This window comes from Aliiroseovarius sp. (assembly GCF_030148435.1).
GTDB lineage: Bacteria > Pseudomonadota > Alphaproteobacteria > Rhodobacterales > Rhodobacteraceae > JASBTN01.
Map to the genome: position 1 here is coordinate 1 of NZ_JASBTN010000052.1, position 55,385 is coordinate 55,385.

At 65.0% G+C, this 55,385-nt stretch carries 50 protein-coding genes and 1 pseudogene; 31 read left to right on the forward strand and 20 right to left on the reverse strand.

The window, feature by feature from the left end:
* The 6 genes from nuoL to Q1V43_RS09400 all read left to right on the forward strand — a co-directional run.
* The coding region (nuoL, locus tag Q1V43_RS09375; protein WP_300516916.1) for an NADH-quinone oxidoreductase subunit L at positions 1-1,722 on the forward strand (1,722 nt) is incomplete at its 5' end.
* Positions 1,722-3,266: an NADH-quinone oxidoreductase subunit M gene (locus Q1V43_RS09380; RefSeq protein ID WP_300516919.1), complete on the forward strand. Its 1,545-nt coding sequence runs from the start codon at positions 1,722-1,724 to the stop codon at positions 3,264-3,266. The genes nuoL and Q1V43_RS09380, both read left to right, overlap by 1 nt.
* A 9-nt stretch (positions 3,267-3,275) precedes the next feature.
* Positions 3,276-4,712, forward strand: a complete 1,437-nt coding sequence (gene nuoN, locus Q1V43_RS09385) for an NADH-quinone oxidoreductase subunit NuoN (protein ID WP_300516922.1) — start codon at positions 3,276-3,278, stop codon at positions 4,710-4,712.
* Positions 4,713-4,731: 19 nt separating this feature from the next.
* Positions 4,732-5,466 (forward strand): biotin--[acetyl-CoA-carboxylase] ligase, encoded by a 735-nt coding sequence (locus tag Q1V43_RS09390; protein ID WP_300516924.1) that lies wholly within the window; start codon positions 4,732-4,734, stop codon positions 5,464-5,466.
* A 13-nt stretch (positions 5,467-5,479) separates the two neighbouring features.
* Positions 5,480-6,259 carry a type III pantothenate kinase gene (locus Q1V43_RS09395; protein WP_300516926.1) on the forward strand — a complete coding sequence of 260 codons (780 nt, stop codon included), beginning with the start codon at positions 5,480-5,482 and terminating at the stop codon, positions 6,257-6,259.
* Positions 6,256-7,917: a ribonuclease J gene (locus Q1V43_RS09400; RefSeq protein WP_300516929.1), complete on the forward strand. Its 1,662-nt coding sequence runs from the start codon at positions 6,256-6,258 to the stop codon at positions 7,915-7,917. Before Q1V43_RS09395 ends, Q1V43_RS09400 begins: the two co-directional genes overlap by 4 nt.
* Before the next feature lie 410 nt (positions 7,918-8,327).
* Here Q1V43_RS09400 and Q1V43_RS09405 read toward each other — a convergent pair whose 3' ends face one another.
* The 3 genes from Q1V43_RS09405 to Q1V43_RS09415 all read right to left on the reverse strand — a co-directional run bounded on the left by Q1V43_RS09405 (position 8,328) and on the right by Q1V43_RS09415 (position 12,847).
* The gene (locus tag Q1V43_RS09405; protein ID WP_300516932.1) at positions 8,328-9,809 is read right to left on the reverse strand and encodes a DEAD/DEAH box helicase; all 1,482 of its coding nucleotides are present in this window, start codon (positions 9,807-9,809) and stop codon (positions 8,328-8,330) included.
* Between the two features lie 269 nt (positions 9,810-10,078).
* Positions 10,079-11,692, reverse strand: coding sequence for a peptide chain release factor 3 (locus Q1V43_RS09410; protein WP_300516935.1), 1,614 nt, complete (start codon positions 11,690-11,692; stop codon positions 10,079-10,081).
* A gap of 138 nt (positions 11,693-11,830) precedes the next feature.
* On the reverse strand, positions 11,831-12,847 hold the full coding sequence (locus tag Q1V43_RS09415; protein ID WP_300516937.1) for a Hint domain-containing protein: 1,017 nt from the start codon (positions 12,845-12,847) through the stop codon (positions 11,831-11,833).
* A gap of 314 nt (positions 12,848-13,161) precedes the next feature.
* Between Q1V43_RS09415 and Q1V43_RS09420 the strand changes: the two genes are divergently transcribed.
* Entirely contained in the window at positions 13,162-13,941 is a 780-nt protein-coding gene (locus Q1V43_RS09420; protein WP_300516940.1) for an SDR family oxidoreductase, read from the forward strand.
* A 119-nt stretch (positions 13,942-14,060) separates the two neighbouring features.
* On the opposite strand, the gene Q1V43_RS09425 is transcribed toward Q1V43_RS09420, so the two are convergent.
* Positions 14,061-14,663: a hypothetical protein gene (locus Q1V43_RS09425; protein WP_300516944.1), complete on the reverse strand. Its 603-nt coding sequence runs from the start codon at positions 14,661-14,663 to the stop codon at positions 14,061-14,063.
* A 100-nt stretch (positions 14,664-14,763) separates the two neighbouring features.
* Here Q1V43_RS09425 and Q1V43_RS09430 point away from each other — a divergent pair, with 100 nt between their 5' ends.
* Positions 14,764-15,807 carry an aldo/keto reductase gene (locus Q1V43_RS09430; RefSeq protein WP_300516947.1) on the forward strand — a complete coding sequence of 348 codons (1,044 nt, stop codon included), beginning with the start codon at positions 14,764-14,766 and terminating at the stop codon, positions 15,805-15,807.
* 81 nt (positions 15,808-15,888) lie between these two features.
* On the opposite strand, the gene Q1V43_RS09435 is transcribed toward Q1V43_RS09430, so the two are convergent.
* The gene (locus tag Q1V43_RS09435) at positions 15,889-16,869 is read right to left on the reverse strand and encodes a GlxA family transcriptional regulator (RefSeq protein WP_300516950.1); all 981 of its coding nucleotides are present in this window, start codon (positions 16,867-16,869) and stop codon (positions 15,889-15,891) included.
* 76 nt (positions 16,870-16,945) lie between these two features.
* Between Q1V43_RS09435 and Q1V43_RS09440 the strand changes: the two genes are divergently transcribed.
* From Q1V43_RS09440 to Q1V43_RS09450, 3 genes are all read left to right on the forward strand, one after another.
* Positions 16,946-17,860, forward strand: coding sequence for a 3-keto-5-aminohexanoate cleavage protein (locus tag Q1V43_RS09440; protein ID WP_300516952.1), 915 nt, complete (start codon positions 16,946-16,948; stop codon positions 17,858-17,860).
* Between the two features lie 105 nt (positions 17,861-17,965).
* Positions 17,966-19,411 (forward strand): carnitine 3-dehydrogenase, encoded by a 1,446-nt coding sequence (locus Q1V43_RS09445; RefSeq protein WP_300516955.1) that lies wholly within the window; start codon positions 17,966-17,968, stop codon positions 19,409-19,411.
* On the forward strand, positions 19,408-20,181 hold the full coding sequence (locus tag Q1V43_RS09450) for an SDR family oxidoreductase (protein WP_300516958.1): 774 nt from the start codon (positions 19,408-19,410) through the stop codon (positions 20,179-20,181). The genes Q1V43_RS09445 and Q1V43_RS09450 overlap by 4 nt, the downstream gene beginning before the upstream one ends.
* A gap of 102 nt (positions 20,182-20,283) precedes the next feature.
* Here the strand turns inward: Q1V43_RS09450 and Q1V43_RS09455 are convergent, their stop codons facing one another.
* Complete coding sequence (locus Q1V43_RS09455) at positions 20,284-21,135, reverse strand: helix-turn-helix transcriptional regulator (protein WP_300516961.1); 852 nt, start codon at positions 21,133-21,135, stop codon at positions 20,284-20,286.
* 101 nt (positions 21,136-21,236) lie between these two features.
* Between Q1V43_RS09455 and Q1V43_RS09460 the strand changes: the two genes are divergently transcribed.
* The 3 genes from Q1V43_RS09460 to Q1V43_RS09470 are packed head-to-tail and all read left to right on the forward strand — an operon-like array spanning position 21,237 to position 23,245.
* Entirely contained in the window at positions 21,237-21,440 is a 204-nt protein-coding gene (locus Q1V43_RS09460; RefSeq protein WP_300516963.1) for a DUF2061 domain-containing protein, read from the forward strand.
* Positions 21,433-22,329: a fatty acid desaturase gene (locus Q1V43_RS09465; protein WP_300516965.1), complete on the forward strand. Its 897-nt coding sequence runs from the start codon at positions 21,433-21,435 to the stop codon at positions 22,327-22,329. Before Q1V43_RS09460 ends, Q1V43_RS09465 begins: the two co-directional genes overlap by 8 nt.
* A gap of 16 nt (positions 22,330-22,345) precedes the next feature.
* Entirely contained in the window at positions 22,346-23,245 is a 900-nt protein-coding gene (locus Q1V43_RS09470; protein ID WP_300516967.1) for an EamA family transporter, read from the forward strand.
* Positions 23,246-23,447: 202 nt separating this feature from the next.
* On the opposite strand, the gene pepN is transcribed toward Q1V43_RS09470, so the two are convergent.
* Positions 23,448-25,994, reverse strand: coding sequence for an aminopeptidase N (gene pepN, locus Q1V43_RS09475; protein WP_300516969.1), 2,547 nt, complete (start codon positions 25,992-25,994; stop codon positions 23,448-23,450).
* A gap of 219 nt (positions 25,995-26,213) precedes the next feature.
* Here pepN and Q1V43_RS09480 point away from each other — a divergent pair, with 219 nt between their 5' ends.
* The gene (locus Q1V43_RS09480; protein WP_300516971.1) at positions 26,214-28,310 is read left to right on the forward strand and encodes a malate synthase G; all 2,097 of its coding nucleotides are present in this window, start codon (positions 26,214-26,216) and stop codon (positions 28,308-28,310) included.
* A gap of 195 nt (positions 28,311-28,505) precedes the next feature.
* On the opposite strand, the gene Q1V43_RS09485 is transcribed toward Q1V43_RS09480, so the two are convergent.
* Both Q1V43_RS09485 and Q1V43_RS09490 read right to left on the reverse strand, forming a co-directional pair.
* Positions 28,506-28,604 carry a hypothetical protein gene (locus Q1V43_RS09485; protein WP_300517039.1) on the reverse strand — a complete coding sequence of 33 codons (99 nt, stop codon included), beginning with the start codon at positions 28,602-28,604 and terminating at the stop codon, positions 28,506-28,508.
* 114 nt (positions 28,605-28,718) lie between these two features.
* Positions 28,719-29,204, reverse strand: a complete 486-nt coding sequence (locus Q1V43_RS09490; RefSeq protein WP_300516973.1) for a fasciclin domain-containing protein — start codon at positions 29,202-29,204, stop codon at positions 28,719-28,721.
* 161 nt (positions 29,205-29,365) lie between these two features.
* Here Q1V43_RS09490 and Q1V43_RS09495 point away from each other — a divergent pair, with 161 nt between their 5' ends.
* The 4 genes and pseudogenes from Q1V43_RS09495 (at position 29,366) to Q1V43_RS09510 (ending at position 32,029) form a co-directional block, all read left to right on the forward strand.
* Positions 29,366-29,941: a cupin domain-containing protein gene (locus Q1V43_RS09495; RefSeq protein WP_300516975.1), complete on the forward strand. Its 576-nt coding sequence runs from the start codon at positions 29,366-29,368 to the stop codon at positions 29,939-29,941.
* Between the two features lie 23 nt (positions 29,942-29,964).
* A complete protein-coding gene (locus Q1V43_RS09500; protein ID WP_300516977.1) occupies positions 29,965-30,393 on the forward strand; it encodes a heme-binding protein in 429 nt (142 codons plus the stop codon).
* Positions 30,394-30,465: 72 nt separating this feature from the next.
* Positions 30,466-31,218: a gamma-glutamyl-gamma-aminobutyrate hydrolase family protein gene (locus tag Q1V43_RS09505; RefSeq protein ID WP_300516980.1), complete on the forward strand. Its 753-nt coding sequence runs from the start codon at positions 30,466-30,468 to the stop codon at positions 31,216-31,218.
* Positions 31,219-31,358: 140 nt separating this feature from the next.
* Positions 31,359-32,029 (forward strand): annotated as a pseudogene (locus Q1V43_RS09510) (D-lyxose/D-mannose family sugar isomerase).
* 229 nt (positions 32,030-32,258) lie between these two features.
* Here Q1V43_RS09510 and Q1V43_RS09515 read toward each other — a convergent pair.
* The 3 genes from Q1V43_RS09515 to Q1V43_RS09525 all read right to left on the reverse strand — a co-directional run bounded on the left by Q1V43_RS09515 (position 32,259) and on the right by Q1V43_RS09525 (position 37,143).
* A complete protein-coding gene (locus Q1V43_RS09515; protein WP_300516983.1) occupies positions 32,259-32,882 on the reverse strand; it encodes a hypothetical protein in 624 nt (207 codons plus the stop codon).
* Between the two features lie 281 nt (positions 32,883-33,163).
* Entirely contained in the window at positions 33,164-35,791 is a 2,628-nt protein-coding gene (locus Q1V43_RS09520) for a Hint domain-containing protein (RefSeq protein WP_300516985.1), read from the reverse strand.
* Positions 35,792-35,988: 197 nt separating this feature from the next.
* Complete coding sequence (locus Q1V43_RS09525) at positions 35,989-37,143, reverse strand: aminotransferase class I/II-fold pyridoxal phosphate-dependent enzyme (RefSeq protein ID WP_300516987.1); 1,155 nt, start codon at positions 37,141-37,143, stop codon at positions 35,989-35,991.
* A gap of 53 nt (positions 37,144-37,196) precedes the next feature.
* Here Q1V43_RS09525 and Q1V43_RS09530 point away from each other — a divergent pair, with 53 nt between their 5' ends.
* The 9 genes from Q1V43_RS09530 to Q1V43_RS09570 all read left to right on the forward strand — a co-directional run bounded on the left by Q1V43_RS09530 (position 37,197) and on the right by Q1V43_RS09570 (position 46,823).
* Positions 37,197-38,531 carry a M48 family metalloprotease gene (locus Q1V43_RS09530; protein ID WP_300516989.1) on the forward strand — a complete coding sequence of 445 codons (1,335 nt, stop codon included), beginning with the start codon at positions 37,197-37,199 and terminating at the stop codon, positions 38,529-38,531.
* 11 nt (positions 38,532-38,542) lie between these two features.
* Positions 38,543-39,313, forward strand: coding sequence for a DsbA family protein (locus tag Q1V43_RS09535; RefSeq protein ID WP_300516991.1), 771 nt, complete (start codon positions 38,543-38,545; stop codon positions 39,311-39,313).
* 4 nt (positions 39,314-39,317) lie between these two features.
* The gene (locus Q1V43_RS09540; protein ID WP_300516994.1) at positions 39,318-40,562 is read left to right on the forward strand and encodes an N-acetylmuramoyl-L-alanine amidase; all 1,245 of its coding nucleotides are present in this window, start codon (positions 39,318-39,320) and stop codon (positions 40,560-40,562) included.
* A gap of 44 nt (positions 40,563-40,606) precedes the next feature.
* Positions 40,607-41,581: an XdhC/CoxI family protein gene (locus Q1V43_RS09545; protein WP_300516995.1), complete on the forward strand. Its 975-nt coding sequence runs from the start codon at positions 40,607-40,609 to the stop codon at positions 41,579-41,581.
* Complete coding sequence (locus tag Q1V43_RS09550) at positions 41,578-42,570, forward strand: molybdopterin-binding protein (RefSeq protein ID WP_300516997.1); 993 nt, start codon at positions 41,578-41,580, stop codon at positions 42,568-42,570. The genes Q1V43_RS09545 and Q1V43_RS09550 overlap by 4 nt, the downstream gene beginning before the upstream one ends.
* Before the next feature lie 149 nt (positions 42,571-42,719).
* Entirely contained in the window at positions 42,720-43,205 is a 486-nt protein-coding gene (locus Q1V43_RS09555) for a (2Fe-2S)-binding protein (RefSeq protein ID WP_300516999.1), read from the forward strand.
* A 24-nt stretch (positions 43,206-43,229) separates the two neighbouring features.
* Positions 43,230-43,601 (forward strand): hypothetical protein, encoded by a 372-nt coding sequence (locus Q1V43_RS09560; protein ID WP_300517001.1) that lies wholly within the window; start codon positions 43,230-43,232, stop codon positions 43,599-43,601.
* Between the two features lie 69 nt (positions 43,602-43,670).
* Positions 43,671-46,034: a xanthine dehydrogenase family protein molybdopterin-binding subunit gene (locus tag Q1V43_RS09565; protein ID WP_300517003.1), complete on the forward strand. Its 2,364-nt coding sequence runs from the start codon at positions 43,671-43,673 to the stop codon at positions 46,032-46,034.
* Between the two features lie 12 nt (positions 46,035-46,046).
* Positions 46,047-46,823 (forward strand): xanthine dehydrogenase family protein subunit M, encoded by a 777-nt coding sequence (locus Q1V43_RS09570; protein ID WP_300517005.1) that lies wholly within the window; start codon positions 46,047-46,049, stop codon positions 46,821-46,823.
* Between the two features lie 262 nt (positions 46,824-47,085).
* On the opposite strand, the gene infC is transcribed toward Q1V43_RS09570, so the two are convergent.
* Positions 47,086-47,631, reverse strand: coding sequence for a translation initiation factor IF-3 (infC, locus tag Q1V43_RS09575; RefSeq protein ID WP_366146215.1), 546 nt, complete (start codon positions 47,629-47,631; stop codon positions 47,086-47,088).
* 195 nt (positions 47,632-47,826) lie between these two features.
* Between infC and Q1V43_RS09580 the strand changes: the two genes are divergently transcribed.
* Complete coding sequence (locus tag Q1V43_RS09580) at positions 47,827-48,495, forward strand: hypothetical protein (protein WP_300517010.1); 669 nt, start codon at positions 47,827-47,829, stop codon at positions 48,493-48,495.
* Positions 48,496-48,522: 27 nt separating this feature from the next.
* On the opposite strand, the gene Q1V43_RS09585 is transcribed toward Q1V43_RS09580, so the two are convergent.
* Entirely contained in the window at positions 48,523-48,972 is a 450-nt protein-coding gene (locus tag Q1V43_RS09585) for a PACE efflux transporter (RefSeq protein WP_300517012.1), read from the reverse strand.
* An 82-nt stretch (positions 48,973-49,054) separates the two neighbouring features.
* On the opposite strand from Q1V43_RS09585, the gene Q1V43_RS09590 reads away from it, so the two are divergent.
* Positions 49,055-49,948: a LysR family transcriptional regulator gene (locus tag Q1V43_RS09590; protein WP_300517015.1), complete on the forward strand. Its 894-nt coding sequence runs from the start codon at positions 49,055-49,057 to the stop codon at positions 49,946-49,948.
* A gap of 70 nt (positions 49,949-50,018) precedes the next feature.
* On the opposite strand, the gene Q1V43_RS09595 is transcribed toward Q1V43_RS09590, so the two are convergent.
* From Q1V43_RS09595 to Q1V43_RS09615, 5 genes are all read right to left on the reverse strand, one after another.
* On the reverse strand, positions 50,019-50,897 hold the full coding sequence (locus tag Q1V43_RS09595) for a ferredoxin--NADP reductase (protein WP_300517018.1): 879 nt from the start codon (positions 50,895-50,897) through the stop codon (positions 50,019-50,021).
* Between the two features lie 67 nt (positions 50,898-50,964).
* The gene (locus tag Q1V43_RS09600; protein WP_300517021.1) at positions 50,965-51,375 is read right to left on the reverse strand and encodes a DUF934 domain-containing protein; all 411 of its coding nucleotides are present in this window, start codon (positions 51,373-51,375) and stop codon (positions 50,965-50,967) included.
* Between the two features lie 89 nt (positions 51,376-51,464).
* Positions 51,465-52,205 (reverse strand): phosphoadenylyl-sulfate reductase, encoded by a 741-nt coding sequence (locus Q1V43_RS09605; protein ID WP_300517024.1) that lies wholly within the window; start codon positions 52,203-52,205, stop codon positions 51,465-51,467.
* Positions 52,195-53,862 carry a nitrite/sulfite reductase gene (locus Q1V43_RS09610; RefSeq protein WP_300517027.1) on the reverse strand — a complete coding sequence of 556 codons (1,668 nt, stop codon included), beginning with the start codon at positions 53,860-53,862 and terminating at the stop codon, positions 52,195-52,197. Before Q1V43_RS09610 ends, Q1V43_RS09605 begins: the two co-directional genes overlap by 11 nt.
* Entirely contained in the window at positions 53,855-54,163 is a 309-nt protein-coding gene (locus Q1V43_RS09615; RefSeq protein WP_300517030.1) for a DUF2849 domain-containing protein, read from the reverse strand. Before Q1V43_RS09615 ends, Q1V43_RS09610 begins: the two co-directional genes overlap by 8 nt.
* 147 nt (positions 54,164-54,310) lie before the next feature.
* Between Q1V43_RS09615 and Q1V43_RS09620 the strand changes: the two genes are divergently transcribed.
* Entirely contained in the window at positions 54,311-54,772 is a 462-nt protein-coding gene (locus Q1V43_RS09620) for an Lrp/AsnC family transcriptional regulator (RefSeq protein ID WP_300517033.1), read from the forward strand.
* Between the two features lie 172 nt (positions 54,773-54,944).
* On the opposite strand, the gene Q1V43_RS09625 is transcribed toward Q1V43_RS09620, so the two are convergent.
* Positions 54,945-55,385 (reverse strand): cytochrome P450 (locus tag Q1V43_RS09625; RefSeq protein ID WP_300517036.1); only part of this gene is annotated, 441 nt, incomplete at its 5' end.

A 55,385-nucleotide genomic window follows, 5' to 3' on the forward strand; every position in this document is an offset into this window, starting at 1 on the left:
CAGTTCAAAGGCGTAAGCTACCGTCCCCGCTTCTTCGCCTATCTGAGCTTCTTCACCTTCGCCATGCTGATGCTGGTGACGGCAGACAACCTGCTTCAGATGTTCTTCGGCTGGGAAGGCGTCGGTGTCGCCTCCTACCTGCTGATCGGCTTCTACTACAAGAAACCCTCGGCCAATGCCGCGGCGATCAAGGCCTTCGTGGTCAACCGTGTCGGCGACTTCGGTTTTGCCCTGGGCATCTTCGGCCTGTTCTGGCTGACCGGCTCGATCCGCTTTGACGAGATCTTCGCCGCCGCGCCGATGCTGGCCGAGACCGACCTGACCTTCCTGTGGCGCGACTGGAACGCGGCCAACCTGATTGCCTTCCTGCTCTTCGTGGGCGCGATGGGCAAGTCGGCGCAGCTGTTCCTGCACACCTGGCTGCCGGACGCGATGGAAGGCCCGACCCCGGTGTCGGCGCTGATCCACGCGGCAACCATGGTGACTGCGGGTGTCTTTCTTGTCAGCCGCATGTCGCCGCTGATGGAATACGCTCCGCAGGCGACGGCCTTCATCACCTATGTCGGTGCTGCGACGGCCTTTGTCGCGGCGACAATCGGCCTGGTGCAGAACGACATCAAACGGGTGATCGCCTATTCGACCATGTCCCAGCTGGGCTACATGTTCGTCGCCGCCGGTGTCGGCGTCTATTCGGTCGCCATGTTCCACCTGTTCACCCACGCCTTCTTCAAGGCGATGCTCTTCCTTGGCGCCGGTTCGGTGATCCACGGCATGCATCACGAGCAGGACATGCGCAACTACGGCAACCTGCGCAAGAAGCTGCCCCATACGTTCTGGGCGATGATGATCGGTACACTGGCCATCACCGGTGTCGGCATCCCGCTGACCACGATCGGTTTCTCCGGCTTCCTGTCTAAAGATGCGATCATCGAAAGCGCTTACGCTGGCACCCAGGGCGGGTTCGCCTTCTGGGCGCTGGTCATCGCGGCGCTGTTCACCAGCTTTTACAGCTGGCGCCTGATGTTCCTGACCTTTTACGGTGAGGCACGTGGCGACAAGCACACCCACGAGCACGCCCATGAAAGCCCGACCGTCATGACGGTCCCGCTGGGCGTGCTGGCCCTGGGCGCGGTGTTCGCCGGTATGATCTGGTACGGTTCGTTCTTCGGAGATGAGGAGCAGATCAACGGCTTCTTCGGGATGGAGGCACATGCCGAAGCCGTCGAGGATGGTGACACCCCCGCCGCGGCCGAGGAGAACGCCACCGCCCCGGTCGGCGCGATCTACATGAGCCCGGACAACACCGTGATCGACGACGCACACCATGCCCCGAAATGGGTCAAGGTGAGCCCCTTCGTCGCGATGGTGCTGGGGTTTGTCACCGCCTTCTGGTTCTACATCGTGAACCCGAGCCTGCCGAAACGTCTGGCCGACACGCTGCCGCATGTCTACCAGTTCCTGCTGAACAAGTGGTACTTTGACGAGATCTACGACTTCCTGTTCGTCAAGCCGGCCTTCAAGATCGGTCAGTTCCTGTGGAGACGCGGGGATGGCAAGACGATTGACGGCTTCCTGAACGGCGTGGCCATGGGCATTGTGCCCTGGGTCACACGCCTCGCGGGCCGGGCGCAGTCGGGCTACGTCTTTACCTACGCCTTCGCGATGGTCCTCGGGATCGTTGCTCTCATCTCCCTCATGACCCTCTTCGGGGGCGCGAACTAATGAACAACCTGCTTTCAATCATCACGTTCCTGCCGCTGGTTGCGGCTGTTGTCCTGGCGCTGTTCCTTCGCGGAGACGATGCGGCAGCCCAGAGAAACGCGAAATGGGTGGCGCTGGCGGCGACGTCGGCGACCTTCCTCTTCTCGCTCCTGATCCTGACCGGGTTCGACCCGGCCAACACCGGCTTCCAGTATGTCGAAGAGGGCGACTGGATCCTGGGGCTGAAGTACAAGATGGGGGTCGACGGGATTTCGGTCCTGTTCGTGCTGCTGACCACCTTTATGATGCCGATCACCATTGCGGCCTCCTGGGGGGTCACGTCGCGGGTCAAGGAATACATGATCGCCTTCCTGCTGCTTGAAACGCTCATTCTGGGTGTGTTCATGGCGCTGGACCTGGTGCTGTTCTACCTGTTCTTCGAGGCAGGGCTGATCCCGATGTTCCTGATCATCGGCATCTGGGGCGGCAAGGATCGCATCTACGCCTCGTTCAAGTTCTTCCTCTACACTTTCCTGGGCTCGGTGCTGATGCTGGTTGCGATGATCTACATGTTCGTCGAGTCGGGCACCACGGACATCCCGACCCTGCTGAGCCACAACTTCGGGTCCGAGACCTTCAGCCTGCTTGGCATTCAGGTCGTGGGCGGGGCGCAGACGCTGCTGTTCCTGGCGTTCTTCGCCAGCTTCGCGGTGAAACTGCCGATGTGGCCGGTGCACACCTGGCTGCCGGATGCCCACGTTCAGGCACCGACTGCGGGCTCGGTCGTGCTGGCCGCGATCCTGTTGAAGCTGGGCGGCTACGGCTTCCTTCGGTTCTCGTTGCCGATGTTCCCGATCGGCACCGAGGTTCTGGCCACTTTTGTCCTGTGGCTGTCGGTCATCGCCATTGTCTACACCTCGCTGGTCGCTCTTGTGCAGGAGGACATGAAAAAGCTGATTGCCTACAGTTCGGTCGCCCACATGGGGTATGTCACCGCCGGTATCTTCGCCCTGAACCAGCAGGGTCTGGACGGGGCGATCTTCCAGATGCTGTCGCACGGCTTCATCTCGGGGGCGCTCTTTCTCTGTGTCGGCGTGATCTATGACCGGATGCACACCCGCGACATCGACGCCTATGGCGGTCTGGTGAACCGGATGCCATCCTATGCGCTGATCTTCATGTTCTTCACCATGGCGAACGTCGGCCTGCCGGGCACCTCTGGCTTCATCGGTGAATTCCTGACCCTGGTCGGCATGTTCAAGGCCAACACCTGGATTGCCCTGGTGGCGACGTCCGGGGTGATCTTTTCGGCCGCCTATGCGCTCTATCTCTATCGCCGCGTGGTATTCGGGGATCTGATCAAGGAAAGCCTGAAGACGATCAACGAGCTGACCACCCGCGAGAAGGCGATCTTCGCCCCGCTGGTGGTCATGACCCTGCTGCTGGGTGTCTACCCGGCGCTTGTCACCGACATCATTGGCCCCTCGGTCGAGGCGCTTCTGAACAACTATCACGCCGCCATCCCCGCAGCCGACGCTGCGGATGTGGCCATGTCTTCGCATTAAGGGGGGCGTATGATGAGCTCTGACATTCAAATCGTCCTGCCCGAGATCCTGCTCTCGGTCTATGCGATGGCCGCGCTGATCGGTGCCGTCTATACCGGCAAGGACCGGCTGGCGGCGCCTCTGACCTGGCTGACCGCGTTGGTCATGGCCCTGCTGGCGGTGATGATCGCCGGCGGAGAGGGCGCCCGCGAAGGGTTCAACGGCATGGTGGTCGACGACGCCTATGCGCGGTTTGCCAAGGTGGCGATCCTGCTGTCGGCCGGTGCCGTCCTGGTGGTCGGCACGGAGGCCATGGCGCGTCGCGGCCTTCTGAAATTCGAATACCCGATCCTGATCGCCCTGTCAGTCGTGGGCATGATGGTCATGGTCTCGGCCGGGGATCTGATCGCGCTCTACATGGGTCTGGAACTGCAGTCGCTGGCGCTTTACGTCGTCGCGTCGCTGAACCGCGACAGCGTGAAATCGACCGAAGCGGGCATGAAATACTTCGTGTTGGGCGCGCTGAGCTCGGGCCTGATGCTTTACGGCGCCTCGCTGGTCTACGGGTATTCCGGCACCACCCTGTTTGGCGGCATCATCGGGGCGGCGAATGACGGCCATGTGGGCATGGGCCTGCTGATCGGCCTGACCTTCGTGCTGTCCGGCATGGCCTTCAAGGTCTCGGCAGTGCCCTTCCACATGTGGACGCCGGATGTCTACGAAGGGGCGCCGACCCCGGTCACGGCCTTCTTCGCCACCGCGCCAAAACTGGCGGCGATGGGCCTGTTTGCCCGCGTCATGTTCGACGCCTTCGGCAACGCCGTGGCCGACTGGCAGCAGATCGTTGCCTTCCTGGCGCTCCTGTCGATGTTCCTGGGCGCGATTGCCGCGATCGGTCAGACCAACATCAAGCGCCTGATGGCCTATTCGTCGATCTCCCACATGGGTTTTGCCCTGCTGGGCCTGGCCGCCGGGACCGAATTCGGCGTGCAGGCGATGCTGATCTACATGGCGATCTACCTGACCATGAACATAGGCACCTTCGCCTTCATCCTGTCGATGGAGCGGGACGGCAAGCCGGTCACGGACATTGCCAGCATGAAGCTCTATTCGCGCGCGGAACCGATGAAGGCCGCCGCCATGCTGATCCTGATGTTCAGCCTTGCCGGTGTGCCGCCGATGGTCGGCTTCTTCGGAAAATACGCCGTGCTGAACGCCGCCGTTCAGTCGGGACTGACCTGGCTGGCCGTGGCCGGTGTGATCGCTTCGGTGATCGGGGCCTTCTATTACCTGCGCATCGTGTTCTTCATGTATTTCGGGGACGAGGGCGAGGGCGTGCAGACGCCGATGGCACCCGCCGCCTGGGCTGCGCTGATGGGCTCGGCCGCGATCATGGTGCTGGGGGCGATCAACCTCTTTGGCATCGAAGGAGCGGCAGCCGCCGCCGCCGCCGCCCTTGTCAACTGAGTGGCCGGCCGATTGGCCCGTGGGCACTGGCCGGCGTGTGCTGGCCAGTGTCGAAAGCACCAATGCGGAAGCGGCGCGAATCGCGCCCACGCTGATTGGGCCGGAATGGATCCTGGCCCATGAACAGACCGCAGGCCGTGGCCGCCGTGGCCGCGCCTGGGTGGGCCCACCCGGAAATTTCATGGCCACGCTGGTCATGCGCCCCACCGAGCCGCCCGCCCAGGTGGCCCTGCGCAGCTTCGTGGCCTCGCTGGCGCTGTTCGACGCTTTCGTCGCTGCCACCGGCCGGGCCCAGAGCTTTGCGCTGAAATGGCCCAATGACGTCTTGATGAATGGCGGCAAGGTCGCCGGTATTCTGCTGGAAAGCGCAGGCAGCGGTGGGGGCGTCAGCCATATCGCCATTGGTATCGGCGTGAACCTGGTGGCCGCCCCGCCGCGTGATCAGGTCGAACCCGGTGCCGTCACCCCGGTCAGCCTGATGGACGAAACCGGCGCGCGGGTCACGCCCGAGGAGTTCCTCTGCCTGCTCGCCCCCGCCTATGCGCGGTGGGAGCAGAGTTTCACCACCTACGGGTTCGCCCCGATCCGCGAGGCCTGGCTGGCGCGCGCCGCCAGGTTGGGCGAGACAATTACCGCGCGCGCCGGTACGACAGAGACCCAGGGCGTGTTCGAAACTGTGGACGAAGAGGGCAACCTTGTTCTATCCACCCCCAAGGGCCGCCAGGTGATCCCGGCGGCGGATATTTTCTTCTGAGCGGGGGGCGACCATGCTTCTGGCCATCGATTGCGGCAACACCAATACCGTCTTCTCGATCTGGGATGGCGAGAAATTCCTGTGCACCCTGCGTACCTCGACCCATCACGCGCGCACGGCTGATGCCTATTTCACCTGGTTCTCGACCCTGATCCAGCATTACGGGATCGAACTGGACATCACCGATGTGATCATCTCGACCACGGTGCCGCGCGTGGTGTTCAACCTGCGCGTCTTTGCCGACCGGTTCTTCGGTTGCCGCCCGATCGTCGTGGGCAAGCCCGAATGCCTTTTGCCGCATGCGCCCAAGGTGGACAGTGGCACCATCGTGGGCCCGGACCGGCTGGTGAACACCGCAGGGGCCTTCGACCGCCATGGCGGCAACCTGATCGTTGTCGATTTCGGCACCGCGACTACCTTCGATGTGGTCTCGAAGGACGGCAGCTACATCGGCGGGGTGATCGCGCCGGGGGTTAACCTGTCGCTCGAAGCCCTGCACATGGCCGCCGCTGCGTTGCCCCATGTCGACATCTCCAAGCCGCAGAACGTGATCGGTACCAATACCGTTACCTGCATGCAGTCCGGTGTATTCTGGGGCTATGTCGGCCTGGTGCGTGAGATCAGCGCGCGGATCAAGGAAGAACGCGCCCGACCGATGAAGGTCGTTGCCACCGGCGGGCTGGCCCCTCTGTTCGATCAGACCGCCGACCTTTTTGACGCTTTTGAAGAGGACCTGACCATGCATGGTCTGGTCGTCATACACAATTACAACAAGGAGCACGGCCCCGCATGAGCGCCGAACGCCTGATTTATCTCCCCCTCGGCGGTGCCGGGGAAATTGGCATGAATGCCTATGTCTATGGCTGGGGGGCACCGGGCAAGGAACGGCTGATCCTCGTCGATCTGGGCGTGACCTTCCCGGACATGGATACCACGCCCGGCGTGAACCTGATCATGCCGGACGTGACCTGGTTGGAAAAAAACGCCGACCGGCTCGAAGCGATCTTCGTCACCCATGCCCACGAGGACCACGTGGGCGCCGTGGGGCGTTTGCATTCCAAGCTTCAGGCGCCGATCTATGCGCGGCCCTTCACCCGCTACCATGCGCAGCGCAAGATGGAAGAGGCGGGGCAGGATCCCGATCAGGTCATCGCCGCGCAGGTCTTCCCGGAGGTGATCAATGCGGGGCCTTTCAAGGTCTCGTTCCTGCCGCTCAGCCACTCGATCCCCGAAAGCGCGGGTCTGGTGATCGACACGCCCGCCGGGCGTCTGGTGCACACCGGCGACTTCAAGCTGGATGAAAACCCGGTGCTGGGCGACAGGTTCGACGAGGCACTGTGGCGCGAGGTCGCCAGCCCCCGCATCAAGGCGCTGATCTGTGATTCCACCAACGTGTTCAGCCCCCATGCGGGCCGCTCGGAAAGCGAGGTCGGCCCGGAACTGGTCAAGCTGATCGAGGGGGCCGACCGCATGGTGGTCGCGACCACCTTTGCCTCCAACGTGGCGCGGGTGAAACAGCTGGCCGAGGCGGGCAAGGCCGCAGGGCGGTCCGTCTGCCTGCTGGGCCGCGCCATGCGTCGCATGATTCAGGCCGGGGTGGATACCGGTGTGCTGGCAGACTTCCCCACCACCGTGACCGCCGAGGACGCCCGCGACATCCCTCGCGAAAGCCTGATGCTGATCGTCACCGGCAGCCAGGGTGAACGGCGCGCGGCGTCGGCGCAGCTGGCGCGGGGCAAATACCTGGGCCTGACCATGGCCGAGGGCGACATGTTCCTGTTCAGCTCGAAGACCATTCCGGGCAACGAACGCGGCGTGATCCGCATCATGAACGCGTTTTCCGAAATGGGCGTGGACGTGGTGGCGGAAAACGACCGCTACCACGTGTCGGGCCATGCCAACCGCCCGGACCTTGAGCGTGTGCACCAGATCCTGAACCCGGAAATCGTCATCCCCATGCATGGCGAACACCGCCACTTGCGCGAACATGTCCGCATCGCCGAAGCTGGAGGGCGGTCGTCTATGGTGGTCGTGAACGGGGCGATGTGTGACCTGACCGGGGTCAAGCCGCATGTCGTGGAACATGTCGAGGCGGATCGCGTCTATCTGGACGGCGACATCCTGATCGGGGCGCTCGATGGGGTGGTGCGCGACCGCATCCGCCTGGCGCTGAATGGCCATGTGATCGTCAATGTGATCCTGGACGGCGACGAGCCGCTGGGCGACCCCTGGGTCGAGGCCTCGGGCCTGCCCGAAACCGGCAGTTCCCGCGCAGCTCTGGTCGAGGTTCTGGAGGAAGACCTGGGCCAGTTCCTGATGCGCGCCCGTGGCAAGACCCTGCGCGACGACGACAAGTTGGAAGACGAGCTGAAGAAGATCGCGCGCAAAACCGCCAATGACGAGATCGGCCGAAAGCCGGAAGTGACCGTGGTGGTCAGCCGGCTCGAGTGACCCGGGGCCCAGGCCGGCCAGCGTGTGCATCTGTTCGCGGGTCCGCGTCAGGCCGGCCGAGAGCGGACCGGGGCGCACCCTGCCCGGGGCGTCCGTCAGGCGGAGGGAATGCCGCAGGGGTCAGCCCTGCGGCCCGGTGAACCGGTTGAACTCACCCCTGCCATGGCGCGAATTTCTTCGGCGTTGGTCGGGGCACGTTGGTCGGGGAACTGCGCCGCTTGTCACGGCCCGTCACCAGCAGGCCGTGTCCCTTTTGCCTTAACCTGAAGTGTTTCAAGACTGGGCCGGGCAACAGTTCGATCCCGAAGCCCTCATGATTTCAAAGGGTTCAGAGCGATTCGCCCCTATGCCTATGCTGTGCCACAGCAAAGGACGAAACGCCGTGGGCTTGCATCAATCGCGTTGTGATATTACCCGGCGCGCCGTTCGTCGAAACTTTTGGCGATGAAATCGGGCACGTGATCGCCCATGCCCGGGACGCTGGGGCCGCCCTGTTTTCCGCCGCGCCCACGTTGGGCACCGCGACCACGGTTCGACTGCGGCTTGGGCTCCGGCTGGCGGGTTTCCTTGGGTTTGGCCTCGGGGAGGGGGGGCTCGGATTTGGCCTCTTGCGGCGCAGCCTCCTGAACCTTGGCAGGCTTGGCCTTGACCGGCTTGTCTTCGGTATTGCGGGTCCGGCCACGGGCACGCGCGGGCTTCTCTTCACCGACCCCTTCGGGCTTGCTGCGCTTGCGCTCGGCGGGTTTGACCGGATTCTCGCCGCGCGGAATTTCCGTTTCGATCAGGCGTTCGACCGCATCCAGGTTCTTTTCGTCACGCGGCTCGCAGATCATTACCGCCTTGCCCTCGCGGCCCGCGCGGCCGGTGCGGCCAATGCGGTGCACATAGTCCTCGGCATGGCCGGGCACGTCGAAGTTGAACACGTGGGACACGTTCGGAATGTCCAGACCACGCGCGGCCACGTCGGAGGCGCAGAGGAAACGAATGGTGCCATCACGGAAGCCCTGCAGCACCTCCATGCGCCTGGACTGATCCAGATCGCCGTGGATCGGCTCGGCGTTGTAGCCGTATTTCTTCAGGGATTTTGCGGTGATATCCACATCCGTCTTGCGGTTGCAGAAGATGATCGCGTTGGTGCAGGCCTCGCCCTCGCGGTCGATTACGCCGCGCAGAACCGTTCGTTTTTCCGATGCGGCGCGATCCCGACGCGAGGGTTTGAACATCACCAGTTCCTGGATGATCGTCTCGGACGTGGTGGCCTGCCGGGCCACTTCGATACGTTCCGGGTTCGACAGGAAAGTGTTGGTGATCCGCTCGATCTCGGGCGCCATGGTGGCCGAGAAGAACAGGGTCTGGCGGGTAAACGGGGTCAGACCGAAGATCTTTTCGATATCCGGGATGAAGCCCATGTCCAGCATGCGGTCGGCCTCGTCCACCACCATGACCTTCACGTCGGACAGGATCAGCTTGCCCCGTTCGAAATGGTCCAGAAGGCGGCCGGGCGTGGCGATCAGCACATCGACGCCCTTGTCGATCAGTTGGTCCTGTTCCTTGAACGAGACACCGCCGATCAGGAGCGCCTTGGTCAGTTTGACATGTTTGGCGTAGGTGTCGAAGTTTTCGGCCACCTGGGCGGCCAGTTCACGGGTGGGGCACAGCACCAGCGAACGCGGCATACGCGCCCGGGCGCGGCCGCGGGCCAGCATGGAGATCATCGGCAGGGTGAACCCGGCGGTCTTGCCGGTGCCGGTCTGGGCAATGCCCAGCACGTCGCGGCCTTCCAATGCGGGCGGGATGGCGCCGGCCTGGATCGGAGTCGGGGTTTCATAGCCGGTTTCTTCAACGGCTTTCAGGACTTTGGGGCTGAGCTTCAGGTCAGAGAATTTGGTCATTATGATCCGTAGGTTACGGACCGTTTTTGGCCCGTGCATCTGAGAAGGGAGGGCCCGTATGGCCGTGGCGCGGCAGCTGCGCCCCTTCAGGTGCCCGATGGGTATCGAAAAATGCCGGGCGGGTCAATGACATGGCCGGAAATGCCTCTGCGCATTGGAGGCAACGGCCGTTTGGCCGAGGAATGTGGCTCAGATACCGCAGCCGGGATGAAGTTCCGGGCGAAAACCTGCCGCCAGCACGGGGAGGGTGGGGCAGGGCACATTCCTGCTCATGCCCCGTGCATTTCCTTCGTTGCCGACAGGGTCAGCTCGGGCATGTCGCGTTCGATCCGGTCGATGTCCCATTGCAGCCGGGTCATGTAGACCACGTCGCCGTCATGGTCGTGGGCGATGTGCTGCTTGTTGGTATTGACGAACCTGTCGACCTCGGGTTTCGGCCCCGTGACCCAGCGGGCGGAGGTGAACTGCGTTGCCTCAAAGCGCACGGGCAGCCCGTATTCCAGCTCGATCCGGCTGGCCAGAACCTCGAACTGCAGGGCGCCGACGACGCCGACGATGAAACCCGAGCCGAGGTTCGGTTTGAACACCTTGGCCGCGCCTTCCTCGGCGAACTGCATCAAAGCCTTTTCCAGGTGTTTGGCCTTCATCGGGTCGCCTGCACGACAGGCCTGCAACAGCTCCGGCGCGAAGCTCGGAATGCCGGTCACGCGCAGCGCCTCGCCCTCTGTCAGCGTGTCGCCAATGCGCAGCTGGCCGTGGTTCGGAATGCCGATGATGTCGCCCGCCCAGGCCTCTTCCGCCAGTTCGCGATCCGAGGCCAGGAACAGTACCGGGTTGGACACGGCCATCGGTTTTTTGGTGCGCACATGGGTCAGTTTCATGCCGCGCTTGAAATGGCCGCTGGCCAGACGCACGAAGGCCACCCGGTCGCGGTGTTTCGGGTCCATGTTGGCCTGAACCTTGAAAACGAAGCCCGCGACCTTCTTTTCCTCCGGCGCAACCTCGCGTGGCTGGGCGGACTGCGGTTGCGGTTCCGGACCATAACTGGCGATGCCCTGCATCAGCTCCTGCACCCCGAAGGAGTTGATTGCCGAGCCGAACCAGATCGGGGTCATATGCCCTTCCAGCACCGCCTGCGGATCGAGCCTGGGCAACAGTTCGCGCGCCATCTCGACCTCTTCCAGGAACTGGTCCAGCAGGTGCGCGGGCACATGCTTGGCCAGGTTCGGGTCGTCCAGGCCGTTGATTTCTATGCTCTCCGCCACGACATTCCGGTCGGCGCGGTCCATCAGCTCCAGCCGGTCGTTCAGCAGGTCATAGCAGCCCATGAACTCGCGGCCCGTGCCGATCGGCCAGGAGGCCGGGGTCACGTCGATCGCCAGGTTCTCCTGGATCTCGTCGATGATCTCGAAGGTTTCGCGGCTTTCGCGGTCCATCTTGTTGCAGAAGGTCAGGATTGGCAGGTCACGCAACCGGCAGACCTCGAACAGCTTCCGGGTCTGGCTTTCCACCCCCTTGGCCCCGTCGATCACCATCACCGCCGCGTCCACCGCCGTCAGCGTGCGAGAGGTGTCCTCCGAGAAATCCGAGTGGCCGGGCGTATCGACAAGGTTGAAGCGGAACTGCCCGAAGTCGAAGGACATGGCCGAGGCCGAGACCGAGATCCCCCGATCCTTCTCCATCTGCATGAAATCCGACCGTGTGCGCCGCGCCTCGCCCTTGGCGCGCACCTGACCGGCCATCTGGATCGCACCACCATAGAGCAGGAACTTTTCCGTCAGCGTCGTCTTGCCCGCATCCGGGTGCGAAATGATGGCAAAGGTGCGCCGCCGGGCAATCTCGGCGGGCAGGTCAGGGCGGTTCGGGTGGGCAATATCCAACATGGGCGCCATATAGCGCCCCGCGGAAGACCCCGCAACGCTCTGCCTTTTATCTTGCCAAAAATATCCTGGGGAGTTTGAGGGGCAACGCCCCTCATTCAACCCAATCAAGCGTCGCGCAGCGACACCGCCTGGTTGCGCTTACCGCGCGACCGAAGCCCGGCGCAGCCGATCGACGGTGTCCTTCGCCGCCACATCCACTTCGCGCAGTTCGCACGCGCCCAGGCTGGCCTTGGTGTCCGCGCGCAGCCGGCGGCTCACCTCGTCGGGCAGGGCGGGGCGGGTGGCGCCGTCGACGAACAGGCTTTCCGAGGCGATGCCCTCGGCATAGATGACCTCGTGTTTGTCGAACAGCAGCTGGTAATACTCGACAAAGCCACCCTCGGATTGCACCACACTGGTGCCATTGACCAGAAGGCGCGCCTTGACCAGCACCTCCTTCTTGCCCGCGCCCATGGCGTCTATCCGCTGGTAGATGAACAGCCGGTGGTTCGGGCTAAGGATCAGGTCTCGCTGGTTGTTAAGCGCCCCGGCTTTGATGCGGATCGGGGCGAAGGCACCGCTGGCGCGGACGGTCTGGTGGCCAATCCAGCGCAGCTCCTGCGGGCCGGAATCCCGGGTCAGCACCCGGTCGCCCGGTTGCAGCGCCTCGATTGCCACCTGACGCCCGTCAGCCATGGTGATATGGGTGCCCTGTGCGAAAGAGACACAGGCGCTTTCCGCCAGTTTCTCGCGGGCATGTTCCGTGTCCACCGTGACCAGCGTATAGCCGCTTTTGGGCGCCAGCGGTGTCAGCGGGTGCAGGTAGACCTGCGCGATCGCCCCCTCCGGGTCGACCTCGACCAGAAGCAATGCTTCGTCATGGCTGCCGTTCGGTCCCATGAATGTGACAAGGCTGTCCAGAAACAGCCGCGCGCCGGGCCGGCCCAACGCGCTGCCGGCGCCGATCATGAACGCGCCGGTCGCCTCATCCGTGCTCACGGCGAGACGGCGGCTGGGGGCGTCCGGGGCCAGCTGATAGACGTCTTCCATGACCAGCTCCGACGCATCGGAGATCGGATCGCCTTCGTTGACCCCATGTCTCACGCGAAAGGCTTCGGCCGGGTAGACCACCAGCGATTGCACCGGCACGGGGGGCGAGATTTCAAGAAATGACATGGCTGTACCCAAATTCAGTCAGAATCCCGGCTGCCAGCCCGGCCCCGCCCCCACGGAGATCCGGACAAAACCCTTCCAACCGGCATTTCAAAAATAGGCCACCGGTCCCGTTCCGGTCAATGAAACCGCGCCGACAAGGCCACGATTTCAAGCGAAGAATCGGTTGACTGTTTCCCGTTTGCGTTGAAATGCCCGGACGATCCGGGTTTGTTTACAAGTTATGTGATTGCGGGGCTTGCGGGGGGGCGAGTCCTGCGGTTGGGTTAACTGTCATTGACCGGGGATTCGCCCACACAGGAATGAGGAGACCGACCATGGATCTGGGACTGAAGGGAAAACGGGCGCTGGTTTGTGCCTCGTCCAAGGGGCTGGGGCTGGGCTGTGCCCGGGCGCTGGCCGAAGCGGGCGTCGATCTGGTGATGAATGCCCGCGGGGCGGAGGCGCTGGAGGCCTCTGCCGCGGCGATCCGCAAGGAATTTGGAGTCGATGTGGTCGCCGTGGCGGCCGATGTGACTTCGGAAGAGGGGCGCGCGAAGGTGCTCGAAGCGGCCCGGGGTGTCGATATCCTGGTCAACAACGCGGGCGGGCCGCCGCCGGGCCTGTGGACCGATTGGGAGCGGGACGATTTCATCGCGGCCCTGGACGCGAACATGCTGACGCCGATTGCGCTGATCAAGGCGCTGGTGCCCACCATGATGGAGCGTGGATGGGGCCGGGTGGTCAACATCACCAGCCAGGCGGTGAAGGCGCCGATTCCGGTGCTGGGCCTGTCCAATTCGGCCCGCGCGGGGCTGACCGGCTACGTCGCCGGCACCGCGCGCCAGATTGCCGGCTCGGGGGTGACGATCAACAACCTGCTGCCGGGCATTCATGCCACCGACCGGGCGGTGTCCCTGGACACGGGCGTCAGCAAGGCGCAGGGCATTTCGATGGAGGAGGCCCGGGCGGCGCGCGAGGCCACCATTCCCGCCGGGCGCTATGGCACGATCGAGGAATTCGGCGCCACCTGCGCCTTCCTCTGCTCGCAACATGCGGGCTTCATCGTCGGGCAGAATATCCTGCTGGACGGCGGCGGAGTGAATTCGACGCTGTAAGCCCCGCTGGCCGGGCCTCGCCGGTCCGGCGCTCATCCCTGGCATGGCCCCGTCCGGTCTGAGGTGTGCGGTATCCCTCATCGCCGTGGCGGGCCGGGGTGGCCGGGGAAGGCGAAATTTCACTCCACCGTATCCACCCGCCGGGGCGGGGCCAGCGCAAACCCGTCGCCCTTGACCCGCACCGCCCAGTCGCGCGGGGGCTCCTGCCGGTGACGCAACCGGGCCAGGCGCCAGGCCTCGCGCTCGGGATCATGATCCGGCACCATCTGCCAGCGGCTTTCCACGCCCTGGGCGGCACCTTCCGGGGTCAGGATCAGCCCCAGCGCCTCCCCCCCGCCAGTCTCGGCGGCCAGCTGCATGCGCCTGACCGGGGTCAGGCCGGGCGGGCCGGGCAGGTCGCCCACAACCAGCGGCACCACGCCGGCGCGCAGCACCTCTTCGAGCACCCACAGAATGTCCTCGGCCCGGTTGGCATTGACGAAACTGACCCGCCCGGGGTCCAGAAAACGCACCATGCCGGGGCCGTGTGGCCGCCCCTGCGCCCAGTCGGGCAGCACCCAGAAAACCGGCCCGGTCATGCCGCCCGCGACCATCATCGCCAGGGTCTGGCGCGCGGGGCCGACCAGTTCATGCACGCGGCCACGGGCCAGGTGCAGCCCGCCCAGGAAAGCCTGGTCGGGCGCCGCGCGATGCGACCGGCGGGTGAGGGGTGGGTGATGCATGCTCTCATTCTACAATGTTCCTGATATGTTCTCAATCCGAAATCACCTTGCCACGCCTGCGACAATCGGCACACTGCCCCCAACACGAGGAGACACGCGCATGAAAATGAACACGCTTGCCGGCGGCGCCCTGGAGGTCAGCGCGCTGAGCCTGGGCTCGATGACCTGGGGGTCGACCACCACGCCCGCCGAGGGCCACGCCCAGATCGACATGGCGCTGGACCACGAGGTCAATTTTGTCGACACGGCCGAGATGTACCCGGTGAACCCGATCAGCGCCGATACGGTGGGGCGCACGGAAAGCCTCATCGGGGACTGGCTGGCGCGGACCGGGCGGCGCGGAGAGGTTGTGATCGCCACCAAGGTCTCGGGCAACAATCCCGGCTGGGTGCGCGGGGGGCGGGGCTATGACGGGGCAACCATTCGTGAGGCGGTGGATGCGTCCCTGAAACGTCTCAGGACGGATTTTATTGATATTTATCAGACACATTGGCCAAATCGTGGCAGCTACATGTTCCGCCAGAACTGGACCTATGACCCATCGAAACAGGACCGCGAAGAGACCGAGGCACACATGCATGATGTGCTCGACGCAATGGCGGATGTGGTCAAGGCGGGCAAGGTGCGCCATTTCGGCCTGTCCAACGAAAGCGCCTGGGGCACGTCCGAATGGCTGCGGCTGGCCCGCGAGAAGGGCGCGCCCGCGGTGGTGTCGGTCCAGAACGAATACTCGCTGCTCTGTCGTCTTGCCGATACCGACCTGGCCGAGCTGTGCGTGAACGAAGGTGTTGGTCTGCTTTCCTTTTCTCCGCTTGCCGCCGGGCTTCTGACCGGCAAGTACCAGCACGGGCACCTGCCCGAAGGCAGCCGCAAGACCATTCATCCCGAGCTGGGGGGGCGTGTCACCGATCAGGTCTTTCCGGCGGTCACGGCCTATCTGGACATCGCCGAACGTAACGGGCTGGATCCGGTCCACATGGCGCTGGCGTTTTGCGTGTCGCGGCCCTTCATGAGCTCGACCATCTTCGGCGCCTCCACGCTGGCGCAGCTGGAGCGCATCCTGGCCGGGCAGGATCTGATCCTGAGCGATGAGGTGATGTCCGAGATCGACCACGCCCACCGGGCCCATGCGATGCCGTATTGAGGCGAAGTTTAAAGACATTAACGCCGAAACAGGGGCGGGTTTAACAGGTTTAACGCCCCAAACCGGGCCGGTTTAAGACCGTTAAAGCCCCCTCTGCCGCCGCCTGAGCGCGCTGACCGACATCCCGTGCGCCAGTTTGAAGGCCCGGGCAAAGGCGGCCTGGGATCCGAACCCGGTGGCCAGAGAAATCTGCGCCACCGGTTGCGACGTGTCCAGCGCCAGCCGCCGCGCTTCCGCCAGACGAAGGTTCAGGAAGAACGCGCCGGGGGTGGTCCCAAGCGCCGTGCGGAACCGCGTCTCCAGCGTGCGGGGGGACAGGCCGACCATGGCGGCGATGCGGGCGGTGCCGGGGGGCTCGTCCAGATGCGCCTCCATGAGGCGGATCGCCTCGGCCACCTTCGGGGCGCGGGCGCGCAGGCGGGCGGGCGAGGCGAGGCTCTGCGGGGCGTCGCTCCCGTGTACCGGGTCATAGATGAAGGCCGAAGCCACACGCATCGCCAGCGCCTCGCCATGGCGGGCGCGCAACAGGTGCAGCATCATGTCCAGCGCCGGTGAGGCCCCGCCGGTCGTCACCACCCGCCCGTCGATCACGTAGCGGTCGCGCAGCACCTCGACCTCGGAAAACCGCTGGGCAAAGGCCTCCAGATCCTCCCAGTGGGTGGTGGCCTTGTGCCCATCGAGCAGCCCCGCGCGGGCCAGCACCCAGGGGCCGCCATCCACGCCCGCCACCGTGCGCACCCGTCCGGAGACCCGGCGTACCGCGGCCAGAAGCGGCGGAGTGCTTTGTTCTTCAAGGAAAAAGCCCGCCACGACAAATAGCGCGTCCAGTTCCGGCGCCTCTGCAAGCGCGGGCCCCGGCACCGGAATGCCCGAGGTCAGGCTGACCGGATCCCCTGCCGGTGTCATCAGCCGCCAGCGGAACAGCTCGCGATCGGCCCGCCGATTCGCCGCCCGCATCGGATCCAGCACCGCCGCCAGGGACAGGGTGTTGCACTGGTCAAGAACCAGCACGCCGATGGTCAGCGGCGCGGGGTCGGGCATGAAGATATTTGCGCTTTTCATCAATTGATCAGCGTAAATCGCAAAGCAGCCCCAGTCCAGCACGGGTTTCATGGGGTCAAGCGAGAGGAGAGACACCATGCCCCTGACCATGAACCGAGAGGTTTTCATCACCGCCGCCGTGACCGGATCGGGCGGAACCCAGGACCGCAGCCCGCACGTGCCGCGCAGCCCGGAACAGATCGCCAATGCCGCCATCGACGCTGCCCGCGCAGGCGCCGCAGTGGTGCATTGCCACGTGCGAGACCCCGACACCGGGGCACCGAGCCGCCGGCTGGAGCTTTACCGCGAGCTGACAGAGCGGGTGCGCGAAAGCGACGTGGACGTGGTCCTGAACCTGACCGCCGGAATGGGGGGCGACATCGTCTTCGGCTCGCCCGAAAGCCCGTTCCCGGTGAACCCGGACGCCACCGACATGATCGGCGCGGCCGAGCGGGTCCAGCACGTGGCCGAATGCCTGCCGGAGATCTGTACGCTGGACTGCGGCACGATGAATTTCGCCGAGGCCGATTACGTCATGACCAACACGCCCGGCATGCTGGAGGCGATGGGCCGCATGATGACCAAGCTGGGGGTGAAGCCGGAAATCGAAGCCTTTGACACCGGCCACCTGTGGCACGCGAAAACCCTTGTGGAACAAGGGGCTCTGGACAGCCCGGCGCTGGTGCAGCTCTGCATGGGCGTGCCCTGGGGCGCGCCTGATGACCTGAACACCTTCATGGCGATGGTGAACAACGTGCCGTCGGACTGGACCTTCTCGGCCTTCGCGCTGGGACGCAACCAGATGGCCTATGCCGCGGCGGCCGTGCTGGCAGGCGGCAACGTACGGGTGGGTCTGGAAGACAACCTGTGGCTCGAAAAGGGCGTGCTGGCGACCAATGCGCAGCTGGTTGAACGGGCTGCCACTGTCGTCACCAACATGGGCGCGCGGGTGATCGGCCCGGCCGAGGTGCGCGAGAAACTGGGTCTGCTCAAGCGTGATCCGAATTTCTGAAATGGCGTCTCGCGCCGGGCCGGAAGTCCGTGACCGGCGCGAACCCGTCCGAAAAGACCTTGCGTGGGCAGGCCCTGACCTGACACGCCTCGTGGAGATAAGTGTATGAAAACGGCAGCAATCATTGGCGGTGGGGTGATCGGCGGCGGCTGGGCCGCGCGGTTCCTTCTGATGGGATGGGACGTGCGGGTGTTCGACCCGGACCCGGAGGCGGAACGCAAGATCGGCGAGGTGCTGGACAACGCCCGCCGCTCGCTGCCCGGCCTGTCGGATGTCTCGATGCCCGCCGAGGGTCGCCTGAGTTTCCACGACGATCTGGCCGAGGCCGTTGCGGGCGCCACCTGGGTGCAGGAAAGCGTACCGGAGCGGCTGGAGCTGAAGCAGAAAGTCTATGCCAGCCTGATGGAGGCCGTGGGCGAGGACGCGATCATCGGGAGCTCCACCTCGGGCTTCAAACCGTCGGAGTTGCAGGCGGGGCTGAGCCGCCCCGGCCAGGTTCTGGTCGCGCACCCGTTCAATCCGGTCTACCTGCTGCCTGTGGTGGAGGTGGTGCCTACACAGGCGAACTCTGCCGAGATCCGCGCGCGTGCCGCAGGGATCCTGACCGAGGTCGGCATGAAACCGGTTGAGATCAAACAGGAAATCGACGCCCATGTGGCCGACCGCCTGCTCGAGGCGGTCTGGCGCGAGGCGCTGTGGCTGGTCTCGGACGGGATCGCCACCACGGAAGAGATCGACGACATCATGCGGTTTGGCTTCGGGTTGCGCTGGGCGCAGATGGGCCTGTTCGAGACCTACCGTGTCGCCGGCGGCGAAGCGGGCATGAAACATTTCATGGCGCAGTTCGGCCCGGCGCTGAAATGGCCCTGGACCAAGCTGATGGACGTGCCCGAGTTCACCGACGAACTGGTCGATCTGATCGCCGATCAGTCCGATGCGCAATCGGGCATGCACTCCATCCGCGAGTTGGAACGCATTCGCGACGACAATCTGGTCGGGATGATGCGGGCGCTGAAGGCGCGCGACTGGGGGGCGGGGGCGCTGCTCAATGAACAGGACCGGCGCCTGGGTCAGCCCGACGTGGTGATCGAGAGGCCCGTCGTGACCCTGTCCACCGCGATCCCGATCGACTGGCTCGATTACAACGGGCACATGACCGAAAGCCGTTATCTGGACGCCTTTGCGCGATCGACCGACCGGTTCATGGAGATCATCGGCTGTGACGCCGATTACATTGCCACCGGCGGCAGCTATTTCACCGCTGAAACCCACATCCGCCATATCGACGAGGCGCATCTGGGTCAGCGTATCCGGGTCGAGACCACCTGCCTTCTGGGGGAGGGCAAGAAGATGCACCTGTTCCACCAGATGTTCGAGGGCGCGCGCCTGCTGGCGACCGGCGAACATTTCCTGTTGCATGTCAGCCTGGACACCCGCCGCCCGGCGCCGCCTGCGGACCATATTGAGGCCCGTCTGGTCGAGATCGCCGAGGCCCATGCCAAACTGCCGCGCCCCGAGGGCGTCGGCCGTGCCATTGCGGTGAAGCCATGAGGGGGCTTGACAACGCCCGTGTGCTGATCACCGCCGGCGCCTCCGGTATCGGGCGCGCCATGGGCGAGGCTTTTGTCGCCGCGGGCGCGCGGGTCTGGGTCACGGATATCGACCGCGAGGCGCTGGCCGATCTGCCCAAGGGCTGGATCGGCCGCCGGGTGGATGTGACGGACGAGGCCGCCATGGCGGATTTATTCAAGGAACTCAAGGTGAAATGGGGCGGTCTTGATGTGCTCTGCGCCAATGCGGGCGTGGCCGGGCCGACCGCCCTGATCGAAGATGTCGCGCTGGAGGACTGGCGGGCCTGCGTGTCGGTGAACCTCGAAGGGGCCTTCCTGGCGGCGAAGTTCGCCGCGCCGATGATGAAGGACCGGGGCGCGGGCTCGATCGTCGTGACCTCGTCGACAGCCGGTCAATACGGCTACCCGAACCGGGCCCCCTATGCGGCGGCGAAATGGGCGGTGATCGGGCTGATGAAAACCCTGGCGATGGAGCTGGGTCCTCATGGCATTCGCGCCAATGCGATCTGTCCGGGCGCGGTGGAAGGCCCGCGCATGGAAGGCGTGCTGGCGCGTGAAGCCGCCGCCAAGGGCATGGCCCGCGACGAGGTCTATCGCGGCTATGCTTCGGGCACCTCGATGGGCTCTTTCGTCGAGGCGGCGGATATTGCCGACATGGCGGTGTTCCTGGGCTCCGATGCGGCGCGGCTGGTGTCGGGGCAGGTGATCGCGGTGGACGGGCATACGGTGAACCCGGATCCGAAGGTGTGATCCGGCTGCGTGATCCGGCGGTGTCGCTGCGCGACGCCTGATTGTTTGGGTTGAGGGGCGCTGCCCCTCAAGCTCCCCGGGATATTTGGGGCAAGATAAAGATCAGAGCGTCAGGCTGTCGAGGAAGCCGGGCAGGGCGCGGGCGGGCACCTGGGCTTCGCGCACAAGCTGGTCGAAATGGCGGGTAAAGGCCTGGACCCGGTCGCTGTCGCGAAAGGCCACGTAATTGGCGCCCAGATAAAGCACCGCCAGAAGTGGCCCGAACACGGTGATTGGCGAGGAGAACAGCCGCCGCGCGTCGAACAGATAGACCCGCAGGGAGGGATAGAGCTGGTCATGCAGGGCGCGCAGGTGGGCGATCTGTTCGGCGCGGATGGCCTCGGGCAATCCCGCGTAATAGCCTGACGCCGTTGCGAAACTTGCCATCTCGTGCAGGGGCAGGGCAATCTCGTAATCCGAGTTCGAACCGCGCATGAACGAGAGCCGGTCCTCGGAAGCGCCAATGGCCTGGTCCGTGGTGCGCCCCAGGTGCGGGGCATATTCCCATTCCAGCATCGCACGGGTCTTGAGCATGTCTGGCAGGGCGGCGGGCACGTGGCGGATCTTGTAGCCCGCGGCCTCGAGGTGCCAGTCATAAATCTGCTCGTCCACCAGGGCCCGTGGGGCGCGGGTCAGGCTCAACGACGCCGCCAGCAGGTCGGCCGCTGGTTCCGGCCGGTCGCTGAGGCCCAGCAGCCAATCGGCGGACACGCCCAGGAAGCCCGCGCATTCCGCCACCAGTTGCGCATTTGGCAGCCGGGCACCTTCGTCCTTCAACAGCTGCGACACGGTCGACCGGTCCACCCCGGCGGCCCGTGCCAGAGCGCTCTGGTTGGTGTGTTTTTCATCGATCGCCTGGGCCAGACGGCTGCGAAACAGCAGGGCGCGGTCACGTTTGTCGGTTTTTTTGCTCATGTGGTGATTTAAATCACAATCGAGGGAAAATGTTAACTACTGACAGAATGCCCCAACGCGCCCCGCCCTGATAGCACAGGGGCGAAGGTAACGGAGGCAATATGGAAACGACGCGAAGATCGTGGGTGAAAGCAGTTTTGTGGAATGTTCTCGGTCTTTTGACCATGTCCGCTGTCGGGCTGGCCATGACCGGATCGGCGGTGGTGGGCGGGGCAATGGCCGCGATCAACACGGCCATCGGCTTTACCCTCTACATCCTCTACGAACGGATCTGGGCGCGGATCGGGTGGGGGCGTCATGGCTGAGCGCTCGATCCGCACCGAATGGCCGACCCTGGCCGTGCTGGCCGGCACCTATGCGCTCTGGGCCGTGGCGACGGTGTGGATCGGGCCGCTCTGGTTGGCGATCCCCTTGGCCGGGATCGCGGCGGCGCTGCAGAGCTCGCTGACCCATGAGATGCTGCATGGCCATCCGACGCGCACCCCCTGGATCAACGGGGCGCTGGTCTATCCGGCGCTGAGCCTGTTCATCCCCTACCTGCGGTTCCGCGACACGCATCTGGCGCATCACGATGACGAACGTCTGACCGACCCCTATGACGATCCCGAAACGAATTTCATGGACCCGGCGGTCTGGGCCGGGCTGTCGCCGCCCGTGCGGCTGCTGATGCGGGTGAACAATACCCTGGCCGGGCGCATGGTTCTGGGGCCCATTATCGGACAGATCCTGTTCATGCGCAGCGACCTGCGCGCCGTGTTCGGAGGGGACCGCCGGGTCTTGGCCGGGTGGCTGTTGCATATCCCGGCGGTGGCGCTGGTGGTCTGGTGGGCGACCTCCGTCGGGCAGATGCCCTGGTGGGCCTACCTGTTGCAGGCCTGGCTGGCGCTGGGACTGTTGAAGATCCGCACCTACCTGGAACACCGCGCCCATGAGGACACGCCCTGTCGCACCGTGGTGATCGAAAGCCGCGGCCCCCTGTCATTTCTTTTTCTGAACAACAACTTCCACATCGTGCATCACAGCCATCCCGGGGCGCAGTGGTGGCTGATGCCGCGCCTGTACTTTGCGGATCGCGAGGGCTATCTGGAAAGGAACGGCGGCTATGTCTATCGCTCCTACGTCGAGGTTTTCCGCCGCTACTTCCTGCACGCCAAGGATCCGGTGCCGCATCCGCTCTGGTCTGATCGCGCCTGAAATGCGATGAGGGGCCATGCAGGCCTGGATCCCCATTACAATTGCTGCCGCGTTCTCGCAGAACTTGCGTTTCATGCTGCAAAAGCGGCTGAAAGAGACGCGGCTGTCCACGGCGGGCGCGACCTTTGCGCGTTTTGCCTTCTCTGCTCCGCTGGTGGCGCTGGGCATGGTGGTCTACATGGGCGCGACGGGGCAGGGGATGCCGGCATTGTCCGCGCGGTTCTTCCTGTTTGCCTCGGTCGGCGGCATCGCGCAGATCCTGGCGACGATGTGTGTCGTGGCGCTGTTTTCGATGCGCAACTTCGCCGTCGGCATTACATTCAAGAAGACCGAGGTGATCCTGACCGCGCTCATTGGCCTTGTGGTGCTGGGCGAGGGCGTCAGCCGCGCGGGCGTGGTGGCGATTGCAATCGGCTTCGTGGGGCTTCTGGTGCTGTCCGACCCGCCCGAAGGGGGGCGCGGCTGGCGGCGGTTCCTCAACCGGGCGGCGGCTCTGGGGCTGGGGTCCGGGCTGTTGTTCGGCGTCTCGGCGACGGGCTATCGCGGGGCGACCCTGACCCTTGGGATCGAGGATGTGGTGGCGCGTGCCGGGCTGACGCTGGCTTTTGTCACGGCATTTCAGTCCCTTGTCATGGCGGCCTGGATGCGGGCGCGCGAACCGGGCGAGGTCACGCGGGTCTTTGCCGCCTGGCGGGTCGGGGCATTGGTCGGGCTCAGTTCAATGGTCGGCAGTTTCTGCTGGTTCACCGCCTTTGCGCTGCAGAATGCGGCCATGGTGAAGGCGCTGGGGCAGGTGGAGCTGGTGTTCAGCTTCCTCGCCACCATCTTTGTCTTCAAGGAGGTGGTGACGCGCCGCGAATGGGCGGGGACGGCGCTGCTGGTCCTCTCGATCCTGGTGCTGGTGCTATGGTTGTGAGGTGAGCCGGTCCGGCAGCGCCCGACCCTGGGTGGGCGCCTCGCAACGTAAGCGTGTTACAAGCGACCTGCCCCAAGCCCAATGTGTGTGAGGATTGCGACGTTGCAAAGCGCCCTCCCGTGGGAAGGGTCGGGCGCTGCCGGACCTGCGGCCCGGCGAGGCACGCATCTTCGCAAAAGCTCGATCGGCTTTGCGCCTCAGCTCACCCCAGCATCCGCGCGACCATCTCTGCCGTATCGGAAGAGATCCCCTTGGTGCCCAGAATGCGCTCCAGCGCCCCTCGGATCATCGCGCGGCGGTCGGCGTCGTAGCGGCGCCAGGTCTCGAACCCGGTGGTCATGCGCGCGGCGATCTGCGGGTTGACCGGGTCGAGCCTGATCAGCCAGTCGGCAAAGAGCTCGTAGCCCTTGCCCGACACCGTGTGGAACCCCGCGGGGTTCATCGTCAGGGCACCGAAGAGGGCGCGGAAGCGGTTCGGGTTCTTCCAGTTGAAGTCCTTGTGTGCGCTCAGTTTTTCCGCCACGTCCACGGCGTTCTGCGGGCTCGCGTGGGCCACTTGCATGGCGAACCACTTGTCGATCACCAGCGCGTCGCCATCGAATTCCGCATGGAACCTCGCCAGCGCCTCTTCGCCCACCTCGGCGTCCAGCAGACAGCCGAGGGCACCCAGTTTCAGGGTCATGTTGTCGGCGCGGTCGTAAAGCGCCTGGGCCGCATGGCCACCGTCCAGCCGCGTGGTCAGCGACAGAAGGCCCAGCCCAAGCGCGCGTTTGCCCGCCTGCGCGGCGGTCGGGGCGAAGGGGGCGGTGACGTCCATCTCGGCCGACAGGCGCGGTGCCACGTCCTGCAGATGCTCGGCCACCTCCTGCGCCAGCGTTTCGGAGGCGCGCCAGATCGCCAGCGGGTCGGGCGTGATCCCGGCGTCGAACAGGGTCTGGGCGATGTCGTCCTGGCCGGGCTGACGCAGGGCCAGGGCGCGGAATGCCGGGTCCAGCTGATCGTCGCGCAGCATGGTCGTCAGCGCCTGCAGATAAGCCGCGTCCGGTGTGCTGCCATGTGTCACCATGCCGACCAGCACGTCCTTGGCCAGCGCGCGGCCGGCCTCCCATTTGTTGAACGGGTCTGTGTCATGCGCCAGCAGGAAGGCGCGTTCGGAGGCGGAGCTGTCGCGTTTCAGGATCACCGGTGCGGAAAAGCCGCGCAGCAGCGAGGGCACAGGCTTGGCGGCCAGCCCATCGAAGGTAAAGCTCTGTTCAGCTTCGGTCATTTCCAGAACCGTGGTCGGCAGCACCTCGTCGCCGTTCGGGTTCAAAAGGCCCATGGCGATCGGAATGACGCGCGGGTCTTTCACCTCCTGTCCGGGGGTGGGCGGCGTTTCCTGTTTGAAATGAAGCGTATAGCTGCCGTCCCTGAACTCGTCCGTCACGCTCAGGCGCGGCGTACCGGCCTGGGAATACCAGCGTTTGAACTGGGTCAGATCGCGGCCGGTGGCATCCTCGAACACGCGCACCCAATCCTGGATCGTTGCCGCCTCGCCATCGTGGCGGTCGAAATACAGCTCCAGCGCCCTGTCATAGTCTTCCTGCCCGACCAGCGTGTGCAGCATGCGGATGACCTCGGCGCCCTTTTCGTAGATCGTTGCGGTGTAGAAGTTGTTGATCTCGACGAAACTGTCGGGCTGGACCGGGTGGGCCAGCGGGCCATTGTCCTCGCGGAACTGGCGCCCACGCAGCGACAGCACGTCGTTGATCCGGCACACCGCCTTCGAGCGCATGTCGCCCGAGAACTGCTGGTCGCGGAACACGGTCAGCCCTTCCTTCAGCGACAGTTGGAACCAGTCGCGGCAGGTGATGCGGTTGCCGGTCCAGTTGTGGAAATATTCATGGGCGATGATCGCCTCGATCCGTTCGAAATTGGCGTCGGTCGAGGTCTCGGGCGAGGCCAGAACGGCGGAGGTATTGAAGATGTTCAGCCCCTTGTTCTCCATCGCGCCCATGTTGAAATCTGACACCGCGACAATCTGGAAGATGTCCAGGTCGTATTCGCGCTTGTAGACCTCCTCGTCCCACGTCATGGACGCTTTCAGGGCCTCCATGCCGAATTCGGTCTTGCCCTCGTCCGGGCCGGGGCGGGTCCAGAGCTTCAGGTCGACGGTCTTGCCCGACATGGTGGTGAACCTGTCTTCGCGCGCCACCAGGTCGCCGGCGACAAGGGCGAACAGATAGGCCGGCTTGGGCCAGGGATCGGTCCATTCCGCCCAGCCCTCGCCCGCGCCGGTCGGGTTGCCGTTGGACAGCATCACCTTCTCGTCGCCCTCGATGCGCACGGTAAAGGGGGCCATCACGTCCGGGCGGTCGGGGTAGAAGGTGATCTTGCGAAAGCCTTCGGCCTCGCATTGGGTGCAATACATGCCGTTCGAGGTATAGAGCCCTTCAAGCGCCGTGTTCGTTGCGGGAGAGATTTCGACCTCCGCCTCCCAGGTGAACGCCCTGTCCGGCACGGCGCAGGTCAGCCCGCCCCTGACCATTTCAGGCGTGACCGGCGCCCCGTCGATGGCCGCGGAAATCAGGGCCGGGCCTTCGCCGTGCAGGAAGAAGTCGCGGTCCGAAGTGGCCGTGTTGGGTGCGAAACGGATGCGCGATTTGACCCGTGTCGCGGCGGGCGAGAGCGCGAAAGTCAGATGCACCTGTTCCACCAGCCAGTTCGGCGGGGTGTAATCGGCAAGAAAGATGCGGGTCTGCTCGGTCATGGGGCGCTCCTGATGGGATTCCGGTGGACGTTATCGCTCCCACCCGGGGGCTGCAAGACGGGGCGGCGCAGGTGGGTCGACGGGATGGCGGGCGATGCCGCTTGCGCCTCGGTTCAATTCCTCTTGCCCGAAACCGGTAAGTTTTTCTGACCACCGTATGTTGCCGATAGGAAACTTAGCCTCTACAAAAGAAACCGGACTGACATCAGGGAGGTCGCGATGGTCGATCGGGTTGAGCGCAGCGGGTTGCAGGTAGCCACGGAGCTGGCGGATTTCATCGAGGGGCGCGCGCTGCCGGGCACCGGGGTGGACGCCGGGGCCTTCTGGGCGGGCTTTGCCGCGATTGTCTCCGATCTGGGGCCGAAGAACCGCGCCCTGCTGGAACGCCGCGAGGAAATCCAGCAGACAATTGACAGCTGGCACATCGACCGGCGCGGACAGGCGTTCGACGCCGCAGAATACCGCGCCTTCCTGGAGGAGATCGGATACCTGGTGCCGGAAGGCGCCGATTTCACCGTGGACACCGCCAATGTCGATCCCGAGATCGCCGCGATCCCCGGCCCGCAACTGGTCGTGCCGATCATGAATGCGCGCTATGCGCTGAATGCGGCGAATGCGCGCTGGGGCAGCCTTTACGATGCGCTCTACGGCACCGATGCACTGGGCGATCTGCCGAAGCCGGGCGGCTATGACCCGGTGCGCGGCGCGCGGGTCGTGGCGCGGGCGAAAGAGATGCTGGATGCCGCCGTGCCGCTGGCAAAGGGATCCTGGGCGGAGCTGACCGATGTATCCCGGGCCGCCCTGGCCGATCCGGCCCGGTACAGGGGCTGGCGCGAGGGGGAATTCCTGTTTGAGAGGAACGGTTTGCACATCCGTGTGGTGGTCGACCCGTCCACGCCCGTGGGAGCAACCGACCCGGCCGGGATCAGCGACGTGATCCTGGAATCGGCCCTGTCGGCGATCATGGATTGCGAGGATTCGGTGGCCGCAGTGGATGCCGAGGACAAGGTGCTGGCCTATTCCAACTGGCTTGGCCTGATGGATGGCACCCTGACCGAAGAGGTGACGAAGGGCGGCAGGAGCTTTACCCGCAGGCTCAATGACGACCTGACGTTCGAGGGGCCGGATGGGGCGTTCACGCTCAAGGGCCGCGCCCTGATGCTGGTGCGCAACGTGGGCCACCTGATGAGCAGCCCGGCGATCCTGGACGGCGAAGGCCGCGAGGTGGGCGAGGGGCTGATGGACGCCATGATCACCACGCTCTGCGCCATGCATGACCTTGCGCGCGCGGGCGGCAATTCCGTCACCGGTTCGGTCTATGTGGTGAAACCCAAGATGCACGGGCCGGAGGAAGTGGCTTTCGCGGATGAGATATTCACCCGCGTCGAGGCCGCGCTGGGCCTGCCGGCCAACTCCGTGAAACTGGGCATCATGGACGAGGAACGGCGCACGTCGGTCAACCTCAAGGAATGCATCCGCGCCGCGAAATCGCGCGTGGCCTTCATCAACACCGGTTTCCTGGACCGCACCGGGGACGAGATCCACAGCTCGATGGAGGCCGGCCCGATGATCCGCAAGGGCGAGATGAAGAATGCGGCCTGGATCGCCGCCTACGAGGATCGCAACGTGGATATCGGCCTGGCCTGCGGGCTGAAGGGCCGCGCGCAGATCGGCAAGGGCATGTGGGCCGCACCGGACCGGATGGCCGAGATGCTCGACCAGAAGATCGGCCACCCGCAATCCGGCGCGACCTGCGCCTGGGTGCCGTCGCCCACCGCGGCCACGCTGCATGCGACCCATTATCACGTGGTCGATGTGCTGGCGCGTCAGGACGAGATTGCCGCCGGCGGCGCGCGGGGCACGCTGGAGGGGCTGCTGACCATCCCCGTGGCCCATGGGGTGAACTGGTCCGACGAGGAAATCGCGCAAGAGATCGAGAACAACGCCCAGGGCATCCTCGGCTATGTGGTGCGCTGGGTCGATCAGGGCGTCGGCTGCTCCAAGGTGCCCGACATCCACGACGTCGGGCTGATGGAGGACCGCGCCACGCTGCGCATCTCGGCGCAGGCCCTGTCGAACTGGATGCACCACGGGGTGGTGGACCGCGACCGGGTCATGGCCGCACTGCACAAGATGGCGGTCAAGGTAGACGCGCAGAACGCCGGTGATCCGGCCTATCGCCCGATGGCGCCGAACTATGACGGGGTGGCGTTCCAGGCGGCCTGTGACCTGGTGTTCCTGGGACGTGTGCAGCCCTCGGGCTATACCGAGCCGGTCCTGCACATGCGCCGTCAGGAACTGAAGGCGGCGGGCTGAACCGGGGGTTTTCCACCCCCGGACCCCGGAGGATGTTTGAAGAAAGATGAAAGGGGGCAGGTTTCCCCGCCCCTTTCCGGCCTGGTCCATCGCCTCCGGGTGGGGAAGTGGCCGGCGCGCAGGCCCCGGTACCACGCCACCCCCGGGCGTATTTCCGGGCGCGTATTCATGCGCCGGGGGCAGCGCGGGGCTGGATCAATGCGCCGCAGCTCTTTCGCCGCTGAAGAGGCTTGCGAGTTGGTGCAGCGCCGAGAGGCCGACCACCACGTAGACAAGGCGCGCGAGGAGCGACATGTCACCGAAGATCGCTGCCACGAGGTCGAAGTTGAAGGCACCGACGAGGCCCAGTTCAGGCCTCCCACGGCGAGCAGGACAAGGGAAATGGCGTTCAGCATCGCGGGCCTCCGATCACTTGCTGTCCGGGATCATCACCCGGTCGATCACGTGGATGATGCCGTTCGAGGTTTCGATATTGGCGGTGATGATGAAAGCGTCGTCCAGGTTGACGGTGCCGTCGCCATTCAGGGTGACATCGACCATCTCGCCATTGACGGTGCCGACCATGTCCTTGTGTGCGACCTGCTTGGCCACCAGCTTGCCGGGGCTCACGTGGTAGGTGAGGATCGCGATCAGCTGGTCCTTGTTTTCGGGCTTCAGCAGGGTCTCTACCGTCCCCGCGGGAAGGGCGGCAAAGGCCGCGTCCGTTGGGGCGTAGACGGTGAAGGGCCCGTCGCCCTTCAGCGTGTCGACCAGCCCGGCGGCGCCCAGGGCGGTGGCCAGGGTGGTGAAATTGCCCGCGGCGACGGCGGTGTCGACGATATCGGCTTCGGATGCCGCGGCGGGGGTGGCCAGCGCCAGTGCGAGGCTCAGGGCAGTCAGTGTGCGTTTCATCATAGAGGTCCTTTCCGGTTTCGATTTGTGCCCTTCGGGGCAGGAATTTCTTGTCGTGAAAAATAATTTCTTGCCAGTAACGGTTTCGTGTAAGGCACATTTCTTGCTTTTGGTGAAAAACGAGCGCAATAATGTTGAACCACGGGAAAGCCAATGAGGGTGCCATGCTGTCGGAGACATTGATCGAAGGGTTGGAGGCCTACCGAATCGGTGCGAAGATTCGCGCGCTCAGGGCGTCGAAATCCATGGGGCTGGCGCAATTGGGTGCCCACGCCGGCCTGTCGGCGGGCATGTTGTCCAAGCTGGAACGCGGGCAGGTGGTGCCGACCCTGCCGACGCTCATGCGGGTGGCGATGGTGTTCGGGGTCGGGCTGGATCACTTCTTCCAGCCCGGCGAGACCGCGCCGCTGGTGGAACTGGTGCGCGCGCAGGAACGCATGACCCTGCCCAATGTGCGCGAAGGCGACGTGACCTATCGCTTCGCCAGCCTCGACTACACGGTGCGGGGACGCCGGACCGAGGCCTTCCTGGCCGAATTTCCGAAAGGCGCCCCGGAGAGCGAGGCGCATGAGCACGACGGGGTGGAGATGATCCATGTGACACGCGGCTGGCTGGAGTTGACCATCCACAGGCGCACGCACCGGCTGGAGGCTGGTGACACCCTGACCTTCGACGCGGGTTTTCCGCACTCGTATTGCGGAGAGGGCCAGGCGCTGGTCACTCTGCGTCCCGAAATCTGAACGTGACCTCACAGGAGAGACAGATGAGCACGATTTCCCTGCGCCGGGCGCGCACAATCATTCGCAAGACCATGGAGAAAGGGGCCGAGATGGGGTTGAAACCGCTCTCGGTGGTGGTGCTGGACGCGGGCGGCCACCCGATCGCCTTCGAACGTGGCGAGGGCGCCGCGCCGGGCCGGTTTGCCATTGCCAACGGCAAGGCCTATGGCGCGGTAATGCTGGGCATGGCGGGCAAGGCACAGATGGCGCGCGCCGAGAGCCAGGCCTATTTCATGGCTGCTGTGAACGGAGTCTACGGCGGCCAGGTTGTGCCGGTCCCCGGCGGAATTCTGGTCAAGGACGCCAAGGGCCGCACCCTGGGTGCGGTGGGTGTGACCGGCGACACCTCGGACAATGACCTCGACGCCGGCGTGGCCGGGATCGAGGCGGTAAACCTGGTCGCCGAGGGCTGACCTCACGGCACAGGGTTTGAACCCCGGGCGGGAATGGCCTTATATGCGGGGGAATGCGTGAAAGAGGTTTCCATGTCCCGTCCGATCGTCGGCATCATCGGCAATTCCTACCTGCTCAATGACCAGTACCCGACCCATGCGGGGGGCACGATGAACTCGGCCGCTGTGTCCGAGGTGTCGGGCTGCATGCCGATGATCGTGCCCTCGGACCCGCGCTATGTCTCGGTCGGGGAACTGCTTGAGGTCTGTGACGGCTTCCTGCTGACCGGCGGGCGGCCGAATGTGCACCCCGAGGAATACGGCGAACCCCCGACCATGGCGCATGGGGAATTCGACCGCTGCCGCGATGCAATCACCCTGCCGCTGGTGCGCGCCTGTGTCGAACGCGGCCAGCCGTTCTTCGGCATCTGCCGCGGGTTCCAGGAGGTGAACGTGGCGATGGGGGGCACGCTTTACCCCGAGATCCGCGAACTGCCCGGGCGCATGAACCACCGCATGCCGCCCGACGGCACGCTGGAAGAGAAATTCGCAATTCGCCACCGGGTGCATTTCACCGACGGAGGCCGTTTTCACGATGTGCTGGGCGCCACGGAGGTGATGACCAATACGCTGCATGGGCAGGGGATCAAGTCTCCGGGGGCCCGGGTCGTGGTCGAGGGCACGGCTGACGATGGCACCCCCGAGGCGGTCCATATCAGGGACGCGCCCGGCTTTACCCTGTCGGTGCAGTGGCACCCGGAATGGCAGGCGGCGACCGACCCGGTCTCGCGCCCCCTGTTCGAGGCCTTCGGCAATGCCGTGCGCGACTGGGCGGCGGGGAAGTAGCGAGTCCCTGATAGAACCCCAGCGCAGAGACCCCTTCGCACCGCTGCTTGCCGGTCAGGCCATCAACCCCCTTGCCGAAACGGGTTTGCGGAGTCGTTATGCCCCGATAGAGCCAACGCACGCCCTGGCAGGAGGCCTCTATGAAACGCTCGCGCAACAACCAGATCATGGCAGAGGCGGATGAGATGATCCGCCACTACGGCTTTACCTTGCCGCCTTTCGCCTATTGGGTGCCCGATTAGTTCAAGGCCCGCGTGGTGGTCGACCGTCGCCTGGGCTGGGACATTACCGTCTACGGCCTGGGAATTTCGACGCGCCGGGCCTGTCCCTCTTCACCCTGCGCAACGGGCGGGTCGCCGATCTGCAACGCGATGGCGGCATGTGCCATGCCGAGAAACTGCTGATCTCGCGTCGGGATCAGATCAGCCCGATGCACACCCATGTCATCAAGGCCGAGGACATCATCAACCGCGGCGGAGCGACCCTGGAGATCCAGTTCTACGGCTCGGACGTGGACGGCAAATTCGACGAAACGGCGGGCGGCCCGGTCTACTGTGATGGCCTGCGGCGCTGCTTTGCTCCCGGTGGGGGCCTGCGCCTTGCCCCAGGTGAAAGCGTGACCCTGATGCCCGGCGACTGGCACGCTTTCTGGGGTGACGGGGGCGAGGTGTTGACCGGCGAGGTGTCGACCGTCAATGACGACGACCCCGACAATACCTTCCGAGATCCCATCGGGCGGTTTTCCGAGATCGAGGAGGGCGAGGCGCCCACCCACCTGCTGGTATCCGACTGCCGGAGCTGGTTGGGTTAGTCAGGTTTTTCGCGCGACATTGAGGCAAAGCCCCAACCATCCCGCCCCGGTGGCGGTCAGGCGGGACGAGGCGGTTGCTCGAAACAAGTCGGCAAGATGGAAACTCACCGGCTTTTTCAAGTTGCTGGGTTATCTCTTGTGCCCGGAATTCGGCAGCTGACCAATGCGTCGGACGGCGGAATGATCCGTCGCCGACAAAGGTGCATCGAGGATGACAAGTCCCGGCGCCTTACTGCAAGTCAACGAAGATCTGCGAGTCGACACCCGCTTCAAGCAGGCCTTTCCTGATCTCCTCGATCGAATTTGCGTCAGGTGAGCTGACGACGACCACATTGTTGACGACCAGTGAATACAACGGTGCCTCGGGCAGCGCGTCGGGCTCGAGGTTGGCCAGGTATTCGTTGGCGGCGCGTCGCGATATCGGCCCCCATATTCCGTCATAGGCGACACCAATGGTGTACTGAACGTCCATGATCATTTCCTTGCTGACGGATCGGCCATCGTTCAGATTCACCACGACCTGTTCAAGCGTTTCCGCATCCGTGACACGTTCGGGAATGAAAACAGTCCTGCAAGTTTCAACGTCTTTGTATCTGGTAACGGTTGTTTCGCTGTTTCCGGCGCCGATAGCCCCGCCAATGATCGCGCCGGCGGCGGCACCTGCATTGTCATCTGTGACGACTTTCCCGATCACGCCGCCAATTAGCGCTCCACCGATAACCTTTTCGGGTTCCCCGCCTTTGACGGTTTCCTGGTAGGGAACCGACGTTGTCTCGCATCTGGTTTCGTAGGAACCGGCAAATGTCTGAGACGCAAGCAGTGCAGATACTGTTGCAATTGCCAGAATTTTCATGGTCTTGCTCCTTCTTCCTGCGGGTCTCGGCAGTTTCGGCATAGCGTTTTCTGACTGCCGGCAATTTCCGTGTGCCGCGTAGCAGACTTCTGCCTCGTGGCTCGGTCGTTTGGTCTCAACTTGTGTTCAGCTAACTATGTCATCAGGTGTTATTCAATATCACAGCGGAATTTCGCGGGTTCCGCTTTGGGCGTATTCCCGGCATTCACGGCCTGGCCTCCCACGGTCGACCGTACCACATATTTCACCGAAACCCGACGTCTTGCGACAATCCGCGCCGGTCAGGCCACCTTCAGCAGACGCGCCTCGTAGGACCGCAGCACCGGGCGTGCGGTGTCGCCATAGATGCGCGGGTCGGCGCGCAGTTCGGGGAAGAGGGTGAAAAGCTCGTGACGCGCGGCCTCGGCCACCGCGCCCAGCCCGAGGTGGCCGGGGTGGAAGCTTTCGGTCGCCGCGCCATTGGCGAAGATGACCTCGTGGGTGTCGAACAGCAGATGGTAGTAGGTCACGGTTTCGCAGGCCTCCCGGGTCACGGTGGTGCCGTTCACCAGGTGTTTGGCGGGGACCATGACCTCGGAACTGTCGAACATCAGAACCGCGTCGGAGCCCTGGTAGACCATGCGGTGCTGCGGGCTGACCAGCAGGTCGCGCGTCGTGCCCAGAAGCCCCTTGCCGATGCGCACCGGGGCCAGGTCGCCCCTGCCGGCGGCCAGGCTCCTGTCGATCCAGCGGATCGGCCGGGGGCCGTGGTCGCGGGTCAGCACGAGGTCGCCGGGGCGCAGGGCCTCGATGGGACGTTCTCCATGCGGGGTCAGAATGCCGGTTCCGCCGGTAAAGCAGATGATCACACTCTCGATGTTGGTGAAGGTGATGATGGTGCCGTCGGACAGGGTGGCGGTTCCGTTTTCCGGGTTGCCGCCGTCGAAGCTCACGTCGGACCAGTCCTCGACCAGCCCGGACAGGTTCAGCACGTCGACATCCGAACCGTCGCCATCCTCGCCACCGTCGATGCCGATCGTGCCGCCGGAGCCGTCCAGCCCGTCGGTCGGGTCCAGCAGCAGCATGTCCGACCCGGTGCCGCCCGAGACGGTGTCACCGGCGCCGATATGGATCGTGTCCGCGCCCGCGCCGCCGTCCAGAATGTCCTGTCCCGCGCCGCCGATCAGGATGTCGTCGCCATCCTCGCCATAGATCGTGTCGTCGCCCGCGCCGCCATCCAGCGTGTCATTGCCCGGGTCATGGGGCAGGACGATGGTGTCGTAATGCACATCCGACACCCAGAGCGCCTGGCCCGAGGAGCCGGCGTTGGAGTATTCGATCTCGATCGTCGCTACCGGGCCGGGGATCGAGATATGGGCGTTGCCCTCCAGATCCGTGGCGCTTTCCGAACCGGCGCCTGCGGTGATCGTATTGCCCGACAGCGTGTCGGTGCCATTGACGGTGATCGATACCGGCACCGCGTTGCCATCGGCATCATAGGCGCGGACGGTAACAACGTCCTGCCAGCCGGACGTGTCGATGTCGTTGACGGTGAACACGACATTCCCGACCTCGTCGGAGGTGCCCGGGTTGTTCGAAAAGAAATCCAGCGTGGTGGTCGAGGTCGGCCCCAGCCCGGAGCCTCTCAGGTTCAGCGACGAGGTCGCGTTGAACGGATCGCCCGGCGCGACATAGATCGAGCTGGAGCTTTCCACCGAAATCTCGGAGGAATTGCCGTCATCGGCAAAGCTGACATTGACGCCGACATTTCCCGTGACCTGGGTGATCCCGCCCGAGATGTCCTCTTCGTCCGCGCCGGCCGCGTCCCAGTTCAGGCTTTCCGAACTCGCCGTGGCCGGGCCATTGCCCGCGTGGTCGCCGTAGATCGTGTCGTCGCCGTCGCCGCCCAGCACGGTGTCGTCGCCCGCGCCGGCGGTCACGGTGTCATTGCCGCCGCCCGCGGTGATCACGTCGTCATGCGAGCCGTCCGCCGCATCGCCATTGTCGACCCGGTCGCCATCCGGGTCGCCGCCATAGCTGGTGTCGATAATGTCGTCCGAGGCGGTGCCTTCGACCACGTAGTCGTTGCCGGTTGCGTCGCGCCAGTCGTAATCGGCGGTCAGGGGCGTGGCGCCGCCCGCGTCACCGTCGATGTCGGACAGGTTCAGCGTGCCGCCGGTTACGTCATTGTCGTTCACGTCCGGGCCGACCACGTCGTCCACCGCGTCCATGATCCCGTCGCCATCGCTGTCGCCGGAGCCGTCGATGGTGGCCTGATCGACGCCGTGGCCTGCCTCGACCACGTCCAGCACGCCGTCATTGTCGCTGTCGGTGTCGATGTAATCGGCGATCCCGTCACCGTCGGTATCGACCGGGGTCAGCCCCGCGCCATAGGCGTCGTCGATCCCGTCGCCATTCGCATCCACGCCGGAGGGCGCGATATAGCCGCCCGAGGTCTGCGCCTCGACATTGTCGGTAATGCCGTCGTTGTCGCTGTCCAGGTCCAGGTGGTCGGCAATGCCGTCCCCGTCGGTGTCGCGGGTCGTGGTGGTGGTCTCGACGGTAAAGACCTCGGTTGCGGTGGTGCCGAAATTCGGGTTGGTGCCGCTGTTCACCACTTCGGTGCCGTCGATGGCGATCGAATAGCTGGCGGTATTGCCGCCGGCCAGCCCGTCGCCATAGTCGTCCAGCATGGTGAAAGTGAAATCGCCCTCGGCGGGCACGGCCACGTCCCAGCTTTCCACGCCCGAGCTGTTCACGTCCCCGGTTGCGATCAGGTTGCCGTCCGGGTCGCGCAGCTCCCAGCGGGTATTGTCGATGCCGACATACTGGTCGCCGTCAACGGTAATGGTGATGGTTGTCGGGGTATTTGTGGCCAGGCCCTCTTCGCTGTCGAGAATGCCGTCGCCGTCGCTGTCCAGGATGGGCATGGTTATCCCCCCTTCACGCGCGCGATGGCGGCGTTCTGGAAGCGATCAAACATGGCGAAACCTCCGACCCGGTACTGTCGCCCCCGGTTGTCGCGGGCAAATGGGTCGGAAAGTTGGCAATTAGCGCGAATTTTCGTGGTTTTTTGGGTCTTAAGGGCGCGCACCCGGCATGAGGTTCGTGACGCAAGCCCCTATTTTCAGAGGATTTCAGGATTTGCGCCCGCCATGAAAACGGCCAGCCGGTCCAGCCCCTCGACAATGTCCCCGGTTGCCCGCGCATAGGAGAACCGCAGGGTCTGATGCCCTCGCAGGGGATCGAAATCCAGTCCCGGCGTGACCGCGACACCGGCGTGTTCGAGGATTTCGGCCGCGAAGGCGCGGCTGTCATTGGTGTGCTCGGAAACATCCGCGTAAATGTAGAAGGCGCCGTCCGGGGGCGCGAACCTGTCGAACCCGGCCCTGGGCAGCCCCTCGATCATCAACTGGCGGTTCTTCGCATAGACCTCCAGGTTCGCGCCCAGCTCGTCATGGCAGTCCATCGCGGCCAGCGCCGCCACCTGGCTGGCATGGGGCGAGCAGATGAACATGTTCTGGGCCAGCCGCTCGACAACCCGCACGTGGTTCTCGGGCACGACCATCCAGCCGACCCGCCAGCCGGTCATGCTGAAATATTTCGAGAAACTGTTGATCACATAGACCTCGTCCGAGATCTCCAGCGCCGAGACTGCGCGGCCCTCGTATTGCAGCCCGTGGTAGATCTCGTCGGAAATGAAACTGGCGCCCATGCCATGGGCCGCGCCGATCAGCGCCTCCAGGTGGGCATGGTCCAGCATCGTGCCCGACGGGTTGGCGGGCGAGGCGGTGATCAGCCCGGCCAGCCCTTGCGGAAGGTCTGCTGGCACCGGTTGCAGGCGATTTTCGGCCGACGTGGGAATGCCCACGGGCTGCAGGTCCAGCGCGCGCAGGATCTGGCGATAGGAGGGATAGCCGGGTTCGCCCAGCCCCACCTTGTCGCCCGCGTCGAACAGCGCGGTGAAACCCAGGATGAAGGCGCCGGAACTGCCCGGAGTCACCACCACGCGGGATGGGTCCAGGTTGATATTATACCAGTCTTTATAAAGACTTGCGATGCGTTCCCGCAGGTCTGGCATGCCCAGGGCCACGGTATATCCCAGCGCGTCCCCCTCCATCGCCACGGCCAGCGCCCTGCGGGCGCCCGCCGGGGCCGGGGTGCCGGGCTGGCCGACCTCCATGTGGATGATGTGTCGCCCGGCGGCTTCGGCGGCGCGGGCGGCCTCCATCACGTCCATCACAATGAAGGGGTCAACCTGGGATCGGCTTGAGTTTCGCATGGCTACCTCTTTAGAGTTCGGCCAACGGGTTGCACCCAGAGGAGGCGAAGTCAATGGCAGGCAGGATCATGGCAGCTATTCTGGCCGCAGCCATCGCGGTCGCCATTGCGCTGCCTGCGCGGGCCCAGACGATTCTGCGCGATCCCGATATCGAACGTGCGCTCAGGGAACTGGCCAGGCCGATCCTCAATGCGGCCGGCCTGTCGGCGGCGCGGATCAAGGTGCTGGTGATCCATGACGACAAGATGAATGCCTTCGTGGCCGACAACGGGCACATCTTCCTGCATTCGGGGCTGATCCTGCGCCTGAAGTCGGCCGAGCAGGTGCAGGCGGTGATCGCCCATGAGGTCGCCCATATCGCCAATGGCCACCTGGCCCGCCGGGCCGCGAATTATCAGGTGGCGCGCAATACCGCCATCATGGGCACGATCCTGGCCGGGGTGGCCGCCGCGGCCGGGGGCGGAAAGGGCGCCGCCGGGATTGCCGTCGGGGTGCAGAGCAGCGCGATGCGCAGTTTCTTCGCCCATACCCGCGCCGAGGAAGCCAGCGCCGACCAGTCCGCGCTGCGCTACTTGGCCGCCAACGGGATCGACACGCAAGCCATGGCACAGGTGTTGGAGCTGTTTCGCGGCCAGGAGGCCCTGTCCGTCGGCCGCCGCGACCCCTATGCGCTGACCCACCCGCTCAACCGTGACCGGATTCGCGCCGTGGCGGGTTTTGCCGCCGGCTTTGCCGACCGCACCCGCGAGAGACCCGAGGATGGCTATTGGTTCGCCCGGGCCCGGGGCAAGCTGTCGGCCTTCATCCGGTCTCCGGCGACCACCTTCCGCGAGGTCGGGCGCACGCCCGGGCAGGGGGATGTCACCGCGCGCCTGCGCCGCGCCGTGGCCTATCACCGCCAGCCCAGGCCGGACCGCGCCATCGCCGAGATCCAGTCCCTTGTCGCGGCCTATCCGGACGACCCCTTCCTGGCGGAGCTGCAAGGGCAGATCCTGCTTGAGAACAGGCAGTTCGGCGCCGCCGTGCAAGCCTATCGCCGCGCCGCGCAGAAGGCGCCCTCGAACGGGTTGGTCCTGGCGGGCTACGGCCGGGCGCTTCTGGCCCGCAATACCCGCGCCAGCAATGCCGAGGCGCTGAAGGTGCTGACCAGGGCGCGCGACCGCGACCCCTATTCGCCGCTGATGCTGCGCGACCTGGGCCTGGCCCATGCGCGGGCCGGCAACAACGGCATGGCCGCGCTGATGAGCGCGGAACGCTACGCGCTGATCGGTCGCTTGAAAGACGCGGTGCCCCATGCGAAACGGGCACAGGGTCTTTTGCCCCGCGGATCGAACGGCTGGAACCGCGCCCAGGATATTCTGACCGCCGCACGCGCGGTCTCCAGATAACGGAGAGATACATGAAACGCCTTGCCCCGAAATGTCTGGCCCTGATCCTTGCCGCCGCCACCTTCCTGGCGCCCCCCGCGCTGGCCACCGAGCTGACCGAGATGACGGCGGAGGAACGCGCGGCCTTCCGCGCCGAGGTCCGTGCCTATCTGCTGGACAACCCCGAGGTGCTGATGGAGGCGATCGACGTGCTGGAACGCCGCCAGGCCGCCGCGGCCGTGGCCAATGACAGCGAGCTGATTGCCAACAACGCCGACGAGCTGTTCAACGACGGCTATTCCCATGTGGCGGGCAACCCCGATGGCGATGTCACCATGGTGGAATTCGTCGACTACCGCTGCAGCTACTGCCGCAAGGCGTTCCCGGAGCTGAAGGCGCTGATCGAGACCGATGGCAACATCCGGGTGATCTTCAAGGAATTCCCGATCCTCGGAGAGGCATCGACCCTGTCCTCGCAATTCGCCATCTCGACCCAGCTGGTTGCCGGGCAGGCGGCATATGGCCCGATGCATGACGCGCTGATGACACTGCGCGGCAATCCTTCGGAGGCGGTGCTGGTGGAGATGGCCAACGACCAGGGTCTGGACGGTGAGGCGATCTGGAACGGCATGTCCGACCCACGGGTGGCCGAGATCATTCGCAACAACCACCTTCTGGGCCAGCGCATGCAGATTTCCGGCACGCCGACCTTCGTGGTGGAGGACCAGATGCTGCGCGGTTACGTGCCGCTTGACGGCATGATGCAGATCGTGGCCGAACTGCGCGCCGCCAAGGAGGGTTGAGCGCGTGCGGCAGCTCTGGGCCGGGCTGGTTCTTGTCTGTCTGACCGGGATCGGGGTCGGGGTCGGGGGCGCGCTTGCGCAGGGCTCCGGCCCGGAACTGACCGCGCTTGCCCGGCTGACCGGGGCGCCCACGCTTGAGGACAGCCGCCGTGGCACGACGCTGGAGCTGTCGCTGACCCGGCCCGTGCCCTGGCGCATCTTTACCCTCGACGGGCCACCGCGCCTGGTGCTGGATTTTTCGCAGCTCGACTTCACCGGCACGGATGGCGCCGCGATGACGAACGGGTCGGAGCGGGTGGCCTCCGTGGCCCATGGGCTCTGGCGTCCGGGCTGGACACGCATGGTGCTGGAACTGGCCGCGCCACTGAAAGTGACCCGGGCGGGCATGCGGACCGCCGGGGCAGGGGCGGCAACCCTGTCGGTCGTTCTTGCCCCGACCAGCGCCGAAGACTTCGCCGCAAACGCCGGTGCGCCGCCGTCGGCCGTTTTCACCGATGAGCCCGGGCGCGATCTGGCCGCACCGCGCACCCGGCAGGCCGGCGACCGCCCGCTGATCGTGGTGCTGGACCCGGGCCATGGCGGCATCGATCCGGGCGCCGAAGGCGACGGGGTGATCGAGGCCGATCTTGTTCTGAGCTTCGCCCTGGAACTGCGCGAGCTTCTGCTGCGCGCTGGCGGGTTCGAGGTGGTCATGACCCGTGAGGACGACCGGTTCGTGCCGCTGGAAAGCCGTGTGAGCATAGCCCGGCGCGCCGGGGCCGACGTCTTTCTGTCGCTCCACGCGGATGCCCTGGCGCAGGGGCGGGCAACCGGGTCCACGGTCTATACCCTGTCCGAGGACGCTTCGGACATCGCCTCGCAGAAACTGGCCGAACGCCATGACCGTGGCGACCTTCTGGCGGGTGTCGATCTGAGCCGGCAGGGCGACGAGGTCGCGCTGGTGTTGATGGACATGGCCCGCCGCGAAACCGCGCCGCGTTCCCTGGCCCTGGCGGCGGCGCTGGTGCAGGGGATCCATTCCGCCACCGGCTCGACCCACAAGACGCCGCAGTTGCAGGCCGGGTTCTCGGTCCTCAAGGCGCCGGATATTCCGTCGGCCCTGATCGAGCTGGGCTATCTGTCGTCGAAAGTGGATCGCGATCGGCTGACGGACCGGCAGTGGCGCGCGCGCGCGGCGCAAGGCATTCGTGACGCGTTGCAATACTGGGCCATACAGGATGCCGCCGAGGCGGTGCGCCTGCGCCAGTAGCTCCCCCTTGCGCCCACGGGTCCGGTGGGGCAACCATGTCTCCCATGACGGAAACGGTCGACAACATCCCCGAAACCGCCCTGGCCTGGCACCAGGCAGGCGCCGGTGCCGCCCTGGCCACGGTGGTCCAGACCTGGGGCAGCGCGCCGCGTCCGGTGGGCAGCCAGATGGCGGTCTCCGGCGCGGGCGAGATCGCCGGCAGCGTGTCGGGCGGCTGTGTCGAGGGGGCGGTGGTGCTGGAGGCGCAGGAGGCGCTGGGCGACGGGCAATCGCGTCTGCTCAGCTTTGGCGTCGACGACGGCACCGCCTTTGCGGCGGGGCTTGCCTGTGGCGGGCAGATCAAGGTGCTGGTGGAGCCGGTGGGCGCTGCCCTGCCGGAACAGATGCTGGCCGATCTGGTTGCCGCCCGGGCGGCACGTCAGCCCCGCGCCTACGCGGTGGATGTCGAAAGCGGCGCGCGTCGCCTGACAGGCCCCGGCACGTATGAACAGCGGTTTCGCAAGGACCGTTCCGGGTTCGAACCGGACGGGCGCACCTTCGTCGCCATCCACAACCCGCCCCTGCGGCTGATCGTGGTCGGCGCGGCCCATATCGCCCAGGCGCTGATCCCGATGGCGCGCATGGCGGGATTCGACCCGGTGCTGATCGACCCGCGCGGCGCCTTTGCCACCGCGGCGCGGTTCCCGGACGTCGAGATTTACGGGGACTACCCGGATGAGGTGCTGTCCGATCTCGGGCTGGATGCGCGTAGCGCCGTCGTCACCCTGTCCCATGACCCCAAGATCGACGACCCGGCGATCGAGGCCGCGCTGGCGGCGCAGGTCGCCTATCTGGGCTGTCTCGGTTCGACCCGGACCCATGCGAAACGCCTTGAACGGCTGACCGAACGGGGCTTTACCGACGCGCAGGTGGCGCGCATTCACGCGCCGGTGGGGCTGGATATCGGGGCGGTGACGCCCTCCGAGATTGCCGTGGCAGTGCTGGCCGAAATGGTCGCGAACCTGCGGAAACCGGGATGAAATTCGGTCCGGTCCCCCCGCGCGACGCCGAAGCCGCGGTGCTGGCCCATTCCATGGCCGTGCCCGGCGGGCGGCTGCGCAAGGGCAAGATCCTGCGCGCGGAAGATGTGGCCGCACTGGAGGCGGCCGGGCTGACCGAGGTCATCGTGGCGCGGCTGGAACCGGGGGACGTGGGCGAGGACGAGGCAGCGACCCGCCTGGCGGTAGCGCTGCTGGGGGAAGACCCTCAGGCCACCGGGCTTGCGCCGACCAAGGCCACCACCGGGCGGGTCAACCTGATCTCGCAGGTCAGGGGCGTTGTCGACCTGTCGCGCGACGCGATCAACGCGATCAACGCAATCGACCCGATGATCACCGTCGCCACGGTGCCCCAATGGCAGCGCATGGGACAGGGCGGCATGGTCGCGACGATCAAGATCATCGCCTATGCGGTGCCCGAAAACGCCTTGCAACGCGCCTGCGACGCGGCACGCGGGGCCATGCGTATGCGCCCCGCCGTTCTGAATGCCGCCGCGCTGGTGCAGACCGCCATCGGTGACGAGGACGGGGAAAAGGGCCATCGCGCCCTGCACGGGCGGCTGAAGGCGCTTGGGGTGAGCCTGGGCGAGAAACAGGTCGTGCCCCATGAGGTCGGTGCCCTTGCGCGGGCGATTTCGGCCGCGACTGGTGACGTGCTTTTCATCCTCACCGGATCGGCGACTTCCGATATCCGCGACGTGGCGCCCGAGGCGCTTTGCCAGGCCGGGGGCCGGGTGGTGCATTTTGGCATGCCGGTGGACCCGGGCAACCTTCTTTTCCTGGGCGATCTGGCTGGCCGACCGGTGATCGGCCTGCCGGGCTGTGCGCGCTCTCCGGCGCTCAATGGCGCGGATTGGGTGATGGAGCGCATCCTCTGCGGCGTGCCCGTCGGACCTGCCGAGATCGCCGCCATGGGCGTTGGCGGATTGCTCAAGGACATCCCGCAACGCGGCCGGATGCGCGACGCCTGAGCGGTGAATATGGCGCCGGACTCCGGGCGCCACATCCGACCGAATGGTCAGATATTCGCAACCGCAGCAAGATTGAGGGGTTCTCACAGGCCCGTTCCCGTGCTTTGCTGACGGTAACTTACAAAAATGAATTAACAAGGGAGGAATAGATGGCACAGGTCTCAATGACCGTGAATGGAAAGGCCGTTTCCGCCGAGGCCGAGGGGCGTACGCTCCTGTCGCAGTTTCTGCGGGAGACGCTTGGCCTGACCGGCACCCATGTCGGCTGCGATACCGGGCAATGCGGAGCCTGCACGGTCCATGTGAACGGCAGGATGGTCAAGAGCTGCAACATGTTCGCCGCCGAAGCCGACGGTGCACGGATCACCACGATCGAAGGCATGGCCGAAGCGGACGGCTCGCTGGGGGCGATCCAGGCGGCCTTCCGGGAGCATCACGGGCTGCAATGCGGCTTCTGTACCCCGGGCATGGTAATGGCAGCGGCGGCGCTGCTGGCCGACAATCCCAAACCCAGCGAAGCGGACATCCGCGCCCATCTGTCGGGCAATCTGTGCCGCTGCACAGGGTACCACAACATCGTCAAGGCGATCATGGCGGCCTCCGGTCAGGATGTCGGCGCGATTGCCGCGGAATAACGCAAACAACAGGATTCGGAGATAATGAAGACCTTCTTGAAAAGCACGACGATTGCCATGCTGATTGCCGCCCCGGCCACCGCCCCCGCCCTGGCGGAGGGCTGGTCGGTCTACGATCTGGGCGAAGTGCCCGGTGATCGCGAAAACTGCATGAGACGCGCGCGCAACACCATTGCCAGCTACATGTTCGATCACGGAGGCGGAGAAACCGCTGTCGCCAGCTGGACCACCTATGGCTACGACCTGCGTCCGGGCGACCAGGACGCGGTGATCATGTGCCCGGTGGTCAACGGGAATGTGGTGAATGCCTTTCTGACCGTTCACGGCAGTACCACCGAGGATGAGCGCATCTTTTCCGCCGACGAGATCGAAAGGATCTGGAACAGCATGAAATAGGCTGAACAAGCCAGGGACCGGTCCCCCGGAGGAGAGAGGACCGGCCCAAGCACAAACAGGGAGGAAAACATGCCTGCAGATGGAGGCATCGGCGCGCCGAACAAGCGCCGTGAAGACGTGCGGTTCCTGACCGGAAAGGGCAAGTATACCGACGACCTGAACCGGCCCGGCCAGGCCCATGTGATCTTCGTGCGCAGCCAGGTGGCCCATGGCAACCTGACCGCCGTGAACACCGACGAGGCCGCCGCGATGCCGGGGGTGATCCGTATCTTTACCGGCGCCGATTTCGCCGAGGTGGGCGGGTTGCCCTGCGGCTGGCAGGTGACGGACAGGCACGGTGAACCGATGCAGGAGCCCGCTCACCCGGTGCTGGCCCAGGGCAAGGTGCGCCATGTGGGCGACGCGATTGCCGCCGTGGTGGCCGAGACCGCCGATCAGGCCCGCGACGCCGCCGAGGCGGTCGAGGTCGAGATCGACGAACTGCCCGCCGTGGTGGACATGAAGGCCGCGCTTGCCGCCGATGCGCCCAAGGTGCACGACGACCTGAGCTCGAACCTCTGTTACGACTGGGGCTTCGTCGAGGAAAACAAGGCGGCGGTGGAAGAGGCCTTTGCCAATGCCGCCCATGTCACCACGCTGGAACTGGTCAACAACCGGCTGATCGCCAACCCGATGGAGCCGCGTGTGGCCATTGGCGATTATGATGCGGCGGGCGGGGACAGCACCCTCTATACCACCAGCCAGAACCCGCATGTGATCCGCCTGCTGATGGGCGCCTTCGTGCTGGGCATTCCCGAACACAAGCTGCGCGTTGTCGCGCCGGATGTGGGCGGCGGTTTCGGCTCGAAGATCTTCCATTACGCCGAAGAGGCCTTCTGCACTTTCGCCGCCAAGGCGCTCGAGCGGCCGGTCAAGTGGACCTCGACCCGGTCCGAGGCCTTCATCACCGATGCCCATGGCCGCGACCACGTGACCACGATCCAGCTGGCGCTGGACGCGGACAACAACTTCACCGCAATTCGCACCGATACCCATGCGAATATGGGCGCCTACCTGTCCACGTTCGCGCCCTCGGTGCCGACCTGGCTGCATGGCACGCTGATGGCGGGCAACTACAGGACGCCGCTGATCTATGTGAACGTGAAGGCGGTGTTTACCAACACCGTGCCGGTGGACGCCTATCGCGGTGCCGGACGGCCCGAGGCGACCTTCCAGTTAGAACGCGTGATCGACAAGGCCGCGCGGGAGCTGGGGGTGGATCCGATTGCGCTGCGCCGCCAGAACTTCATCACCGAATTCCCCTATGCCACGCCCGTGGCGGTGGAATATGACACCGGCAACTATGTCGCGACGATGGACAAGCTCGAAGAGATCGCGGATCTCGCCGGGTTCGATGCGCGTCGTGCGGAAAGCGCCGCGAAGGGCAAGCTGCGCGGGCTGGGGGTGAACTGCTATATCGAAGCTTGCGGCATTGCGCCCTCGAACCTTGTCGGACAGCTGGGTGCACGTGCCGGGCTTTACGAAAGCGCCACGGTGCGGGTCAATGCGACCGGTGGGTTGGTCGTCATGACCGGGTCGCACAGCCACGGGCAGGGGCATGAAACCGCCTTCCCGCAGGTGGTCGCGGACATGATTGGCATCGATCCGTCGATGGTCGAGATCGTGCACGGCGATACTGCCAACACGCCGATGGGCATGGGCACATATGGTTCGCGCTCGCTGGCGGTCGGCGGCAGCGCCATGGTGCGCGCGACCGAAAAGATCATTGCCAAGGCCAAGAAGATCGCCGCCCACCTGATGGAGGCCGCCGAGGGCGATATCGAGCTCAAGGACGGCCAGTTCAGCGTGGCGGGCACCGACAAGTCGGTCGCCTGGGGCGATGTGACCCTGGCCGCTTACGTGCCGCACAACTACCCGCTGGAGGACATCGAACCGGGGCTGGAGGAAACGGCGTTCTACGACCCGGCCAACTTCACCTACCCGGCGGGCGCCTATGCCTGCGAAGTGGAGGTCGATCCCGACACCGGCAAGGTGACGATCGAACGGTTCTCGGCGGCGGATGACTTCGGCAATATCGTCAACCCGATGATCGTCGACGGGCAGGTCCATGGCGGGCTGGGGCAGGGGATCGGTCAGGCCCTGCTGGAACATGCGGTCTATGACGAGGATGGGCAGCTTCTGTCCGGCTCCTATATGGACTATGCAATGCCGCGCGCCGATGACGTGCCTTTCTATACGGTCGATCATTCCTGCCAGACCCCCTGCACGCACAACCCGCTGGGCGTGAAGGGCTGCGGCGAGGCCGGGGCCATTGGCTCCCCCCCTGCGGTGGTGAACGCGGTGGTGGATGCGCTGCGCTCGGCCGGGCACGATGTGACCCATATCGACATGCCTTTGTCACCCCATCGGGTGTGGCAGGCCATGCAAGCGTGAGGAGGACGGATCATGTATGAATTCGACATTGAAAAGCCCTCGACCATCGACGAGGCCGTGGCGGCTCTGGCGAGTGACGAGGCCCAGGCGCTGGGCGGAGGACAGACCCTGATCCCGACCCTGAAACAACGGCTGGCGGCGCCCGGCGTGCTGGTCTCGCTGGGCGGGATCGACGCGCTGAAGGGGATCCGGCCGGAGGGCGATACCCTGGTGATCGGCGCGGGCACGTGCCACGCCGATGTGGCTGCGGATGGCACCATCCCGGCGCTCTCGGCGCTGGCGGCGGGGATCGGCGATCCGGCGGTGCGCAATCGCGGCACCATTGGCGGCTCACTGGCCAACAACGACCCCTCGGCCTGCTACCCGGCGGGCGTGCTGGGGCTGGGGGCAACCGTGGTAACAAACCAGCGCGAGATCGGGGCAGGGGACTTCTTTACCGGCCTGTTCGAAACCGCTCTGGAAGATGGCGAGATCATTACCGCGGTGAAACTGCCCCGGCCCGAGGCGGCGGCCTACGTGAAGTTCGAACAACCGGCCTCGCGTTTTGCCCTGGTGGGCGTTTTCGTGTCGCGCACCGGCACGGAGGTGCGCGTCGCGGTGACAGGCGCGTCCGAGGACGGTGTGTTCCGCTGGACCGAGGCCGAAGCAGCCCTGTCGGCCAATTTCGCGCCCGATGCGCTGGACGGGATGAGCCCCGATGGCGATATGATCTCGGATATTCACGGTTCGGCCGAATACCGGGCGCATCTGGTGGCGGTCTTGACGAAGCGGGCCGTGGCGGCCTGCTGACAATTCGGCCCTTGAGGGATGGGAGCGCCCCGCCGGGAGCGGCGGGGCGTTTTCGTGTCGTGAATCGGGAAAGGCTTGAAGCAGGCGTCAACCATGAAAGATGTTTGATTTCAGCTGGTTGCCCCTAATTTCCAGATCCCCGAATTCCACCCGTTCGAAAAACAAAACCCCCGCCTGGGGCAGGGGTTCGGTCTCGTCGCTCTCGGCAGCGTTGTCTGCGAAACCGCGCCTGTCGCGGTAACAGTTTCACGGGGTGAACCTGTTACTTCTGCAGCGGCCCGATCATCATGATCATCTGGCGGCCTTCCATCTTCGGCATGTTCTCGACCTTGCCGATTTCCTTGATGTCTTCCGCCACGCGTTCCAGCAGCTCACGGCCCAGGTTCTGGTGCGCCATTTCACGGCCGCGGAAACGCAGCGTCACCTTGACCTTGTCGCCGTTCTGCAGGAATTTCACCACGTTGCGCATCTTGACGTCATAGTCGTGGGTGTCGGTGTTCGGGCGGAACTTGACCTCCTTGACCTCGATCGTCTTCTGCTTCTTGCGCGCCTCGCTTTCCCGCTTCTGCTGTTCGTATTTGAACTTGCCGAAATCCATGATCTTGCACACGGGCGGAGTCGCGTTGGGCGAGATCTCGACCAGGTCCAGACCGGCCTGCTCGGCCAGCTCCATGCCACGAGACGGCGACACCACGCCGACGTTTTCGCCATCAGCGCCGATCAGGCGGATTTCCGTAGCGCGGATGCGGCCATTCACGCGGGGTCCGGTGTCGCGCTGCGGGGGCGCATTATGAGGTCTGCGGGCTATGAGTTCATTCCTTCTGAAGTTGCCGATAAGACTTGGAGCAGGAAACTAATCGCCTACCCCAATCTTATCAAGCCGATAGTTGCCGAATTGATGCGCGTGCAGCATTTCTCCCCTTGCGGTGGCCCGGACAAATCTTCCACATGCCTCGTGTATGGCGCGGGGGACGTCGCGCCACTGACACGTGAGGATAGTCACATGAACAAGACCTGGATCATTGCTCTTCTGCTGATTGCCGCCGGTGTGGGCGGCTATGTCTGGTATTCTGGCCAGCAGGGGGAAGAGCCCGCGCCGGTGGCCGAGGCGCCGGTAACGGAAGACTCGCCCGAGGAAGAAAGCCCGGCCGAAGAGGCATCAGACACCGTGACCGGAGCCGTGGATGCCGCCGCCGACGCGGCCAACGAGGCCGTGGAAGCCGCCGCCGAGGCCGTGACCGGCGCCGTGGAAGAGGCCACCGAGGGCATGGGGGCCGTTGGCGAGGCGATCAACGATGCCGTGAGCGACCTGACCGGGTCGGCCACGGATGCGGCAGCGGATGCTGTTGACGCGGCGACCGACGCGGTGTCCGATGCCATGGGCGCGGCCAAGGATGGCGCCGATGCCGCGACCGACATGGCCGGCGACGCGGTCGAGGCCGTGGCCGAGCCTGCCGCCGATGCCGCGCAGGCAACGGCCGAGGCCACGCCGGGCGCCGATGCCCTGACCCCGGAAACCTTCGATGCAGGGAAACTGGGCGAACTGGTCGATGGTTCGGACCTGGGCGACGTTCAGAAACTGGCGCTGAAGGCCGCGATCCAGAAGGCCGCCGAGAACCCGGAACTGGTGCAAGCCGCGATCGATCAGGTCAGGTCGGCCCTGGGGCTGTAACCGCCTGACACCAACAGAGTCCCGCCGTCAGGCGGGGCTCTTTTGCCCGCTGATCGGAAAGACCCGGTCATAGGCAAGGGAAAACACATAGGTAAAGCCCACCACGAATGTCGTGATGGTGGCATCCGTCGCCAGGGCCTGCCACAGTTCCAGCCCCAGCCACACCATGTAGATCGGCAGCGAGGTCAGCATAAGGCAGCCCTCGAACCCCAGCGCATGGGCAAGGCGCCCAAGCCGCGAGCGCTGCGAAGAAATGCGCCCGCGCCGCGCGTCCCAGTGGTCGAACACCCAGTTCCAGGCCAGGCTGACCAGCATTGCCTTGCCCGACAGAACCACGCCCAAAAGCCCGATTTCACCCAGCCCCTTTTCAAGGAATACGGCCCCCGCAGGCACCAGGAAAGCCATCAGGGTCAGTTCGAAACTGACTGTGTAGCGCAGCCGATCACGGCCGGATCTGAGGGGGATGTCTTGGGACATGGGGGCTCCTTTCCTCTTGTCTATTATCAGGAAACAAGCCTTATGATAGTCGGGATATATCTGAAGTTCTGATGGGTGGGCCATGCCAACTCTTGACCAGTTGCGCTGTTTCAAACGGACCGTCGAGACCCGGAGCTTCTCGGCCGCCGCGCGCTCCATGAGCCGGGCGCAGTCGGCGGTGTCGACCGCGATTGCCAATCTCGAGATCGACCTTGGTGTCGAACTGTTCGACCGTTCGGGCCGCAGCCCGGTGCTGACCGAAGCCGGGCGCAGTCTGCTGCCTCATGCCGAGGCCGTGCTATTGGGGCATCGGGAGCTGACCGCCATGGCGCAATCCCTGCATGACGGGGTTGAAACACGGCTGGGTCTGGCGGTGGAGCGGGGACTGGAACGGGGCGAATTGCTTGATCTGTTGGCGGAATTCGGGGCCGAGTTTCCCCATGTCGCCTTGACGGTCCTGACGCCGGGGCCGGATGACGCGGGTGCGCTTCTGCGCAGCGGGCGGGTGCAGCTGGGGCTTATGGTGGAACGCGAAAGCTATCCGGCCGGGTTCCGGTTCCAGGGGGTCGGGCATGGGCGGCTGCTGCCGGTCTGCGCCGCCGATCACGCTTTGGCGCGGCTCGAAACCGTGGACTACAAGGCGCTGCGGGCGTATCGGCAGATCCTTTTGCGCAGCCGGCGCGAAGACAGCGTGGCGGGCAGCGAGCAGCTCAGCCCGTCCACCTGGCAGACCGAGGATCCGCGTCTGGCCGCCGCGCTGGTCGCGCGGGGCCTGTGTTGGGGGGAACTTCCGCGCGAGGCGGTGGCCGAGGGGCTGGAAACCGGGCAGCTGATCCGCTTGCGCCCGGTGTTTCAGAGCAGCGATCAACTGGAAGGAATAGACGTGGTCTGGACCGAGCGCGTCGCCCTGGGGCCGGCGGGGCAGTGGCTGCGCCGCCGCCTGGTCGCCTTGAGCGAAACGCTCTGGAAGCTGTGAACCAACCCCCATGGAAACGAAAAACGGAGGGCCAATGCCCTCCGTTCTCGTGTTTCAATCCGGACCGTGCTCAGTCCAGGAAGGCTTTTTCGACCACATAGGTCTTGGGATTCGAGTTCGCGCCTTCCTCCAGCCCGAATTCCTCGAGCATGTCCTTGAGTTCCAGGTTGAACGCCAGGTTGCCGCAGATCATCGCGCGGTCGGTCTCCGGCGAGATCGGCGGCACGCCCAGATCCTCGAAGGCTTCGCCCGAGCGCATCAGGTCGGTGATGCGGCCCATCTTGGCACTCTCTTCGCGGGTGGTGGTCGGGTAGTATTTGATCTTCTTCCAGAAGCCCTCGCCGATCACTTCGTTCAACAGCTCGTCGTCCTTCAGCGCCTCGATCAGCTCGCGGCCATAGGTCAGCTCACCGGCCTCGCGGCAGGTGTGGGTGATGATGACCTCGTCATAATCCTCGTAGGTCTGCGGTTCACGCAGCAGCGACGCAAACGGCGCAAAGCCGGTGCCGGTGGCAAAGAACCAGAGGCGCTTGCCGGGCAGCAGCGCGTCATGAACCAGAGTGCCCACGGGCTTGGGGCGCAGGATCACCTGGTCGCCGGGCTGGATGTGCTGCAGCTTCGAGGTCAGCGGGCCGTCCTGCACCTTGATCGAGTAGAATTCCATTTCCTCATCCCAGCTGGGCGAGGCAATGGAATAAGCGCGCAGCAGCGGTTTCTGCTTGCCGGTCTTGGGATCCGGGTCGCCCATCAGGCCGATCATGACAAATTCACCCGAGCGGAATCGCAGGCTTGCAGGGCGCGTACAGCGGAAGCTGAACAGGCGGTCGGTGTAGTGTTTCACCTCGGTGACGGTCTGCGCATCGGGCAGGGTCGGCACGGCACGTTCCTTTGCGGTGCGGATGGTCGCGGCTTCGGTCACGGGATTGTCCACTGATGTCATTTCGTTCATGGGCTCCAACGGGGCCCGGGCCCCGTCCTCTGTTGGCTGCTATATATGGGATATAGGTTAGGCGGGTCTAGCCCCGAAGGCGGGACTGATAGTCACGTTCCTGCCAGTCGGCCCGGAATTTCCAGTCGCCCTCGGGCTGGCGGGCGGCCTGTTCGTCCGAAATCTCGACCTCGTCGAAACCGGAGCGCCGGGCCATCGCGTACTGGTCGCTGATGACATGGCCCTTGGCGCGCAGGCGACCGGTAAATCCTTGCAAACGCAGCTGTTTTGCAATGGTAAAACCACGCCCGTCCGCAAAGCTGGGGAAGTCGACGCGGATCAGCGCGATACCCTCGAAGGCACCGGTCAGGCTGGCCGGATCCACGTCCGAGCCCAGATCCAGTGCCCGCGTGTCATTCGCGGCGCGTTCGTCGCGGGTTGCGAAACCCTGCGTCCAGTCGTCGCGGGCAAAACCTTGATCGGTTACGATAACGCTCATGGCGTGTCCTTTCACGGGTCGCGGCCTATCCCGTCAGCCCTGAAGGGAGGGTGGGATACGCCGGAAGTTTGTTGTCTTGTTTCGGGCGTTCAGCTCGGCGCGCCGACACGTACCATCTTGCCATCCACGAAATGGATGCCGCATTCGACTTTCTCTTCGCCCCGCCAGCGGCCCGCGCGCGGGTCTTCGCCCGGCTTGACCGCGCTTGTGCACGGCGCACAGCCGATCGATGGGAAGCCCTTGGCGACCAGCGGGTGGCGCGGCAGGCGGTTGTTGATCATATAGTCGCCCACGTCACCCGGTGCCCAGTGGGCCAGCGGGTTGATCTTGAGGCGCACGCGATCGGGTTCAAAGAACTCCATGTCCGCGCGTTTGCCGCCCTGGAAGCGCTTGCGGCCGGTGATCCAGGCATCGAACCCCTCCAGCGCCTTTTCCAGCGGCTGGACCTTGCGCAACTCGCAGCAGGCATCGGTGTCCGCCAGATGCAGGATATTGTCCGGGTCGCCGTGGAACAGCGCCTCGGCGTCGGGCCGGATCACGCGGACATCGGTCAGGCCCAGTTTCTCGCTGACCTCGATCTGATAGTCGAGCGTCTCGGAAAACAGCATCTGCGTGTCCAGAAAAATAACGGGAGTGGAGCGGTCAACCCGTGCAACCATGTGCAACAGGGCAACAGACTCCGCCCCGAAGCTGGAAACCATGGCAACGGAGCCGACTTGGGGATCGGTCAGGGCACGTTCCAGCACCGAGTGCGCCGAATGGTGGCGGTACCGGTCATTGAGGGCGTTCGCGCGCTCCTCCAGATTCGGAATGGGGGCTTCAAGCGGCATTGGCTTTGCTTTCCGGGTAGAGCGCCGCTTTGAACGGCGCGTCGCCTAGGCGACGGTAGGCCTCCAGGAAGGTTTCGGAGGCATCTTCACGCAGCTCGAGATAGGCCATCACCAGACGCTCGACCGCGGGTACGATGGCGTCATAGGCGAAACCGGGTCCGGCGCGGGTGCCGATCACGGTGTCGGGACCACCGTCACCGCCAAGGGTGATCTGGTAGTTCTCGACCCCGGCACGGTCCAGCCCCAGGATGCCGATATGGCCCAGGTGGTGGTGGCCGCAGGCGTTGATGCAGCCCGAGATCTTGATCTTCAGCGGGCCGATTTCATGCTCCAGCTTCAGTTCGTCGAACCGGGTGGCGATCTCCTGCGCGACCGGGATCGCGCGGGCAGTGGCCAGGGCGCAGTAATCCATGCCCGGGCAGGCGATGATGTCCGAGATCAGACCGGCGTTGGCGGTGCCCAACCCTGCGGGCTTCAGCGCGGCATAAAGCGCGGGCAGGTCGGCGACATGCACATGGGGCAGGATCACGTTCTGCTCGTGGCTGATGCGGATGTCGTCGTGACCGTAGCGTTCGGCCAGATCGGCGATCAGGCGCATCTGGTCCGAGGTCGCATCGCCCGGCGTTTGCCCATGTTTCTTGATCGAGATCGTGACGATGCGGTAGTCGGCCTCGCGGTGGGCGTCCACATTGGTGTCGACCCAGCTGCGGAACACCGGGTCGGTGTCGTAGGCGGCGTGGAACGGGGCGTCGTCGGCGGTTTTGAACGCGGGCCGGGTAAAGGTCGACTGGATGTGGCGGAACAGCTCCTGGTCGATGCCCGAGAACAGCGGCTTGAGCTGGGCAAAGCGGGCCTCGACCTTCTCGCGCAGCGTGTCCAGCCCGTTCTCCAGCGAGGTGATCTTGATGCGCGCCTTGTATTTGTTGTCGCGCCGGCCCAGCGTGTTGTAGACGCTGACCACGGCCTCGACGTAAGGCAGCAGGTCTTCGCGCGGCAGGAAATCGGCCAGAACCTGACCGACGATCGGGGTCCGGCCCAGACCGCCGCCCACCAGCACCTGGTAGCCAACCTCGCCTTCCGCGTTCCTGACGATGCGAATGCCCACGTCATGGGCCTTGGTCACTGCCCGGTCGGCCGCCGAGCCGGTCACGGCCAGCTTGAACTTGCGCGGCAGGAACTGGAATTCCGGGTGGTCGGTGGACCACTGGCGCAAGAGCTCGGCGGTGGGGCGGGGGTCTTCGATCTCATCCGCCGCGGCGCCGGCGAAGTGGTCGGCGGTCACGTTGCGGATCGTATTGCCCGAGGTCTGGATCGCGTGCATCTGCACATCGGCCAGCGCATCCAGCATGTCCGGCACGTCGGTCAGTTTCGGCCAGTTGTACTGGACGTTCTGACGGGTGGTGAAGTGACCATAGCCCTTGTCCCAGCGGTCGGCGATCATTGCCAGCTGGCGCATCTGGTGCGGATTGACCGACCCGTAGGGAATGGCGACACGCAGCATGTAGGCATGGAGCTGCAGATAGAGGCCGTTCATCAGGCGCAGCGGCTTGAATTCGTCCTCGGTCAGCGCCCCCGAAATGCGGCGTTCGACCTGATGGCGGAACTGGTCGACACGGGCACGCACGAAGCTCTCGTCGAAATCGCTGTAATCATACATGGCGGACGGCCTCCTGTTTGCCGTGGGCGTAGTTGGACGGGCCCTTGGCCCGGAAATCCTCGCGGAAGTGGGTCGGGGCAGGGCCGTTGTCGCCCGCCGCGGCATCGGCCAGGTAGGCGCCGACCGCGATATGCGGCTGGGTCTCGGCCTCGAACAGGCGGGCGTTGGCGTCGCCCTCGTCGGTCAGCAGGTGCGCGGCCGCGAGGTCGCGCACCCAGCTGCCATCCGTGGCCAGGTAGATAACGTCACCGCTGATCAGGTCATTTGCGGTGACGACCTTGGGAGTGAAAGCGCGGGCCATTGGATGCTCCGATGTGAATTGGGTTCGTGTTCCGGTGAATATAGGAGAATTTCCCGGCTCATGCAGCCCGGCAGGGGTGGAAAGGGAAGATTGTTCCTTATAGGTTGGCCAAAGGAACATGTGTCCCGAATCGAAGGAGAAAACGGAATGTCGGTGCGTCTGGACGATCTGGATCGGAAAATCCTGCGCGAGCTGCAGCGCGACGCAGGGCAGTCTTTGGACGTGATCGCCAAGACCGTGGGCAGTTCGAAGACCCCTGTGTGGAACCGGATTCGCAAGATGCGCGAGGCCGGTGTGGTGGGGCAGCAGACCGTGTTGCTGGACGCCGAAAGCCTTGGGTTCGAGGCCTGTTTCTTCGTGCTGATCCGCACGTCGGAACATGAGGCCGACTGGCAGGACAAGTTCCTGCAGGTGCTGCGCGACCGCCCCGAGGTGCTTGAGGCACACCGGCTGGCGGGCGAGATCGACTATATCCTCAAGGTCCGCGTGGCCAATGCGCGGGCCTATGACGAGTTTTACCAGGCGCTGATTTCCGAGGTCAAGATTTTCAACGTGACGGCTTTGTTGTCGATGGAGGAGATCAAGTTTACCACGGAATTGCCGGTGTAGAGATCAGAGTTGGGGGGAGCCTCCCAGGCCGCGCCGAAGCTGGGAGGCTGGCTCCCCGGACCGCACCGAAGCCGGGGGGGCAGCCCCCGTCGCCATTGTCGCTCGGACCAATGGCGCATCAAGGGAGACCCCCGGGATGCTTAAAGAAAGATGAAAGAGAGGGGTGGGGTGTTCAGCGCTGCACCATCAGCCGCTTCACCCCGTGGAAGTGGTAGACATCTGCGTATTCCGGCGCCGCTGTCAGGGCCAGATCGGGGCAGCGGTCAAACAGGATCGGCAGGGCCGTCATCAGTTCCAGCCGGGCCAGTGGCGTGCCGATGCAGAAATGCACCCCGGCGCCGAAACTGGCGTTCTGCCTGATCGGGCGCAGGGGATCGAACCGGTCCGGGTCCTCCCACGCCACCGGGTCGCGATTGGCCGAGGCGAGAAGCAGCCCGACCTCATCACCGCGTTTGAAGGCATGGCCGAAAAGATCCATGTCCTCATAGACATAGCGGGTGAACATATGCAGAGGGGGATCGAGGCGCAGGGTCTCTTCGACCAGCGTTTCGGCGTTTTCTGCCGTGGGCCGGACCCCGGTCTCGAGCAGCAGTTTCACGGCATTGGCCAGGGC

Excerpts from the sequence above, each read along its gene's own strand:
- Q1V43_RS09380 (WP_300516919.1), top strand. The coding sequence starts at position 1,722 with ATGAACAACCTGCTTTCAATCATCACGTTCCTGCCGCTGGTTGCGGCT.
- nuoN (WP_300516922.1), top strand. The coding sequence starts at position 3,276 with ATGATGAGCTCTGACATTCAAATCGTCCTGCCCGAGATCCTGCTCTCG.
- Q1V43_RS09395 (WP_300516926.1), top strand. The coding sequence starts at position 5,480 with ATGCTTCTGGCCATCGATTGCGGCAACACCAATACCGTCTTCTCGATC.
- Q1V43_RS09400 (WP_300516929.1), top strand. The coding sequence starts at position 6,256 with ATGAGCGCCGAACGCCTGATTTATCTCCCCCTCGGCGGTGCCGGGGAA.
- Q1V43_RS09405 (WP_300516932.1), bottom strand. The coding sequence starts at position 9,809 with ATGACCAAATTCTCTGACCTGAAGCTCAGCCCCAAAGTCCTGAAAGCC.
- Q1V43_RS09410 (WP_300516935.1), bottom strand. The coding sequence starts at position 11,692 with ATGTTGGATATTGCCCACCCGAACCGCCCTGACCTGCCCGCCGAGATT.
- Q1V43_RS09415 (WP_300516937.1), bottom strand. The coding sequence starts at position 12,847 with ATGTCATTTCTTGAAATCTCGCCCCCCGTGCCGGTGCAATCGCTGGTG.
- Q1V43_RS09420 (WP_300516940.1), top strand. The coding sequence starts at position 13,162 with ATGGATCTGGGACTGAAGGGAAAACGGGCGCTGGTTTGTGCCTCGTCC.
- Q1V43_RS09425 (WP_300516944.1), bottom strand. The coding sequence starts at position 14,663 with ATGCATCACCCACCCCTCACCCGCCGGTCGCATCGCGCGGCGCCCGAC.
- Q1V43_RS09430 (WP_300516947.1), top strand. The coding sequence starts at position 14,764 with ATGAAAATGAACACGCTTGCCGGCGGCGCCCTGGAGGTCAGCGCGCTG.
- Q1V43_RS09435 (WP_300516950.1), bottom strand. The coding sequence starts at position 16,869 with ATGAAAAGCGCAAATATCTTCATGCCCGACCCCGCGCCGCTGACCATC.
- Q1V43_RS09440 (WP_300516952.1), top strand. The coding sequence starts at position 16,946 with ATGCCCCTGACCATGAACCGAGAGGTTTTCATCACCGCCGCCGTGACC.
- Q1V43_RS09445 (WP_300516955.1), top strand. The coding sequence starts at position 17,966 with ATGAAAACGGCAGCAATCATTGGCGGTGGGGTGATCGGCGGCGGCTGG.
- Q1V43_RS09450 (WP_300516958.1), top strand. The coding sequence starts at position 19,408 with ATGAGGGGGCTTGACAACGCCCGTGTGCTGATCACCGCCGGCGCCTCC.
- Q1V43_RS09455 (WP_300516961.1), bottom strand. The coding sequence starts at position 21,135 with ATGAGCAAAAAAACCGACAAACGTGACCGCGCCCTGCTGTTTCGCAGC.
- Q1V43_RS09460 (WP_300516963.1), top strand. The coding sequence starts at position 21,237 with ATGGAAACGACGCGAAGATCGTGGGTGAAAGCAGTTTTGTGGAATGTT.
- Q1V43_RS09465 (WP_300516965.1), top strand. The coding sequence starts at position 21,433 with ATGGCTGAGCGCTCGATCCGCACCGAATGGCCGACCCTGGCCGTGCTG.
- Q1V43_RS09470 (WP_300516967.1), top strand. The coding sequence starts at position 22,346 with ATGCAGGCCTGGATCCCCATTACAATTGCTGCCGCGTTCTCGCAGAAC.
- pepN (WP_300516969.1), bottom strand. The coding sequence starts at position 25,994 with ATGACCGAGCAGACCCGCATCTTTCTTGCCGATTACACCCCGCCGAAC.
- Q1V43_RS09480 (WP_300516971.1), top strand. The coding sequence starts at position 26,214 with ATGGTCGATCGGGTTGAGCGCAGCGGGTTGCAGGTAGCCACGGAGCTG.
- Q1V43_RS09485 (WP_300517039.1), bottom strand. The coding sequence starts at position 28,604 with ATGTCGCTCCTCGCGCGCCTTGTCTACGTGGTGGTCGGCCTCTCGGCG.
- Q1V43_RS09490 (WP_300516973.1), bottom strand. The coding sequence starts at position 29,204 with ATGATGAAACGCACACTGACTGCCCTGAGCCTCGCACTGGCGCTGGCC.
- Q1V43_RS09495 (WP_300516975.1), top strand. The coding sequence starts at position 29,366 with ATGCTGTCGGAGACATTGATCGAAGGGTTGGAGGCCTACCGAATCGGT.
- Q1V43_RS09500 (WP_300516977.1), top strand. The coding sequence starts at position 29,965 with ATGAGCACGATTTCCCTGCGCCGGGCGCGCACAATCATTCGCAAGACC.
- Q1V43_RS09505 (WP_300516980.1), top strand. The coding sequence starts at position 30,466 with ATGTCCCGTCCGATCGTCGGCATCATCGGCAATTCCTACCTGCTCAAT.
- Q1V43_RS09515 (WP_300516983.1), bottom strand. The coding sequence starts at position 32,882 with ATGAAAATTCTGGCAATTGCAACAGTATCTGCACTGCTTGCGTCTCAG.
- Q1V43_RS09520 (WP_300516985.1), bottom strand. The coding sequence starts at position 35,791 with ATGCCCATCCTGGACAGCGACGGCGACGGCATTCTCGACAGCGAAGAG.
- Q1V43_RS09525 (WP_300516987.1), bottom strand. The coding sequence starts at position 37,143 with ATGCGAAACTCAAGCCGATCCCAGGTTGACCCCTTCATTGTGATGGAC.
- Q1V43_RS09530 (WP_300516989.1), top strand. The coding sequence starts at position 37,197 with ATGGCAGGCAGGATCATGGCAGCTATTCTGGCCGCAGCCATCGCGGTC.
- Q1V43_RS09535 (WP_300516991.1), top strand. The coding sequence starts at position 38,543 with ATGAAACGCCTTGCCCCGAAATGTCTGGCCCTGATCCTTGCCGCCGCC.
- Q1V43_RS09545 (WP_300516995.1), top strand. The coding sequence starts at position 40,607 with ATGACGGAAACGGTCGACAACATCCCCGAAACCGCCCTGGCCTGGCAC.
- Q1V43_RS09550 (WP_300516997.1), top strand. The coding sequence starts at position 41,578 with ATGAAATTCGGTCCGGTCCCCCCGCGCGACGCCGAAGCCGCGGTGCTG.
- Q1V43_RS09555 (WP_300516999.1), top strand. The coding sequence starts at position 42,720 with ATGGCACAGGTCTCAATGACCGTGAATGGAAAGGCCGTTTCCGCCGAG.
- Q1V43_RS09560 (WP_300517001.1), top strand. The coding sequence starts at position 43,230 with ATGAAGACCTTCTTGAAAAGCACGACGATTGCCATGCTGATTGCCGCC.
- Q1V43_RS09565 (WP_300517003.1), top strand. The coding sequence starts at position 43,671 with ATGCCTGCAGATGGAGGCATCGGCGCGCCGAACAAGCGCCGTGAAGAC.
- Q1V43_RS09570 (WP_300517005.1), top strand. The coding sequence starts at position 46,047 with ATGTATGAATTCGACATTGAAAAGCCCTCGACCATCGACGAGGCCGTG.
- Q1V43_RS09580 (WP_300517010.1), top strand. The coding sequence starts at position 47,827 with ATGAACAAGACCTGGATCATTGCTCTTCTGCTGATTGCCGCCGGTGTG.
- Q1V43_RS09585 (WP_300517012.1), bottom strand. The coding sequence starts at position 48,972 with ATGTCCCAAGACATCCCCCTCAGATCCGGCCGTGATCGGCTGCGCTAC.
- Q1V43_RS09590 (WP_300517015.1), top strand. The coding sequence starts at position 49,055 with ATGCCAACTCTTGACCAGTTGCGCTGTTTCAAACGGACCGTCGAGACC.
- Q1V43_RS09595 (WP_300517018.1), bottom strand. The coding sequence starts at position 50,897 with ATGAACGAAATGACATCAGTGGACAATCCCGTGACCGAAGCCGCGACC.
- Q1V43_RS09600 (WP_300517021.1), bottom strand. The coding sequence starts at position 51,375 with ATGAGCGTTATCGTAACCGATCAAGGTTTTGCCCGCGACGACTGGACG.
- Q1V43_RS09605 (WP_300517024.1), bottom strand. The coding sequence starts at position 52,205 with ATGCCGCTTGAAGCCCCCATTCCGAATCTGGAGGAGCGCGCGAACGCC.
- Q1V43_RS09610 (WP_300517027.1), bottom strand. The coding sequence starts at position 53,862 with ATGTATGATTACAGCGATTTCGACGAGAGCTTCGTGCGTGCCCGTGTC.
- Q1V43_RS09615 (WP_300517030.1), bottom strand. The coding sequence starts at position 54,163 with ATGGCCCGCGCTTTCACTCCCAAGGTCGTCACCGCAAATGACCTGATC.
- Q1V43_RS09620 (WP_300517033.1), top strand. The coding sequence starts at position 54,311 with ATGTCGGTGCGTCTGGACGATCTGGATCGGAAAATCCTGCGCGAGCTG.